This window comes from Pseudoselenomonas ruminis (genome assembly GCF_008271295.1).
GTDB classification, from domain to species: domain Bacteria; phylum Bacillota; class Negativicutes; order Selenomonadales; family Selenomonadaceae; genus Selenomonas_A; species Selenomonas_A ruminis.
Genome location: NZ_VTOY01000001.1, coordinates 633,896 through 691,385 on the forward strand (window position 1 = coordinate 633,896; position 57,490 = coordinate 691,385).

Annotated in this window: 57 protein-coding genes, 5 tRNA genes and 1 riboswitch (2 of these 63 cut by a window edge); of the genes, 11 read left to right on the forward strand and 51 right to left on the reverse strand. The window is 51.2% G+C overall.

Going from position 1 to position 57,490, the window contains the following annotated elements:
• The 11 genes from mutS to FZ040_RS02850 all read right to left on the reverse strand — a co-directional run.
• Positions 1-835: the beginning of a DNA mismatch repair protein MutS gene (mutS, locus tag FZ040_RS02800; RefSeq protein WP_149170597.1), read on the reverse strand. The gene continues 1,763 nt to the left of window position 1, outside the view; the window shows 835 of its 2,598 coding nt (coding positions 1-835); the start codon lies at positions 833-835; its stop codon lies off the left edge, out of view.
• Positions 836-854: 19 nt separating this feature from the next.
• Positions 855-2,162, reverse strand: a complete 1,308-nt coding sequence (gene miaB, locus FZ040_RS02805) for a tRNA (N6-isopentenyl adenosine(37)-C2)-methylthiotransferase MiaB (protein WP_149170598.1) — start codon at positions 2,160-2,162, stop codon at positions 855-857.
• A gap of 16 nt (positions 2,163-2,178) precedes the next feature.
• Positions 2,179-3,099, reverse strand: a complete 921-nt coding sequence (locus FZ040_RS02810; RefSeq protein ID WP_149170599.1) for a hypothetical protein — start codon at positions 3,097-3,099, stop codon at positions 2,179-2,181.
• 166 nt (positions 3,100-3,265) lie between these two features.
• Complete coding sequence (locus tag FZ040_RS02815) at positions 3,266-6,148, reverse strand: EAL domain-containing protein (RefSeq protein ID WP_187620213.1); 2,883 nt, start codon at positions 6,146-6,148, stop codon at positions 3,266-3,268.
• A gap of 95 nt (positions 6,149-6,243) precedes the next feature.
• Positions 6,244-6,317: transfer RNA gene (locus FZ040_RS02820), tRNA-Cys, on the reverse strand.
• A 10-nt stretch (positions 6,318-6,327) separates the two neighbouring features.
• Positions 6,328-6,402, reverse strand: a tRNA-Gly gene (locus FZ040_RS02825).
• Between the two features lie 14 nt (positions 6,403-6,416).
• Positions 6,417-6,490 (reverse strand) — tRNA-Cys (locus FZ040_RS02830).
• A 7-nt stretch (positions 6,491-6,497) separates the two neighbouring features.
• Positions 6,498-6,572: transfer RNA gene (locus tag FZ040_RS02835), tRNA-Gly, on the reverse strand.
• Positions 6,573-6,576: 4 nt separating this feature from the next.
• Positions 6,577-6,653, reverse strand: a tRNA-Asp gene (locus tag FZ040_RS02840).
• A gap of 96 nt (positions 6,654-6,749) precedes the next feature.
• Complete coding sequence (locus FZ040_RS02845) at positions 6,750-7,220, reverse strand: hypothetical protein (RefSeq protein ID WP_149170601.1); 471 nt, start codon at positions 7,218-7,220, stop codon at positions 6,750-6,752.
• Positions 7,221-7,299: 79 nt separating this feature from the next.
• Positions 7,300-7,845, reverse strand: a complete 546-nt coding sequence (locus tag FZ040_RS02850) for a PadR family transcriptional regulator (RefSeq protein ID WP_149170602.1) — start codon at positions 7,843-7,845, stop codon at positions 7,300-7,302.
• Between the two features lie 164 nt (positions 7,846-8,009).
• Between FZ040_RS02850 and padC the strand changes: the two genes are divergently transcribed.
• The gene (gene padC / locus FZ040_RS02855) at positions 8,010-8,540 is read left to right on the forward strand and encodes a phenolic acid decarboxylase (RefSeq protein ID WP_149170603.1); all 531 of its coding nucleotides are present in this window, start codon (positions 8,010-8,012) and stop codon (positions 8,538-8,540) included.
• Between the two features lie 22 nt (positions 8,541-8,562).
• On the forward strand, positions 8,563-9,408 hold the full coding sequence (locus FZ040_RS02860; RefSeq protein WP_149170604.1) for an alpha/beta hydrolase: 846 nt from the start codon (positions 8,563-8,565) through the stop codon (positions 9,406-9,408).
• 271 nt (positions 9,409-9,679) lie between these two features.
• Here FZ040_RS02860 and FZ040_RS02865 read toward each other — a convergent pair whose 3' ends face one another.
• Together FZ040_RS02865 and FZ040_RS02870 are read right to left on the reverse strand one after the other, a co-directional pair.
• The gene (locus FZ040_RS02865) at positions 9,680-10,678 is read right to left on the reverse strand and encodes a Gfo/Idh/MocA family protein (protein ID WP_149170605.1); all 999 of its coding nucleotides are present in this window, start codon (positions 10,676-10,678) and stop codon (positions 9,680-9,682) included.
• 88 nt (positions 10,679-10,766) lie between these two features.
• A complete protein-coding gene (locus tag FZ040_RS02870; RefSeq protein ID WP_149170606.1) occupies positions 10,767-11,105 on the reverse strand; it encodes an arsenate reductase family protein in 339 nt (112 codons plus the stop codon).
• A gap of 127 nt (positions 11,106-11,232) precedes the next feature.
• Here FZ040_RS02870 and FZ040_RS14320 point away from each other — a divergent pair, with 127 nt between their 5' ends.
• Positions 11,233-11,310 (forward strand): AraC family transcriptional regulator, encoded by a 78-nt coding sequence (locus FZ040_RS14320; protein ID WP_149170773.1) that lies wholly within the window; start codon positions 11,233-11,235, stop codon positions 11,308-11,310.
• Between the two features lie 33 nt (positions 11,311-11,343).
• Here FZ040_RS14320 and FZ040_RS02880 read toward each other — a convergent pair whose 3' ends face one another.
• The 7 genes from FZ040_RS02880 to FZ040_RS02910 all read right to left on the reverse strand — a co-directional run bounded on the left by FZ040_RS02880 (position 11,344) and on the right by FZ040_RS02910 (position 16,884).
• Positions 11,344-12,072, reverse strand: a complete 729-nt coding sequence (locus FZ040_RS02880) for a hypothetical protein (protein WP_149170607.1) — start codon at positions 12,070-12,072, stop codon at positions 11,344-11,346.
• 93 nt (positions 12,073-12,165) lie between these two features.
• Positions 12,166-12,999, reverse strand: coding sequence for a Cof-type HAD-IIB family hydrolase (locus FZ040_RS02885; RefSeq protein WP_149170608.1), 834 nt, complete (start codon positions 12,997-12,999; stop codon positions 12,166-12,168).
• Between the two features lie 16 nt (positions 13,000-13,015).
• Positions 13,016-13,885, reverse strand: a complete 870-nt coding sequence (locus FZ040_RS02890) for a histidinol-phosphatase HisJ family protein (protein WP_149170609.1) — start codon at positions 13,883-13,885, stop codon at positions 13,016-13,018.
• 14 nt (positions 13,886-13,899) lie between these two features.
• Positions 13,900-15,075, reverse strand: coding sequence for an MFS transporter (locus FZ040_RS02895; RefSeq protein ID WP_255448707.1), 1,176 nt, complete (start codon positions 15,073-15,075; stop codon positions 13,900-13,902).
• Positions 15,072-16,079 carry an ROK family protein gene (locus FZ040_RS02900; RefSeq protein ID WP_149170610.1) on the reverse strand — a complete coding sequence of 336 codons (1,008 nt, stop codon included), beginning with the start codon at positions 16,077-16,079 and terminating at the stop codon, positions 15,072-15,074. Before FZ040_RS02900 ends, FZ040_RS02895 begins: the two co-directional genes overlap by 4 nt.
• A gap of 41 nt (positions 16,080-16,120) precedes the next feature.
• Positions 16,121-16,381 (reverse strand): hypothetical protein, encoded by a 261-nt coding sequence (locus tag FZ040_RS02905; RefSeq protein ID WP_255448708.1) that lies wholly within the window; start codon positions 16,379-16,381, stop codon positions 16,121-16,123.
• 155 nt (positions 16,382-16,536) lie between these two features.
• Entirely contained in the window at positions 16,537-16,884 is a 348-nt protein-coding gene (locus FZ040_RS02910; RefSeq protein ID WP_255448709.1) for a VOC family protein, read from the reverse strand.
• A 173-nt stretch (positions 16,885-17,057) separates the two neighbouring features.
• On the opposite strand from FZ040_RS02910, the gene FZ040_RS02915 reads away from it, so the two are divergent.
• Positions 17,058-17,978: a DMT family transporter gene (locus tag FZ040_RS02915; protein WP_149170611.1), complete on the forward strand. Its 921-nt coding sequence runs from the start codon at positions 17,058-17,060 to the stop codon at positions 17,976-17,978.
• Between the two features lie 86 nt (positions 17,979-18,064).
• On the opposite strand, the gene FZ040_RS02920 is transcribed toward FZ040_RS02915, so the two are convergent.
• The 5 genes from FZ040_RS02920 to FZ040_RS02935 form a co-directional block, all read right to left on the reverse strand.
• Positions 18,065-18,523, reverse strand: a complete 459-nt coding sequence (locus FZ040_RS02920; RefSeq protein ID WP_149170612.1) for a YaiI/YqxD family protein — start codon at positions 18,521-18,523, stop codon at positions 18,065-18,067.
• A gap of 30 nt (positions 18,524-18,553) precedes the next feature.
• On the reverse strand, positions 18,554-18,718 hold the full coding sequence (locus FZ040_RS13945; protein WP_187620214.1) for a hypothetical protein: 165 nt from the start codon (positions 18,716-18,718) through the stop codon (positions 18,554-18,556).
• A 122-nt stretch (positions 18,719-18,840) separates the two neighbouring features.
• Positions 18,841-19,692, reverse strand: coding sequence for a phosphate ABC transporter permease PstA (pstA, locus tag FZ040_RS02925; protein ID WP_149170613.1), 852 nt, complete (start codon positions 19,690-19,692; stop codon positions 18,841-18,843).
• Positions 19,692-20,612 (reverse strand): phosphate ABC transporter permease subunit PstC, encoded by a 921-nt coding sequence (gene pstC / locus FZ040_RS02930; RefSeq protein ID WP_149170614.1) that lies wholly within the window; start codon positions 20,610-20,612, stop codon positions 19,692-19,694. Before pstC ends, pstA begins: the two co-directional genes overlap by 1 nt.
• A 15-nt stretch (positions 20,613-20,627) precedes the next feature.
• Positions 20,628-21,491 (reverse strand): phosphate ABC transporter substrate-binding protein, encoded by an 864-nt coding sequence (locus FZ040_RS02935; RefSeq protein WP_149170615.1) that lies wholly within the window; start codon positions 21,489-21,491, stop codon positions 20,628-20,630.
• Positions 21,492-21,665: 174 nt separating this feature from the next.
• Here FZ040_RS02935 and FZ040_RS02940 point away from each other — a divergent pair, with 174 nt between their 5' ends.
• Entirely contained in the window at positions 21,666-23,468 is a 1,803-nt protein-coding gene (locus FZ040_RS02940; RefSeq protein ID WP_149170616.1) for an ATP-binding protein, read from the forward strand.
• 10 nt (positions 23,469-23,478) lie between these two features.
• Here FZ040_RS02940 and phoU read toward each other — a convergent pair whose 3' ends face one another.
• The 5 genes from phoU to FZ040_RS02965 all read right to left on the reverse strand — a co-directional run bounded on the left by phoU (position 23,479) and on the right by FZ040_RS02965 (position 27,609).
• Positions 23,479-24,147: a phosphate signaling complex protein PhoU gene (phoU, locus tag FZ040_RS02945; protein WP_149170617.1), complete on the reverse strand. Its 669-nt coding sequence runs from the start codon at positions 24,145-24,147 to the stop codon at positions 23,479-23,481.
• A 1-nt stretch (position 24,148) separates the two neighbouring features.
• Positions 24,149-24,898, reverse strand: a complete 750-nt coding sequence (gene pstB / locus FZ040_RS02950; RefSeq protein ID WP_149170618.1) for a phosphate ABC transporter ATP-binding protein PstB — start codon at positions 24,896-24,898, stop codon at positions 24,149-24,151.
• Between the two features lie 83 nt (positions 24,899-24,981).
• Entirely contained in the window at positions 24,982-25,677 is a 696-nt protein-coding gene (locus FZ040_RS02955; RefSeq protein WP_149170619.1) for a response regulator, read from the reverse strand.
• Between the two features lie 224 nt (positions 25,678-25,901).
• Positions 25,902-27,125, reverse strand: coding sequence for a tryptophan synthase subunit beta (trpB, locus tag FZ040_RS02960; protein ID WP_149170620.1), 1,224 nt, complete (start codon positions 27,123-27,125; stop codon positions 25,902-25,904).
• A gap of 130 nt (positions 27,126-27,255) precedes the next feature.
• Complete coding sequence (locus FZ040_RS02965; RefSeq protein ID WP_149170621.1) at positions 27,256-27,609, reverse strand: ASCH domain-containing protein; 354 nt, start codon at positions 27,607-27,609, stop codon at positions 27,256-27,258.
• A gap of 237 nt (positions 27,610-27,846) precedes the next feature.
• Between FZ040_RS02965 and FZ040_RS02970 the strand changes: the two genes are divergently transcribed.
• Together FZ040_RS02970 and FZ040_RS02975 are read left to right on the forward strand one after the other, a co-directional pair.
• Entirely contained in the window at positions 27,847-28,560 is a 714-nt protein-coding gene (locus tag FZ040_RS02970; protein WP_149170622.1) for an SIMPL domain-containing protein, read from the forward strand.
• Between the two features lie 37 nt (positions 28,561-28,597).
• Positions 28,598-29,758: an acyltransferase gene (locus tag FZ040_RS02975; protein ID WP_149170623.1), complete on the forward strand. Its 1,161-nt coding sequence runs from the start codon at positions 28,598-28,600 to the stop codon at positions 29,756-29,758.
• Positions 29,759-29,797: 39 nt separating this feature from the next.
• On the opposite strand, the gene FZ040_RS02980 is transcribed toward FZ040_RS02975, so the two are convergent.
• Together FZ040_RS02980 and FZ040_RS02985 are read right to left on the reverse strand one after the other, a co-directional pair.
• Positions 29,798-31,225, reverse strand: a complete 1,428-nt coding sequence (locus tag FZ040_RS02980; RefSeq protein ID WP_149170624.1) for an AsmA family protein — start codon at positions 31,223-31,225, stop codon at positions 29,798-29,800.
• A gap of 147 nt (positions 31,226-31,372) precedes the next feature.
• Positions 31,373-32,416: a YeiH family protein gene (locus FZ040_RS02985; protein WP_149170625.1), complete on the reverse strand. Its 1,044-nt coding sequence runs from the start codon at positions 32,414-32,416 to the stop codon at positions 31,373-31,375.
• 129 nt (positions 32,417-32,545) lie between these two features.
• On the opposite strand from FZ040_RS02985, the gene FZ040_RS02990 reads away from it, so the two are divergent.
• Together FZ040_RS02990 and FZ040_RS02995 are read left to right on the forward strand one after the other, a co-directional pair.
• Positions 32,546-33,430 carry a LysR family transcriptional regulator gene (locus FZ040_RS02990; protein WP_149170626.1) on the forward strand — a complete coding sequence of 295 codons (885 nt, stop codon included), beginning with the start codon at positions 32,546-32,548 and terminating at the stop codon, positions 33,428-33,430.
• Between the two features lie 34 nt (positions 33,431-33,464).
• Complete coding sequence (locus tag FZ040_RS02995; RefSeq protein ID WP_149170627.1) at positions 33,465-34,346, forward strand: DMT family transporter; 882 nt, start codon at positions 33,465-33,467, stop codon at positions 34,344-34,346.
• Positions 34,347-34,373: 27 nt separating this feature from the next.
• Here FZ040_RS02995 and FZ040_RS03000 read toward each other — a convergent pair whose 3' ends face one another.
• The 17 genes from FZ040_RS03000 to dapF form a co-directional block, all read right to left on the reverse strand.
• Positions 34,374-35,324 (reverse strand): metallophosphoesterase family protein, encoded by a 951-nt coding sequence (locus tag FZ040_RS03000; protein ID WP_149170628.1) that lies wholly within the window; start codon positions 35,322-35,324, stop codon positions 34,374-34,376.
• Between the two features lie 48 nt (positions 35,325-35,372).
• Positions 35,373-36,119, reverse strand: a complete 747-nt coding sequence (locus FZ040_RS03005; protein WP_149170629.1) for a hypothetical protein — start codon at positions 36,117-36,119, stop codon at positions 35,373-35,375.
• Between the two features lie 82 nt (positions 36,120-36,201).
• Positions 36,202-37,650 (reverse strand): beta-Ala-His dipeptidase, encoded by a 1,449-nt coding sequence (gene pepD / locus FZ040_RS03010; RefSeq protein WP_149170630.1) that lies wholly within the window; start codon positions 37,648-37,650, stop codon positions 36,202-36,204.
• Between the two features lie 109 nt (positions 37,651-37,759).
• Positions 37,760-38,290: a cell division protein SepF gene (locus FZ040_RS03015; protein WP_149170631.1), complete on the reverse strand. Its 531-nt coding sequence runs from the start codon at positions 38,288-38,290 to the stop codon at positions 37,760-37,762.
• A 205-nt stretch (positions 38,291-38,495) separates the two neighbouring features.
• The gene (typA, locus tag FZ040_RS03020) at positions 38,496-40,316 is read right to left on the reverse strand and encodes a translational GTPase TypA (RefSeq protein ID WP_149170776.1); all 1,821 of its coding nucleotides are present in this window, start codon (positions 40,314-40,316) and stop codon (positions 38,496-38,498) included.
• A 200-nt stretch (positions 40,317-40,516) separates the two neighbouring features.
• Entirely contained in the window at positions 40,517-41,707 is a 1,191-nt protein-coding gene (gene metK / locus FZ040_RS03025) for a methionine adenosyltransferase (protein ID WP_149170632.1), read from the reverse strand.
• A 104-nt stretch (positions 41,708-41,811) separates the two neighbouring features.
• Positions 41,812-41,916: riboswitch (SAM riboswitch) on the reverse strand.
• Positions 41,917-42,023: 107 nt separating this feature from the next.
• A complete protein-coding gene (locus FZ040_RS03030) occupies positions 42,024-43,817 on the reverse strand; it encodes a methyl-accepting chemotaxis protein (protein WP_149170633.1) in 1,794 nt (597 codons plus the stop codon).
• Positions 43,818-43,925: 108 nt separating this feature from the next.
• On the reverse strand, positions 43,926-45,614 hold the full coding sequence (locus FZ040_RS03035) for a glycoside hydrolase family 13 protein (protein ID WP_149170634.1): 1,689 nt from the start codon (positions 45,612-45,614) through the stop codon (positions 43,926-43,928).
• A gap of 174 nt (positions 45,615-45,788) precedes the next feature.
• Positions 45,789-46,583: an ABC transporter ATP-binding protein gene (locus tag FZ040_RS03040; RefSeq protein WP_149170635.1), complete on the reverse strand. Its 795-nt coding sequence runs from the start codon at positions 46,581-46,583 to the stop codon at positions 45,789-45,791.
• Position 46,584: 1 nt separating this feature from the next.
• Positions 46,585-47,463, reverse strand: a complete 879-nt coding sequence (locus tag FZ040_RS03045) for an ABC transporter permease (protein WP_149170636.1) — start codon at positions 47,461-47,463, stop codon at positions 46,585-46,587.
• Positions 47,464-47,542: 79 nt separating this feature from the next.
• A complete protein-coding gene (locus tag FZ040_RS03050; RefSeq protein WP_149170637.1) occupies positions 47,543-48,538 on the reverse strand; it encodes an ABC transporter substrate-binding protein in 996 nt (331 codons plus the stop codon).
• A 76-nt stretch (positions 48,539-48,614) separates the two neighbouring features.
• Complete coding sequence (gene coaBC, locus FZ040_RS03055) at positions 48,615-49,859, reverse strand: bifunctional phosphopantothenoylcysteine decarboxylase/phosphopantothenate--cysteine ligase CoaBC (protein ID WP_149170638.1); 1,245 nt, start codon at positions 49,857-49,859, stop codon at positions 48,615-48,617.
• Between the two features lie 3 nt (positions 49,860-49,862).
• Entirely contained in the window at positions 49,863-50,099 is a 237-nt protein-coding gene (gene rpoZ, locus FZ040_RS03060) for a DNA-directed RNA polymerase subunit omega (RefSeq protein WP_231473835.1), read from the reverse strand.
• The gene (gene gmk / locus FZ040_RS03065) at positions 50,099-50,701 is read right to left on the reverse strand and encodes a guanylate kinase (RefSeq protein ID WP_149170639.1); all 603 of its coding nucleotides are present in this window, start codon (positions 50,699-50,701) and stop codon (positions 50,099-50,101) included. The genes rpoZ and gmk overlap by 1 nt, the downstream gene beginning before the upstream one ends.
• Positions 50,702-50,703: 2 nt before the next feature.
• Positions 50,704-50,994, reverse strand: a complete 291-nt coding sequence (gene remA, locus FZ040_RS03070; protein ID WP_033169147.1) for an extracellular matrix/biofilm regulator RemA — start codon at positions 50,992-50,994, stop codon at positions 50,704-50,706.
• Between the two features lie 16 nt (positions 50,995-51,010).
• Entirely contained in the window at positions 51,011-51,889 is an 879-nt protein-coding gene (locus tag FZ040_RS03075; protein WP_149170640.1) for a YicC/YloC family endoribonuclease, read from the reverse strand.
• A gap of 24 nt (positions 51,890-51,913) precedes the next feature.
• Complete coding sequence (dapF, locus tag FZ040_RS03080) at positions 51,914-52,747, reverse strand: diaminopimelate epimerase (RefSeq protein ID WP_149170641.1); 834 nt, start codon at positions 52,745-52,747, stop codon at positions 51,914-51,916.
• Positions 52,748-52,919: 172 nt separating this feature from the next.
• On the opposite strand from dapF, the gene FZ040_RS03085 reads away from it, so the two are divergent.
• Both FZ040_RS03085 and FZ040_RS03090 read left to right on the forward strand, forming a co-directional pair.
• Complete coding sequence (locus FZ040_RS03085; protein ID WP_149170642.1) at positions 52,920-54,674, forward strand: Rqc2 family fibronectin-binding protein; 1,755 nt, start codon at positions 52,920-52,922, stop codon at positions 54,672-54,674.
• 849 nt (positions 54,675-55,523) lie between these two features.
• Positions 55,524-56,834, forward strand: a complete 1,311-nt coding sequence (locus tag FZ040_RS03090) for a flagellin N-terminal helical domain-containing protein (RefSeq protein ID WP_149170643.1) — start codon at positions 55,524-55,526, stop codon at positions 56,832-56,834.
• Positions 56,835-56,897: 63 nt separating this feature from the next.
• Here FZ040_RS03090 and pyrR read toward each other — a convergent pair whose 3' ends face one another.
• Both pyrR and FZ040_RS03100 read right to left on the reverse strand, forming a co-directional pair.
• A complete protein-coding gene (pyrR, locus tag FZ040_RS03095) occupies positions 56,898-57,452 on the reverse strand; it encodes a bifunctional pyr operon transcriptional regulator/uracil phosphoribosyltransferase PyrR (protein ID WP_149170644.1) in 555 nt (184 codons plus the stop codon).
• 31 nt (positions 57,453-57,483) lie between these two features.
• Positions 57,484-57,490: the final stretch of an RluA family pseudouridine synthase gene (locus FZ040_RS03100; RefSeq protein WP_149170645.1), read on the reverse strand. 947 nt of this gene lie beyond the right edge of the window; 7 of the gene's 954 nt are visible here — the last part of the coding sequence; its start codon lies off the right edge, out of view; the stop codon is at positions 57,484-57,486.

Below are 57,490 nucleotides of genomic sequence, written 5' to 3' on the forward strand. Positions count from 1 at the left end.
CATCACGCAGGTTGCGCGTGATTTCAAGATTGCGCAGCGTATAGGTATCGATGACGAGGTTTTCGGACGCATCAAGATACGTGAGCTTGTTTAAATGCGTGAGGTCGGTCATGACCGTCTCGTGCAGGTAGTCAAGCAGCGTTGCCACAGCCTCTTTTGCCTCCTGGCTGTCGGGCCGCGTTGCCGCATCGAAATGCTGGATGATGCGGTCGTCGACGGCGCGGGAAATCTCCTCGCGCAGCGTGTACGAGCAGTTTGGCAGACGCAGGTCCGTAAACTCCTTGAGCGCGTCCATAAAGGAGGGCTTCCCGACGACGAGCAGTTCAGGCATCGCAAGGCGGTAGAGCTCATCCAACAGCATCTGCAGGCGGTTGCCCCCCGTGTAGATGCCATAGAAACACTCGCCCGTGGAGATATCCGCGCCAGCGAGCACAATATCTTCATTCTTTTCATAGACCAGCGCGATGTAGTTGTTCTGCGCATCTTTAAGTGCCGACTCGGACAGCACGGTACCCGGCGTGATAATCTTAATGATTTCACGTTTCGTAAGTCCCTTTGCCTTCGGGTCGCCAATCTGCTCGGCAATCGCCACCTTGTAGCCCCGGCCGACGAGCTTGTTGATATAGGTCTCCGCCGCATGATACGGTACTCCGCACATCGGCGCTTTGTCCTTGTTGCCGCTGCGGCTCGTAAGGGTCAGGCCCAGCTCCTTGGAGACAATCCGGGCGTCGTCAAAAAACATCTCGTAGAAATCGCCCAAGCGGAAAAACAAGATGCTCCCGGGATTCTGCTCCTTCGTAGCCAGATACTGCTGCATCATTGGCGTAAGTTCCATGTAAATACCTCCGGTCTATTTATACCCGCTCGCCTTTAAGGACCCAGGTCTGCGGATGGGTAATCTTGATATTGATAAAGTCGCCTTCCTGTTCGTCCTTATGCTCGAACAGGACAATCTTATTCGTGCGCGTGCGGCCGTTCCAGATGGCCGCATCGTTCTTGCTCGGCCCTTCGACCATGACCTCGAGCACTTTATCCTTGAGGCCCTGATTGATTTCAAAGCTGATTTCGTTCTGCAGGGCCATGAGCTGTTCGAGACGCTCGTGCTTGACCTTGTCGTCAACCTGATTTTCCATCGTCGCCGCCGGCGTGCCCGAGCGCTTCGAATAGATAAACGTATAGGCCGAGTCATAGCGGATTTCCTTGAGGAACGCGAGCATCTCGGCAAAATCCTCGTCGGTCTCGCCAGGGAATCCCACGATAAGATCCGTGGTCAGCGCGGCATTCGGAATCTCCTGGCGGATACGGCGTACCAAATCCTTATAGCTTTCGACCGTATAGACGCGGTTCATTGCCTTCAAAATCTTATTGCTGCCATACTGCACCGGCAGATGGATATGCTCGCAGATATGCTTGCCATCACGGATCACGGCGATGACCTTGTCGCTCAAATCCTTCGGATGCGACGTCATAAAGCGCACGCGCTTGATACCCGGCACTTCGTCGACCATTTTCAAGAGGTCGGCAAAATCCGCCAGCTTATGGTCTTTGCCGTACGAATTGACATTCTGGCCAAGCAGCGTGACTTCCGTATAGCCCTGCGCCACCGCCTCGCGGACTTCGTTTACGACATCCTCGGGCAGACGGCTGCGCTCGCGGCCGCGCACATACGGAACGATGCAGTAGGTGCAGAAATTGTTGCAGCCGTACATGATGGGCACCCAGGCCGAGAACTTGCCCCCACGCGCCACCGGCACATCGTCGGGAAGTTCGGTCTCGCCGAGCTGCGTGTCAACGATATGGCCGCGCTCGCGCTCGATTTCCTGCACGACATGCGTGAGTTCATGGACCTTATTCGTGCCCAGCACGAAATCAATATGCGGCGCGCGCTTGATGAGCCCGTCGCTCTCCTTCTGCGCCATGCAGCCCGTGATGCCGAAGATGAGGTCCGGATTGGCGCGCTTTAAATGCTTGATTTCCCCAATCTTGCCGTAAACCTTATCCTCCGCCGTCTCGCGCACGCAGCAGGTATTTAAGAGGATGAGGTCTGCCCCCTCCATCTCCTCGACGCGCTCATAGCCGATGGTCTTAAGCTGCCCTTCCATGCGCTCGGCATCACTGATATTCATCTGGCATCCGTAGACGCCAATAAAAGCCTTTTTCATGTAAATAAAATTCTCCTTATTCTTTTTCGTGCGCCAGTGACTCCAAACGGCTCGTCACCATATCAATCCATTCGCCGTGGAACCCGACTTCCATCAACAATTCCTCAAGTTCTTCGACTCGCGGCTGTTCGAGGAACATCAACACGCGCTTCTTCTCAATGGTCCGATAAATATAATAGTCTTCCGGCATCTGCCCCGGTGCGGGGAATACGACCGTATATTCATGATACATCTTATCGTTCATCGACTCGAACACCGCCGTTGACCGCGCGGCATAAGCCTTCCATGACTCAGGAAGGGTCTCGAGCAGCCCGCGCAGCTTCGTTTCAATGCCGGCGATTTCTTCCCGGTACTCGCGCAAAATCGCTTCAACCGGCGAAGTATCTTCGAGCATAACCGCGCAGATGAAATCGCGCAGCGCATTAAAGTCGGTCAGATTATACGGCAAGAAATCCTCGGGCTTTTCCACCTTTGCCAGCCAATCTGCCAGCGATTTTTCCATTGCCGCCCGCGCCTTTGCCACCAGCAGTTCATCGGCGCGATGAAGCTGTCCCGACAGATTAACCGCCATTTGTTCCGGCGAATCGGCCGTCAATACCTCTTTTTTCGCACACTCGGCGCAAAGGCCGATGGCTGCATTCGTAAACGGCGCTCCGTCCTCGATTTCGCCCATAAAGGGGAACTCCTTGCCCAATTTATCGTAGATGCGGCGTTCCTGGGCCAGTTTGCCCTTGGAATAATACGTCAGCGGACGTTCGTTGTATTTGACCGTTGACACTTTGCCACAGCATTCACAATGATATTCCTTGCCGACAAGCTTCACCGGGATATCCCGTTCCGGATTTGGTTTAAAAAACGCATAAGGTACAGTTTCTACAAAGCAATAATTAAAGACATTCAATAAATTGTCCGTAATCCGGGATGGTTCATTAGCCATGGTGAACAACTCCTCATTCTTAATAATCAGCAATAGTTTATTATAACGCTAATGTTTAATTTTTGCCAAGGACAAAATATTTTCCCCAGCTGCCAAACGAAAAACTTCCCCATGCCACAGCAGCTGCTGCCACATGGGGAAGCCTCCTCTATTTAAGCACGGCTTATCAGAGATGTTCATCGAGGAACCGGTCAAATTCTTCTTCGCGCATCGGTTTCCCATACAGGAATCCCTGGCCATAGCGGCAGCCGCACGCGATAAGGATTTCTTCCTGCTCCTTCGACTCAATGCCCTCGCAGAGCACCCGCATGCCGAGTTCTTCCGCCATCTGCACCGCATGTTTTACCACGGTGCGCATGCGCTGGGAGCCTTCGGCGGCTACGAGCAGGCTGCGGTCAAGCTTCATAACATCAAACGGCATGACATTCAAAAGCGCCATGTCCGAATAGCCGCTGCCAAAATCGTCGATGGAAAGCTCGTACCCCATCTTTTTAAGCGACAGCATGGCCGTAAGAGCTGCCTTCTTTTGCTTAGCCCCCTCGAGTTCAAACGCCGTCTCGGTTATCTCGAGCTGAATCCCATCAGCCGAGCGGAACTGTTTGGTAAGTGCCCGCATCTTCGGCAAATAATCGGGCTCATTTAAATGAAGCCGCGACTGATTGACCGAAATCGGCACAATCGGTCGCCCATGTTCTAGGCGGCGGCGCTGGAAGCTAAAGACGCGTTCGAGATTGTAGAAGTCGAGCTTCGTGATAAATCCCGTCCGCTCAAACAAATCGATAAAATCGCCTGGCAGCAAAAAGCCAAGCTCCTTGCTGTTCCAGCGCACCAAGGCTTCTGCGCCGATGCATTTACGCGATTTCAAATCGTATTTTGGCTGGTACCAGACCTCAAATTCCCGCTGCTCGATGGCCTGCTTCATGCAGTTCTGGATTTTTAGTGCCAGCTGCTGCCGCTCTAACAGGTTTTCATCGTAGAACCGCATATTGTTTTCGGTCGCTTCGCTGGCGGCGATTTCCGCCTGCAGCACGGCCTGGCGGATGCTTTCCTCCATCGTTGCGGCCTGCTTCAAAAAGCTTCCGCCAGCCCTCAGGCTGATGCCCACGCGCATCGAGCCGACTTCCAGCAATTCGTGCTGGGAAATCACTTTGTTGACGCATTGCAGCAGCTGATTCTGTTTCTGCGGGGTAGTCAGTACAATAACCTGGCCAGCGCTTGAGCGCACGCCAACTGCCTGCGCCCAGGTTTTCGCCGCGCCCGAATCCAGCGCAAGTTTGCGCAGGGCTTCATCGACGACGTGCTGCCCATAAACGGCTTCCAGATATTCCATCCGCGGCAGTACAAACACCACAATCGCGCACTGTTCCATCGTATCGGCCGAGACCAGCGACATCCGTTTAACCGCTTCCTGTTCGAGCCAGACGCGGTTGCGCAGCAGCGTGCTGGCATCGCGGTAAAGCATCTCCTGAATCGATTTGATATGACGATGACGCATATACATAAGGCGGAGCATAAACGCCCCCACGACAGCCACCACAAGCAGGAAAGCCAGCAGGGTTTTGCGCGGATGCATATACAATAGTGACCAGATAGACCGTTCTGCCTCAAGATTGACCGAGCTGTCGTTAATGAGCTCCCAAATTTTATGCGGCCCAATGTGAACGAGTTCGCGGTCTAAAATCGGCAGCAGCCGTTCGTCGGCATCCTTGGAAACACCAACGGACATAGGATAAGACAGTGCCACACCGCCAGTCATCATAAGGTCCGGATACGTTCCCTTCCAAATGTAATACTGGGCCGTAACCACCCGCACGTAGGTGATGTCCGCCCGGCCTTCCGAAACAGCCTGCAAGCACCCCTCAGGCGAATCACAATAAACGAACTGTGATTCATCGTAGCGCTTTTTCAAATGCGCTTCCACATGAAACGAATCCTTTTGCACAGCTACGCGCGGATGACTGGAAAGCGGCTGGCGCCGCGTTACGCCAGTAGCATGAGCCGTAAACATCGGCACCGTGATGTTCATATTATTCTTGGCTGCCCAGCCATAATCGGAATAAATTCCCAGCAGGAAATCCGCCTCGCCATTCTTAATCACAGCAAAAGCCTCGGGCAAAGAATCAACCGCGATAACCTCAACCTCCACACCGAGGTCCTCGCCCATTCTCTCCGCTAAGCTGGCCAAAATCCCCTTGACCTCACCGTTTTCCTTATACGAATACGGCCGCTCTTTCGCAGTCAATACGACGCGAAGCTTCTTCTTTTCTGCCAGATACTGCCGCTCTGACTTCATGAGCATAAGCGGCGTCTCGTCATCGTTGACATGATACTGCCAATACAAGCGCTCCAACAGCTGCGGCTCGGCCAGTGACAGCCGGTCTGCTGCCAAATTCAGTTTTTGCCAGAGCTCCACATTGCCCTTGCGCACCGCAAAATGAAGATAATTATTGTCAAATTCCGCGGCTGGCTCGACGCCCTGCAGCCGGTTGCCAAGCAAAAAACCATCGAGCTGCTGGTCATGATAATGAGCTAATAACTCCTTTGTGTCGTGAAAGACAAACGGCTCATAGGAAATGCCCTCAGCCTGCACAACTTTTTCAAAAATCGGGCTCTTGTAGCCATGCGCCAAAAAGCCAAGTTTCAGCGGGCGCCCCATTTGCCCGTAAGTATCAAACCGCTGCGTTCCACCATGCAAGAACAACGAACTATTGATTTTCCCCATCGGCAGCTTGGAAAAGTCCATTACCTGACGAAGCTCTTCCGTCATGACCAAGCCGGGAATTACATCAATCTCGCCATTGGCCAGGCGGCGCTCATTATCGGCCTGGCTTCCTTGTATGAACTCGCAATCCATGCCAGCGTATGCCGCCAAAGCCTGCATGTAGTCCGTATCCATGCCATGATAGTACCCATCGCTGTCCTGAACCACATAACCGGGATGAACATACTCGATTCCCACTCGCAGCACAGGACGTGCGGCCGCCGTTGTTCCCCAAAGCATCAACAGGACAAAGCAGACAGCCATCCCCCATCGGTTATTCCCTTTCATTCCATCCATCCTTAATTTTGCCCGCTCAAGCGAGTACCAATCCTTTACATAAAAAAATCCGAAAGAACGACTCTTCCGGACTAACTATTTTATTTTGGAGGCGACACTCAGAATCGAACTGAGGATAAAGGATTTGCAGTCCTCGGCCTTACCACTTGGCTATGTCGCCAAAATAAAAATGGAGCGGAAAACGAGGCTCGAACTCGCGACCCCCACCTTGGCAAGGTGGTGCTCTACCACTGAGCTATTTCCGCATCAGATATAAAATTGGAGGCGACACTCAGAATCGAACTGAGGATAGAGGATTTGCAGTCCTCGGCCTTACCACTTGGCTATGTCGCCGAAATAATGGAGCGGAAAACGAGGCTCGAACTCGCGACCCCCACCTTGGCAAGGTGGTGCTCTACCACTGAGCTATTTCCGCATAATGGCGACCCGAAGGGGACTTGAACCCCTGACCTCCGCCGTGACAGGGCGGCATTCTAACCAACTAAACTACCGGGCCATTTTTATTTCGCCGCTGTATCTCTCAGCGACAAATATTATTATACGGATAAGCGTATGACTTGTCAACACCTAAAAGTAAAGTTTTTTGATTTTTTTACTGTTTTGCCACAATTTCCTGCAACTTGTTAAAAATCGAGCGGTCCATCTCATCAAGCGGACGCCAGGAGCCACCCTCGTTGCGCGTGAGGATTTTCTTCCCCTCCTGCTTAAACTCTACCTTTGTCAGTTTCCCGGCCGTACCGTTGCGAAGCACCGCCGTCCACTGCGTGCCATTCTTCTCTCCGGTCACGGACCCAGCAACGATATACGTCTTCGTTCCCTCAAACGTCATAGCCACCACATCCTCAGCCGGAATATTCTGCTTGGGAGCTGCCGCCTTTTCTGTTTTCGCCTTCGGCTCCTCCACTGGCTGCGGCTCTTTCGCATTTTCCACCGAAGTGACATTGCCGCCGTCCACCTGCGCATTCTGCGGCGCCTGCCCGCCAGTCCACAGATAGCAGCCAGCAGCCACTGCCACAGCGGCCACAACGCCCAGCAACATATATAGATGTTTTTTATTCTTCATTATAGGTTACACCTCATTTTCAAAATTACTATCCACATTATAAAGAACCTATCTGAAAAGAGCAAGAAGAATCAAACCTTTATTCCTCAAGCTTTGCCTGTTCTTCACGCAGCCACTGCAGCCGCCACTCTTCCCGGCGGATTGCCTGGCGCAAAATCATGGCGTGACCATAATGTTTCTTTTGTTCCGCCTTGGCAGTAAAAAGCAGTTTCCACCGCGACTGTAAATACTGCAATTTCTCCTCGTGGCGGGCGATTTCCTCGGCAAACAGCTTCTTTATCAAGGGATCGTTGACATCGTTAAGCAAGTACAACTTCATCGAAAATTCATCACGGGTAGGCGGCAGCGCGTTTAATGGTTCCTTGAGCCAGTCGGCCAGCTCCGCTTTTCCCTGAGGCTGAATCGTATAATACGTCTTCGTCATTTTTTGCCCCACGGTATCGTCGTACGCGCTAATCAGACCGCTTTCTACCATTTTCTTTAACTCCGGGTAAATCTGACTGTGATTGGAGTACCAAAAATCTCCCAATTCGCCTTCAAAGAGTTTCTTTATGTCATAGCCCGTGAGGTCCTGATGCGATAACAATCCCAATACAACATATTTCAATACATTTTTCTGTGCCATAGACGTTCATCCTTCCTTTTTCTATGATTATAACACGAAAAAGCAGATGATGTAATTATTTACATCTTTTCTCTTGACATTTCCTCATTCACGAACTAAGATGTGGTTATAGCGATTATGTATTTATTTACATATTCGCACAGACCAAAAAGGAGTTGACCAATATGATATTTAAAGACCTTAGTGATTTTCTCGGCACGCATTTCATCTATACGTATGACAACGGCTGGGAATACGAATGGTATGCGAAAAATGACCATACCGTTGATTACCGCATTCACGGCGGCATGGTCGCCGGACGCTGGGTAAAAGACCAGCAGGCCGATATCGTCAAGCTCACCGATGGCGTGTTCAAGGTAACCTGGACAGAGCCAACCGGCACGGACGTAGCGCTGGACTTCATGCCCAACGAAAACAAAATGCACGGCACCATCTTTTTCCCGAAATGGGTACAGGACAAGCCGGAAATCACCGTCTGCTTCCAGAACGAACACCTCGACCTCATGAAAGAATCGCGCGAGAAGTACGAGACTTATCCGAAATATTTGGTTCCGGAATTCGCACAGATTACCTATATCGGCAAAGCCGGACTCGATAACAAAGACGTAATCGCTGAAGCACCGTATGCCGGCATGACCAACGACATCCGTGAAGGCAAATACTTTGATGCGAATTACCATCGCTTGAAAAAATAACATCCATAAGGAGGAAATCGATATGAAAATGTTTAACTTCAAACAAATCGCCACGGCTTCGTTGCTGACGCTTGGCCTCATGACCGTAGGCACGGGCGTAAGCTTTGCCCAGAGCCAGGACCTGACAATTGACGGTGACCATGGCAAACTCGCAGCCGTACTCCAGACGCCAGACAAAGCCAAAGAGTATCCGCTCGTCATCGTCTGCCATGGTTTTACTTCCAATAAAGACACCAACTTAATGCAGACGCTGGCAAACGATTTGGAAAAGAAAGGCATCGCCACCCTGCGCTTTGACTTCAACGGTCATGGCAAAAGCGAAGGCCGTTTCCAGGATATGACCGTACTCAACGAAATTGAAGATGCAAAAAAAGTCTACGATTATGCCACGAAGCTTCCCCATGTAACTTCCATTTCCCTGGCCGGTCATTCCCAGGGCGGCGTCGTTGCCAGCATGACTGCCGGTATCCTCGGCACCGAAAAGGTCAAGAGCCTGGCGCTCATGGCACCGGCTGCCGTACTGCGTGAAGATGCCATTCGTGGCGACTGCCAGGGCGCTCGTTACAATGCCAACAACGTCCCCGAAACCATCCCCATCAAAAAAGGCCTGACCTTAGGCAGAAACTATGTATTGACCGCTCAGACACTGCCGATTTATGAAACCGCCATCCGTTATCAGGGACCGGCTTTCATGATTCACGGTACTGGCGATGTTATCGTCCCCTATACGTATAGCCAGCGTTATCAGCGGATTTACTTCAACGGTCAGTTAAAACTTGTCCCCGGTGAAGACCATGGCTTTACCCATGACACGAAAGGCGCCTGCCAGGCAGTAGCCAATTACTTTGCTGCTCAGCTGAAAAAATAAAATAAAACAAAAACGAGGTATTGTGCCGTACGCGCACAATACCTCGTTTTTGTTTTATTTAACCACTTCTGCCCGGTCGATTCTCTCGCCATCAGGCCAAAAGCACTCAATGGCAATCCGCACTTCGGTCACATCCATTGTCAGGTAATTATCCGTAAACTAGGTATGGTTTCATAATAAAAATCGTACATGAAAAATGTATGCTTTTTCAATGTTTATAATGGTTGGGAATATTTAGCTACCCACACAAACTGATGAAGTGCCAAATTATTCATGTATGATCACAAGGGAACACAATGCCCACTTGTTTACGGGCTTCTTCGGCGGTTTCCAGCACTGCCACCGATACATCCAGCCCTTGCTTTACCTTATCGTAATCCTTGGCGGCAAAAATCTTGGCAAACTCCTGGAACTCATGCACCATGCGATGGCTGTATTTATTAAGCTCGTAGTGAGAGGTGACACCACTGCCGCGAAGTTTCATCTCAAAGGAACGAAGCGTATTCGGGGCATCCGTTACCTTAATATAGCCCTTTTCTCCCTGAATAACCGCATAGCCGGGACTGTCTGAATCTTTTGCGCCAATGGCCAGCGCAAAAAAATCCGGGTACTGCATCTTGACCATTCCACTGGTATCGATGCCATTAAAGCCAATATTGGCGGTATAATCAATAGACTCAGGTTTGCCAAACAAACCAATGATAAGATTCAGATTGTAGATATTGATATCGTACAAGGCGCCGCCGCTGCGCTGCGGGTCAAAGGCCGGCAGAACCTCACCGTTAAGGTATTTGTCGTAGCGGCTGGAATACTGGGAGTAATTGGCCACTACCGCCTTTATCCGGCCAAGTTTTGGCAAAGCTTCCCGGATAGCTGCAAAATTTGGCAAATAGAACAGCGTCACCGCCTCAAACACATACAAACCTTTAGCCAAAGCCAGCTGGCGCAACTCTTGCACTTCTCTTGCCGCCGAAGCAAAGGGCTTTTCCACAATGACATGCTTGCCCGCCAGCAAGGCCTTTTTCGTGTAGTCATAATGAACGCTGTTGGTAAGCCCCACGTAGACAAAATCGATGTCTGGGTCAGCCAGCAGTTCCTCATAATCGGTATAAACCTTCGGAATATCATAGGCAACGCTTAATTTCTCTGCTTTTTCCCTGCTGGAAGGGCGGGCAAAAATAGCCGCCACTTCTACCTCCGGCACCTCTTTAAGTGCCGGAAGTGCACCCTCCTTCACAATCATACCAGTACCTAGAATTGCTAATTTCATACAGCCCTGCTCCTTTCGTTACGCATCATATCCGTTATATTGTTCCACTGAATTTGACTTGTCAACTTTGACTAGTCAAATTGACCGGTCAACTCTGCCAGCTTTTCCAAACTTCAGGCGCATAACCGACGGTTGACTCTTTTCCATTTCTCACGATTGGTGTTTTGATGACTTGCTGGTTCTCCAAAAGCGTTTCCAGCTTATCTGCCATATAGTTCACACGAGCCAGCGCGTCCTTGTCCTTGCAATCTGGATTGATCATCCCATCGATGCCACCATGCGCCTTGGCTACCGACTGGAACTCTCCTTTGCTCATCCCCTTATCCATCATATCGATGAATTGGAATTTTATCCCCCGCTCTTTGAAGAACCTCTGGGCTTTCTTCGTATCATTACACTTCTTCGTACCGAAAATCTGTATATTCATTGGGCCTCCTCTTTCACAACTGCATCGTAACCTTTGGTTACTATTATACAACAAACGCCATATCTTTCTCGACCCTGCAAAAAAGATATGGCGTCTTTTCTGTTTTTGTCCTTAGCAAATTACCGCCATGCTTGGTTACAGCAATAGCAGCAATTATTACAAAGCCTTTCGGGAATATTACGGAACATCGCCACGGCAACTTTGAAACTTCCAGGTCAAATTCCATTTTCAAACGGGCTCAGTTACCATTTCGGCAACTCATCTTTTCACAAGCAGCAATACTTTTCCTAGTATGGGAAATTGCCTGAGGAAGAATCTCTTTGTAATGGAAATAAAGCCATAACTGCGGCGGAAGCGCCAAAACCAGATAGGTAACAAAAAAAGTAGTGGCATTGTTTATGTCGATAGGTTCGTCCTCCAACAGATACAGCAGGCCCAACATTACCAATAACAGAATTATGGCACCATTTATGAGCATCCAGCTCCAGGGCTTGAAGCCTCTGTGACCGTAAGTAAAAGGTGGATTCAAAGAGGCAATAGTCGTACTGCCGCAGCCTTCCGCCCATTTATCATGCAAGGACCAGCAAAGGGAGAGCACACTGGCTATGGCAGCCAGCAAGAAGAGCTCCACCAGGACTATCGTGGGGCCATCTTCCCATAGATACAGGCTGTCGAAATCATCCCCCCAGATCCGATAGGCTGCTGTAAGAAACATCAGGATAGCACCGAGTTTCAGTATTTTCAACGATGCATAATAACAGGTGGCCAGGAAAGACAATTCCTCTGGCCATTCAATAAGGGGACTTTGCCAACCTTCCTGCCGGTTCGCAAAATAAAACCAGACAGCAGAAGCAACCACAAGGACAGGCAGCCGATATTCATTCTCCACGACAAACAGTGCCAGCAACACCAGCCCCAGATAGATACAATAATGGGCTGAAGTCATGAAATTCTTACCATTATCCATAATATTTCAACACCTCTAACCCCATGCTAACAAAGCAATATTAGATATCGATTAAAGTAAGTACCTGGTTATGTTCTTATGGCAGTATCGGTATCAAATCACCCCCAACCGCTGAAAGGCATTAGCAAGTCCATCCTCCGCCACAGCATCTGTCACAAAATCTGCTATGGCCTTGATTTCCTCACCGCCGTTGCCCATAGCTACACCCACATGACAATATTCAAACATCGGAATATCAATCTTGGCGTCACCAAAGGCGATGGTATCCTCAATCCTACCACCGATATGTTTCAGCAACTCGTCAATGGCATGGGCCTTAGTGATGCCCTTTACTCCCAAATCGCCAAACAGGGCCTTTTCTCCTACACCACCCCAGGTACCTGCCTGCAAATCAGGGAATGCTTCCCTAGCAGCCAGGAAGTCATCATAGCTTTCCAGGATAAAGCTGACTTTGTTCAAATCATCCCGATAAAGCTCCCCGCCGAAAATCATTTCTGGGAAAGCCTGCCGCACCGTCATCTTCGCCGCATTGTCCTGTCCTTTGCGAGCCGAATACTCCTGCATAACGGGCTCGCCCCGAGTCTCAAAGTTCTCACTGGCAAAGAGTCCGTTGTTGCTTTCCAGGTAGAATTCCAGCTTACGGTCATGAAGCCAGTCTACAATACGGCGGCTCTGCTCTGGCGTAAGCAGCTGATGCATGACCACCTGCCCGTTATCCTCCACATAGCTACCGTTGCCGCCAATCATGCCGTCAAGACCGATTTCCCAAAGTTCCTCATAAACCTCAGCCTTGCTGCGGCCTGTGCTGATATATACCTTGTGTCCATTGGCTCTGGCCTTGCGGATTGCCTCCACTGCCGATTTCGGCAAGACATTGTCGTAATCCACCAACGTGCCATCTACATCAATAAAGATAATCTTACTCATGCCATCAACTCCATTTTCATAACAACTTATGCCCAATGGGCTCCATATCCTTGAACGTATAGATTTCCTGCATGCCAATCTCATCACGCAAGATAGCTCTGGCATCCTCCAGATGGTCAGCCAGATAATTCGTGGAATGAGCGTCAGAACCAATCGTAATAATTCTGCCTCCCAAATCTTTATAGAGCCGCAGGATATCCCGCGCAGGCATGGTATCATCAAGGCCATAATGCCAGGAAGAAGTGTTAAGCTCAATGCCCTTGCCATTGGAAATGGCTAGTTTCAAAATTTCTGCCACCATATCCTTAACCGCAGCAAAAGGATATTTCCCCTGCTTGTCATAACGGCTGATAAGGTTCAGATGCGCTAGCACCGAATAATTCTTGAACGCCTTCATCACATCATACATTTCCTGATAATACCGCTCGTTATACTCCTGCTGGCTGCGCTCCTGCTGGAATTCCTGATTCCAAAATTCCTTGTTCTCCACCTGATGAATAGACAGCAGCACAAAGTCCAGCTTATCTGCGTATTTCGCAAACAGCGCCTCATACTTGGGGATAGTGCCAACCTGCACGCCAAATTCCAAACCGCAGCGCAAAGCTATGTTTTTGGCAAACGCTGCCTTGACGTGACCGAACTTCTCAAAGTATTTGGGATAGTCCACATTGGCCATCGGCTCCAGCGCATCTGCTGGTGTTCCGATGCCATCGCCACCGCGGTACTCGATAGCGCCCTCATCCCAATCCTTCTTGATGCCATAGTCCACATGATCGGTAAAACACATTTCCTGAAGGCCCAAAGAAACAGCCTTTTTCGCCTGCGCCTCCATCGCCTCTCGGGAATCGTCACTGAATTCTGTATGCACATGATAATCTGCCAACATAAGAAAATCCCCCTCTACAAAACTTTCTTATAAACATAAGCCGCTATAAGGGCCTGAACTGCTACCAAAGCCGCCAACAAACCAAAAGCTGCATAAAGACTGCTCTGATGAGCCAGGAAGCCGATGGCCGCAGGCCCCATCAGGATTCCCAGATACCCCAAAGTACTTACCGCAGGCACAGCCATGCTGACAGGCATATCCTTCTGTTTGCCCAGCAATGAAAAAAACACTGGCACGATATTGGCACTGCCAATACCGATGGCAAAGAAACCTGCATATAAAAGCAGCTGATTAGGAGCAAAGATTACCAGCAGAAACCCAAGGAAAGCCAGCAAGCTTCCTCCCATTACCACAAGCTTCTGCCCCAGCTTCCGCACTGTGGCATCCCCTAGAAGTCGCATCATAAGCATGGCGGCTGAAAAGGCCGTAAAACCTGTGCCAGCTAAAGCCACATCAAAGCCCCTGACGGTGGTAAGGAATACGCCGCTCCAGTCCATTACAGCACCTTCCACCAGGAAAGCAATGCAGGCCACAATGCCCACGAAGGTTACAATGCCCTTTGGTACAGCTACCATTGCACCGCCACCTTCACCCCCAAAAGGCAATAAGTGCCGGGCAAAAAAGGCCAACGTTGCCAGCATTATTCCGGCAGCAATACAGGTGGAGACAAATGGCGTCAATCCTAAAGTGCCAACCCATATGCCAAAGAGCCCAGCCCCGGCAAAACCTCCTACACTCCAAAGAGCATGCATACCGGACATCAAACGGCGTTTAGCCGCCTTTTCGACCAATACAGCCTGAATATTTACCACTACATCAATACACCCCATCATAGCTCCAAAAATAAGCAAGGAAATCACCGCCAACGCCATGCTATCTACCAAACACAAAACCAGCAAAAGCAGCGCAAAGAAAGCAGCTGCAAAAGTCAGCGTCTTCCGACAGCCAAAACGCACTGCCGCCGCTCCAGATAGCGGCATGGTCAAAAGCGAACCAATACCGATGCATAGAAGTAGCATCCCCAGTACTTCCTCACCAATAGCCAACCGCTCCCTAAGCAGAGGTACCAAGGGAGCCCAGGAAGCTGCCCCAAAGCCACCAATAAAAAACAAGGCTCTGGTGGAATGTTGCCGCATTTTTCCCGCCGCATATCTTTCCTGGACTTTTGACCTGTCCATATCCTGATTCATACCTTGTTCCTCGTCTGTCCCAACATTTCTAAATAAGTTCCTGCCATAGCACGAACGCCTCTCCGATAATCTTCCCGCAGCTTTCTGTCAAAAATAAGCTCCGGCAGGAACCGCTCTGGAATTGCTTCAGCACATAGACACCGAATTGCCGTCTCCACAACAGGTGTTATTTCCTCATGATACAGCACGATGCGATGAGGATTCCAGAAACGGACAAAATCAACTATTTTTTCCGTCATCTGTTCCACAATATCCCCCTGAGGGCTGTATGAACTACAATCAAAGGCACAGGATATTTCACCTGCCAGACCATCCCGGCCTTTATAAAGGACACCATTTAGCAGGATGCCTGCTCCTGGCGGGTAATTCCTTGGCCAATAGATGCCAACAACTATTTCCTGCTTGACTGAACTCCCCAAACTCATGCCATAGCCAGACACAGCAGCATTGATATCGTTGACCAGATAAATGGGCAGCCCCACAGCCTTTCCCAGCACTTCCCGAAGCCGCAGCCCCTTCAGAGCCGGGTAGTCGATGACCGCCATCACTTCGTCTACTTCCACCCCAGGCAGCCCCATCATTACTAGCGACAACTGCGGGTATTTTTCCTGATACGTTTGGATAGTGTCCTTCAGAAATTCACCGGAAACCTCCGGGCAGGAAATCTTTTCAAAAAAAATAACATCCCCAAAAAGATTTTCCACCATCGATTCCATTCTGATTTCACCAGCTTCCTCATAGAAACACAAGACCAGAGCCTGCAATCTGTCAGCCAGATACCGATACTGCCTGGCAGGTCGTCCTCCTTCCTCAGAGGCAGAGGGCAGGAAATCCTCCATGAGCGCAACTTCACCATGCTCCTGTAGAATTTTCACCAAGGTATTTACCGTCATAACGCTTAGGCCCGTATGCTCAGCCAGCTGCGGCTTGGTAGCCTGCCGCATTGACCGCAGGGCACTGCGTATCTTTTGCAGATTATGATTTCGCACATCTTTCCTGTTCATAACAAACTCCAATAGGTTTATATAGTCATTTGATAAACCTATTATACAAACAGAAAACTACTACTGTCAATGTCTTTTAAACAGACTCCTCCAAAACCCATTTTACGCAGCAGCTCTACATCCCAATAGGGGCGTTTTGTACCACTCAAGGGCAGCTGCAAGGGGTCGAAGGGCTCTGTAATATCATCAGCAGTCTCCAAGGCATCGCCGTACTGCCGCAGGCATTCCTGCCGCCGTTCTTCCGCCCGCTTAGTCATGTCTTCATCATACAAAGGCATATTCCAATTGGCATCAAAGAGCAATAACCGGCCACCTGCCCGTAATGTTGCCGTAATTTTCCGCATCCTGCGTCCAATATCTGGCCATGCTTTCTATATCCATATCAGTCACCGCCTTTGACTTGTCAATTATTCATATAAAATCCTGACTGCCAGGTAAGCAGTCAGGATTTTATGGATCATGTCTCAATGGGAAATAGCTCGAGCAACAAGCCATCGGGCAGCTGCACCCACTTTTCCGGTTTTCCTTCCACGGAATGTACGCCCTCATAGACCAGCATCTTTGCCAGCGTGCCCTTAAAGTCACGCACCCTTATGCCCAAGTGATGGGCCTGGCCACTTTTCGCTTTATCCGGCGCATTGATAAGCTGAATGCCGCCATCGAGCCAGACCTGCTGCAATTTGCCATCGCTTTCCCGCCGCCTTGTTTCGGTCATGCCCAGCACATCTTCAAAAAATGCCAAGCTCCAGTGAATATCCGCTACGGTAACCGCCGCATGATCAATATAGGCTTTTTCCATTGTCATCTGCATCGTCCTCCCAACGACTCGAAAACTTTTATACACATTGTCATCTTACTATTTTTTATTCGTTTTCGAAATAAAAAAATCCTGTTCCTAGCGCAGTTTGACGGATGCTGTTACCCGCATTATACTTGACTCATAATACTTGACATGTCAAATACAGGAGAAACAATCTATTGCGTAATCTACTTATCGGTTCATTATTACTATCGTTAGCTGGCAGCATCTGGGGCGCTATGTTCATCGCCGTCCGCCTGACCACCGGCGTAATCGATCCTATCGCTTTGGTATGGATGCGGTACGGGGTGGCGCTTATTCCGCTTGTATTTTTGATGTACCAGCAAAAAATCGCTTGGAAAATCGAGCGAAAAGACTGGAAACTGCTCTTGCTTTCGGCCCTTACCGGAAACACACTGTCCATTGTCACGCAGGAGTCGGGCACGATGCTGACCTCAGCGCAAATGGGGTCGGTCATAACGGCAGCGACACCAGCCTTCATGGTTGTCTTTGGCTGCCTGCTGCTGCACGAACGATTCAGTTTCAGCCGTCTGCTTTCGGTCGTTCTGGCTACCATCGGCGTTCTGCTCATCGTCGTTGACCCGGATAATATAAAAACTGGCAATATGCTCGGAGGAATCTATCTCACAATTGCCGCCATTACCTGGGCGCTGATGTCTATCCTGCTAAAGCTACTTAGCCGCTATTCTGTCTTTGCCCTCACGTTTTACAGCGTGCTTATCGCTTTTATCACGCTGAGTCCCTATGGCCTTTGGTGGGTAGCTGCCGAGGCGGATTTCACGGCATTTTGCGCGCCGCAGATATGGGGCTCGGTACTCTACGTGGGCGTGATTTCCACTACTGCCGGATTCGTTCTCTGGAGCAAAGGCCTTACCTATATGGATGCTTCCATCGGCGGGCTTTTCATGTTCTTTCAGCCCGTGGTGGGAACGCTGCTCGGATATTTCCTGTTAGATGAAACCATCACGAGCTATTTCATCCCCGGCTTTGCTCTCATCGCCATCGGCGTAGTACTGGCCATGCGTGGCGGAAACACCACCGCGGCCGAAAAACTGGCGCAGAGCAAAGCCTGTAATTAAACCATGTGATTTAGGAGGATTCCCTTATAAACGAAAACTCGGCATCATGGATGAGGACGAAGTCTGATTTTCCTAAGCCAAACAGCTTATTCTGCGCGTTCTTCCAAAATCTTCCGCAGCAGCCGTTCCAGCTTTGCCGCATACTGCCAATTGTCTTCGGCCGTACGCTTTCGCGGCCCCTTCAAGTGGCTCTTGCTCGAGGCACGGCGGGCTTTTTTCACCAGATGGCGCTCCATCAGCAGCCGCTCAATGTTTTCATTGGTATACTGCCAGCCATTCTGATGTATGGCATACGCCTTCTTGCCTAGTGCCATGGCCGCCACGCCATAGTCCTGGGTGACCACCAGATCACCAGCCCGGCAGAGATTGACCAGCACAAAGTCCACCGCATCGGCACCAGCGCCGATTACTTTGACCTCGCTATACGCCGATTGCAAAATATGATTCGTATCGCATAGCAAAACCACCAGCACCGAATATTTTTCCGCCACCGTTTCCGTCTCTTTGACCACCGGACAGGCATCGGCATCTACAAATATTTTCACGTTCCTGCATTTTCCCTTTCCAACCACAAATCAAGCCAGCCAAGCTGCCCCAGTGTGCCCGCAATCAAAGAGGAATTTACTCTGTGGTGTCTCGATGAAAAACGAAAGCCCATGCTCCCCCTCGAGTTCCCAAGGTTTTTCTCGCACCCAATCATTAACTAAGACTCTTAGCGTGTACTTCGCTTCATACGCCATGCCAAATACCTCCCGCTGTATATTTTAAAACAGGTATGTACCTATCATAAAACATACGCTTTGTGCTGTCCAGTACAGGCATTCCTGCAAGGATTGATGCCATCATCGCAAAGCCAATCCGCTTACCTGCCCCGTTGTTTCAGCCAAAGCTTGACCGGCAGCATCAGCAGGATATTGCCAATAAGTATGGTCAGTATCAGCAGGGCGCCAATCCCATCAGCAATGAGCTCGCGGTCGGGAACAAGTCCTGTGCTCATGAGATACCACAGATGCACAGCCAGTGTTTCTCCACCAGCCATCACATCGAAATCAAACATATGACGGGATACCGTCGTCCCCGCAGTGAATATCAAGATAGCCGTCTCGCCTAACGCCCGGCCAGCTGTAAGCGTGATGCCCGTGATGATTCCCGGCAGAGCCTCGGGAAGTATTACCCGCAAAACCGTCTGAAGTTTCGTAGCCCCCAGCGCCAGACTGGCCTCTTTATAAGACTTTGGCACCGTTCGGATGGCTTCCTCAGTCACCCGGACCAGCAGCGGCAAATTAAGCAAAACCAACGTCAAGGCACCACCTATGATACTAAAGCCTAAATCCATCACATGGACGAATAGTATCATGCCAAACAAACCGAGCACAATCGATGGCACCGTAGCCAAACTTTCCACGGAAAGGCGGATGCACTTTGTCAGTTTTGTTTCCTTGGCATATTCTGCCAAATAAATCCCGGCCCCTAAAGCCACGGGAAGTGAAATGCCCAGGGAAATTGCCAGCATATAGAATGAATTGAACCATTGCGCGCCAACGCCGCCCCCAGCCATCATGTCACTCGATTTGCCCAAAACAAACGCTAAGGACAAGATTGGCAGCCCCTTGTAAAGGATATAACCAAGGAACACGACCAACAGTCCCAGGATAGACAGGCCAGCCAGCCACAAAACACCTATGGCTGCTTGATTCTGCACTTTCGTATCCATCAGGTAACCCTCCTTTTTCCAATGCGGCGTACCAAAAGCATCATCGCCAGCGAAAGCAGCAGCAGGACAAACGCCATCAAGAATAGCGCATTCCCCCAGACAGAGCCAAACGGCGTATTGCCCATTTCCACGACAATATTACTCGTAAGCGTCGCCGTGGGCGTAAACAGCGATGTTATAAGCTGCGGCGTATTGCCAATAAGCATCTGCACGGCCATCGTTTCGCCTATGGCTCTTGCCATAGCCAGCACCACTGCGGTCAATATTCCTGGCGCGGCGGCGGGCAAGACGACGTGCCATACTGTCTGCCACCAGGTTGCCCCCAAGGCCAGGCTTGCCTCCTCCATCGACGGCTCTACTGCCTGTATCGCATCCATGCTGATTGCTATTATCGTCGGCAAGACCATGAGGGAAAGTACGAGCGCAGCCGCCAGTACGCCAAAGCCTGTCGCACTGCCAAAGGTTTCACGCAAGAATGGCACCAGCACCACCAGGCCAGTGTAGCCATATACGACCGAAGGAATCGCTGCATAGATATCGATTGCCGGCCGCATAACAGCCTGCAGCCCTTTGGGCGCCACCTTTGCCATGAAGATTGCTCCCATAAGCCCCACAGGCGCTCCGATAAGGATTGCCAGCAGCGTTGACCAGAACGACCCCAGGATAAAAAACAACGCGCCATACTTTCCTGCAAGTGGATCCCACTGCCCCGAAAAGAAGAATTCCAGCGGGCTGACCACGGCAAATGTTTGTAGGCCCTGCTTGCCCACGAAAAAGATAATCGCAAAAATCACGATGGTCATCAATGCGGCCGCTGCGATAAAGAAACAGCGCCCACACCTATCGTAAAACAGCCTGCGCCGATGGCCATTATCCACTTCCTTTGCCGCCACTTTACTGACGGCTGCTGCCTGTTTCATGCCTGCCTCCTGTAATCAGTGTTTGAGCTTGCTGATGGGAATAAAGCCCAGCTTTTCCACCTGCGTGTTCTGGAATTCCTCGCTGAGGATATAGTCAATAAAGGCTTTGACCGGACCTTCCGCCTCTCCCTTCGTATACAGGTGACCATAGCCAACGATTGGATATTTCCCAGCGATGACATTCTGTGCCGAGTATTCCACACCATCAAACTTCAAGACCTTGACGCTGCCATCGGCATAAGGCGCATCCACATAGCCGACAGCCCCCGGTGTATTGCTGACAACTGCCCTTACGGCCCCATTGGAATCCTGGATGATTGCGTTATCCGTAAAGGACTGGCCTGCAAGCACTACCTCGCTGATGGTCGCGCGCGACCCGGAGGATTTCGCACGATGAATCAGCGTAATCTCTTGGTCCGCGCCGCCCACCATTTTCCAGTTGGTGATTTTTCCCGTCAAGATATCCACCACCTGCTGTTTGGTGAGATTGTCGACGGTATTCGCCTTGTCAACGATAAAGACAAAAGGCTCGACAACGACTTTGTGGTCGACCAGACCTTTATCCTTGTACGCATCGGGCAGGTTGACATCAGAGCTGCCAATCTGTACGGCGCCTTCAGCCACCTGATTCATTCCGGTAAAAGAACCACCGCCAGCAATACTTACGGTCACGTTTTCATGTTTCTCCTGAAATACCTCCTGCGCGGGCTTTAAGAGCGGCAACAGCGCCGTAGAGCCCGAGACTGAGACTTTGCCCGTTACCGCAGCGGTTCCTTCCCCACTGCCATCTGACTGCACGCCACCACAGCCTGCCAGCAGCATCGCCATCCCCATAGCCACCATTCCCATCGAAATCATCTTTTTCGTCTTATTAAACATTTTTCTCCCTCCAACCTGATATCAATAGCCGAAAACATCCGTCTTCGTTCTCCTCTATCCTATCAAGCACAAAGGCATTGATTGTTGTGCCTTTGTTAATTCTTTGTAAAAACGCGCTCTGCCGCTGCGCTTTGTGCTAGAATGGACATAAATTATTGGAAAGGATGATGACTTTTGCTGTTTCAATCCCGCATCACACGCCGTTTCCTCGCGTCTTTCCTATTAGCCTCGCTTACCGCACTTACGATCACAGGCTTATTCCTGTTGCAGTATTTCCATTCTTACACCATGCAAAAGGAGCAGGAGGCTCTCGTGCTCAATGCGCAGATTATCGAGCAGACGCTCGCAGCTCAAAAACAGCAGGACTCACGCCAGTTTGCCAGTCTCCTGCAGCAGCTTAGCGACAACACGGGCCTTCGCATTACCATCCTAAGCGTCGACGGCACCGTGCTCATGGATACCTCAGAACCGGCGGCAAAACTCGACAACCATTTCGAGCGGCAGGAAGTCCAGCAGGCTTTAGCCCACGAATATGGCACAGCCGTCCGCTATAGTGACACGCTTTTGGAAAACCGCATGTATGTAGCCATCCCCGTCTATGAGGATGGCAAGCTTATCCGTATCATCCGCACCTCAAATTCCCTGGCTGCTGCCGAAGCGTCCTATCAGACCCTTGAACATGCGCTTATCACGGCCATCCTTTTAGCTGCTGCCGTCGCTTTTCTGCTGGCCGTCTGGCTGGCCAAACGGCAGGTAACTACCCTCGAGCGTCTACGAGCTGATGCGGCCATCATTGCCCATGGAAATTACAGCCATCGCATCAACTGGCGCTCGGGTGATGAATTCGACCAGCTCATACAAACCATCAATCTGCTGACGGAAAACCTCAGCCGCACGCTTGGCGAAACAAAAGCCGAGGCCGAAAAACTCGCCTTAGTCTTAGCGCAGATGGACAATGCCGTCATGCTCATCGACAGTCAGGGCCGTATCATCGAGACCAACCGCCAGGCCCAAGAATTATTCCAGCTGAAACAGCAGGCACTCAACCGCCATAGCATCCACCTGCTCGGCAGTGCCGAAATCTCTGAAGCTGCCCAGCGCGTAAGCCATACGCAGCAGCCTGAAACGATCACCTATCAGCGCGCGGACAAGACGGCAGCCGGCACCAGTCACACCTTCACGATTTTCCTGACGCCATTTCCCAATAAGGATGCCGCACAGATTTTAGCCGTCTTCCACGATATTTCGTTATTGCAGGAAATCAACGAGCGCCAGGCAGAATTTATCAGCAACGCGGCCCATGAGCTCGGCACACCGCTGACCGCGATTTCCGGCTTTGCCGAAACGCTTTTAGACGATGACTTCCAGCAGCCAGCAAGGACGCACCATTTTGCCCAAGTCATTTATGACCAGTCGCAGCGCATGAATCACCTGATTCAAGACCTGCTGCAGCTTGCCAGACTCGAAACGCTCAGCCACAATCGGGAACTTGCCCTGACGCCAGTTCCTGTCCTGCCTGCACTTCGCTCTGCCCTTTCCGAGCTGCAGCCCGTCTTCCATGAAAAACAGCAGACGGTCCAGTTCCCGTCTGCTGAAGATGTAACGCTAAACGATATGCAAATTGCCGCTGTCCCCGAACTCTTCACGCAAATCATCCGCAATCTGCTCGAAAATGCCAGCAAATACACACCGGCAGGGGGCACAATCAGCATTACCCTCGACGCCGAGCCGCAGAGTATAACCATCCGCATCACCGACAATGGCATCGGCATTGCTCCAGAGCATCTGCCACGGATTTTTGACCGCTTCTACCGGATTGATAAAGCCCGCTCCCGCAGCACCGGCGGCAACGGCATTGGCCTGTCGCTCGTCCGCTACCTGACCGAGCTCTTCCACGGCTCCATCGAGGTTGAGAGCACCTTAGGCCAGGGCACGGTCTTCATCCTGCACTTTCCTTGTCTTAATTCCAAGTCTTAAAGCCTTTCTATCAAGCCTTGTCCTTTTTATGGATGCGCTCTGCCGTTTCCAGATAGATAACCCATTCGGCAATGTTTACGGCATGGTCGCCAATCCGCTCCAGAAAGCGCGCGATAAAGAGCAGCTGGGTAATGCGTTTTTGATGCGGTGCCTCTGTCGTCACGAATTCTGACAACGCATAAAACGTGTGCGCAAAAATCGCATCCATCTTTTTGTCCAGCTGGCGGACCTCATCGGCTAAACGAACATCATGCTCCCGATACGCCCGCATTGCCTTGGCTGCCATATCAACAGCACAAGCGCCCAGCAGCTGCACCCATTTCAGCCGCTCGTTATCAAGCAGCACACCAACATCCTGGACCGTCTTGGCGATATCATAGGCATGGTCTCCAATGCGCTCGATGTCAGTCGATATCTTAAAGCCCGCTGCAATGACACGCAAATCATGCGCAATCGGCTGCTGCTTGGCAATAAGCAGGATGCAGCTATCCTCGATGTCAACAATCATCTCATCCAGGACATCATCGGCCAGCATTACCTCGCGGGCAAGTTCCGTATCCCCAGCCAGCAGGGCCTCCATGGCCAGCTGCACGCCTGTGCAGGCCTTATCGCCCATCGCAGCCACTTTTTCCTGCACGATGGCAAGTTCATGGATATATTCTTTTCGCGTCTGTTCCATATCAGCCAAACCTCCCGGTAATATAATCTTCCGTCTTCTTGTCATGGGGATTGGTAAAGATCGTATCGGTCACATCATGCTCGATGAGTTTTCCATTCAGAAAAAAGGCCGTATAGTCCGAGACGCGGGCCGCCTGCTGCATATTGTGCGTAACCATCACGATGGTGTACTCCTGCTTAAGCTCCTGAACCAGCTCCTCAATCTTCATGGTCGAGATAGGATCTAGTGCCGAACACGGCTCATCCATTAAAAGCACCTCGGGCTCTACAGCCAGCACGCGGGCAATGCAGAGACGCTGCTGCTGGCCGCCCGACATGCCCATGGCCGAATCATCCAGCCGGTCTTTGACCTCCTCCCACAATGCGGCCCGCCGCAGGCTTTTCTCCACAATCTCATCCAACCGTTTCTTATCGCTCAGCCCATGAACCCGGCAGCCATAGATGACATTTTCATAGATAGACATCGGGAATAGATTGGGCCGCTGAAACACCATGCCCACGCGTTTGCGCAGCCTGACAAGGTCCATATCGTCTGCGTAGACATTTGCCCCATCGAGTTCAATCCTGCCATCGATACGGACGCAGTCAATCAAATCATTCATGCGGTTCAGCGTCCGCAGGAACGTCGACTTGCCACACCCCGATGGGCCAATCAAGGCCATGACACGATTCCGGGGAATCTCCAACGAGACGCCAGCTAGTGCCTGCTGTTCCCCATAATAAAGATTCAGATTGCTTATTGTCATTTTCATCCTTGGCTCCTCCTCTATGCTTCGGCTAATGCAAGCATAACAAAAGCGCAACCGTAACATGTTGCGCTTTTGTTATCTTTATGTTAATTATGCACCGGCCGCGCAAAGCGATAGCCTACGCCGCGGATGGTCTCGATTCGCTCCGGCAGTTCATTGCTTGCTCCAAGTTTTACCCGCAAATGGCGGATATGGACATCAACCGTCCGGGTATCGCCATAGTATTCATAGCCCCAGATTCGCTCCAGCAGTTCATCCCGCGAAAAAGCCCTGCCAGGATTCGTCACGAGCAGCTTCAATAATTCAAATTCCTTTAGCGTCAGGACGAGCTCCTCGCCCTCCAGCCAAGCCTGATAGGAGGAAAAATCCATCCGCAGGCCGTCGATGGCTAACGTCTCATCCTGCGGCCCCATCTGAGCAGAACGCCGCAAAACGGCTTTCACGCGCGCCATGAGCTCACGCAGCGAAAAAGGCTTGACCACATAATCATCGGCGCCTAATTCCAGCCCTAATACCTTATCAATTTCCTCTGCCTTTGCCGTCAGCATGATGATGGGAATCCTTGCTGTCTTCTTATCCGCTTTGAGCATCCGGCACACTTCCAGCCCATCAATCTCCGGGAGCATCAAATCAAGCAAAATAAGATCCATTTCATGAGCTTTTGCCAATGCCTCCCGGCCATTGCCTGCCGTCAATACTTCATAGCCGTGTTTTTCCAGCTGAAAGGCCAAGAGCTCCCGTATGCTCTGTTCATCGTCTACCACTAAAACCTTCATACGCATCCCAGCCTTTCCCATGCTAACGCTAAAACCTCAGGCACCAATACGACAATCATCTACTCACAGGATAAAGCATATCGCCTGAACTGTCCAGCCCAAACAAAATAGCGGCTCAACATGATTGGCATAAACACGTCAAGCCGCTATAAACGAATCATCATTTCGTTGTAGCCAAAAGTCCATTACCGCCCGTCATTATGGATGGCGGCAACGGATAATTTGACTTATCATTTAAAGTCACGGTATTTTTCCCCAAAGCCATAATGCTCGATAACGTAATCGAGGTCCTTATCGCCGCGGCCGCTGAGGTTGACCAGGATAGACCCCGTCTTCATCTCCTTGGCACGCCGCATCGCATAGGCGACCGCATGCGCACTTTCGAGCGCCGGAATGATGCCTTCGTAGCGGGAAAGTTTGAAGAACGCGTCGATTGCCTCCTCATCGGTAACCGAATCATATTTCACGCGGCCTTCCTCACGGAGGAGCGCATGCTCGGGGCCGACCGAAGGATAGTCAAGGCCGCTGGCCACCGAATAAACTGGTGCCGGGTCGCCATTTTCATCTTTTAACATAATGCTGTCAAAACCATGCATAACGCCCTCGGAACCATAAGTCATCGACGCCGCATGGTCGCCCATTTTGCTGCCGCGGCCCAACGGTTCAACGCCCACGATTTCCACCGGGTCATTTAAAAACGGGACAAACATGCCAATGGAGTTGCTGCCGCCGCCCACGCAGGCGGTTACAACATCCGGCAAAAAGCCCATCATTTCCTGGAACTGCTCTCTGGCCTCAATGCCTACGATGGTCTGAAAATCCCTCACCATAAGTGGGAACGGATGCGGGCCAACGGCTGACCCGATGCAGTAGATGGTATCCTTGTAATTCTCCAGATAATCTTCAAAGGCAGCATCAACGGCCTCTTTCAAGGTCTTTAACCCATGGGTTACTGGCACGACGTTTGCTCCAAGGATTTTCATACGGGCCACATTGGGGGCCTGTTTTTTTATATCCACCTCACCCATGTAGATGGTGCAGTCCAGCCCGAAAAACGCCGCCGCCGTTGCTAAGGCTACGCCATGCTGACCAGCACCCGTTTCGGCGATAATGCGCTTCTTGCCCATGAACTTAGCGAGCAGTCCTTCGCCCATGCAATGATTGAGTTTATGCGCCCCCGTATGATTGAGGTCCTCGCGTTTTAAATAAATCTGGCAGTTGCCCAGTTTTCGCGAAAGCCGTTCACAATGATAAACCGGCGTCGGCCGCCCCTGAAACTCCTTGCGGATTCTTCGCAGCTCATTGACAAACTGCGAAGAATGACAGATGGTCATATACGCCTGGGTGATTTCTTCAAACGCCGGAACGAGCTTTTCCGGCAAATACGCTCCACCGAACTTGCCAAAACGCCCCTCCGCATTCGGATATTGTTTCAAGTATGTCGAAAAATCCATAAGAACCTCCTCATAATACCCCCGTACAGGGAAAATCGCTATTTTTTTCAACAGGCGAATCATTCAAAACAAGTGCCGCAGATTGAGTTGTCAATCTGCGGCGCTTCTATATTTTTATCGCGATAACAAATTACAAATCCTCATGTACCTCAGTGAAGTAGATTACCGTCACGGTATCTTCCATAAGGATGCGGCGTTTGTAGATTTTTTCGAAATCTGCCACGAGTTCTTCTTTCGAATTGATTTCCGGATTCTGGTGACCGAGGTCATTAGAAGTCAGGGTTCCCATCGTCTTTACCCGCACCTTGTCGAGATAGGCGGAATAAAGTTTATGTTTGGGCTCGCCTTTTTTGCCCGTGGTAATCCATACGACAGAGCCTTCCGGATAAAGTTTGGATACATCGCCAAGACGTACCGTACAGTTTTTCGTGCGTTCCATGAGCATTTTCTTGTGTTTTGCTGCCTGGAAGTTCAATGCCATCATACTTAAGCACTCCAATCTACCCTTGTTCCTAGTTGTCACTTATTACATATAATCTATGAATATTATTATATGTTCTTTTAATTATAGCAAATCTCCTGCCAGAAAGAAAACTTTTTCTGTAACTTTGTAAACATCCCTGTTCTATCGGCTCATATACCAAGGGAACATGTTCTTTATACGGGAAATATGATAGAATAGAACGAGAATTTCGTTATGCGTCTTTAAGGAGGTTTTATTATGAACTGCAAGCGCATCGCTTTTGTTTTTATGGCTCTTACGCTTTTCGTAACGAGTATTGCCGCCGCTGCCCCCGCGGCAAATAACGCGCCAACGTTATCCGTTGATGGCGAGGGAACGGGCATCGCGGCGCCGGACCGCGCTACGGTCACCATCGGCGTGACATCACAAGCTGCCGATGCCGGCAAGGCGCAAAGCAGCAATGCTTTGACCACCGAGCAGGTCAATAAGGCAATCAAAGCACTCGGTATTGAGGCCAAAGATATCCAAACCAACAATTATTCGTTCCGCCCCAATTACCGCACGTCGGATAACCGCCGCCACGAAATCAGCGGCTATACGGTAAACAATTCCATCATTGTCATCGTCCGCGATATCAACAAGACCGGTAAGGTCATCGATGCCGCCTTAAATGCCGGTGCCAACGAAATCCATTCGCTGGACTTTGCCGCCAGCAATACGCAGGCAATCCGCAAGGAAGCGCTGACAAAGGCCGTGCAGGATGCGCGCGATAAGGCTGACATCTTGGCCCAAGGCCTTGGCAAACGCATCATCGGCATCAAGAACGTGTCCGAAAGCACCGGCTATCTCGAATCGCGCCGCTATGACAACGCCATGCTCGCCGCCTCCAAGACTGCCGCTGCCACGACAATTGAGCCGGGCATTTTGTCGCTCACGGCCCGCGTCCATATCGACTATATTCTCGAAAATTAATCGCAACATTTCTTTACAGTAAGGAGTTTTTTATCTCATGCAAGAACAAGCAGCCACAGCAGCCCGCCCGCGCAAACCGCGGCTGGCCGCTATCGAATATATCCGCGGAATCTCGATGATGGGAGTCATCGGCATCCATGTCGGGTCCCAGTATCTAAGCAATACTGCCGCCAACGTCGACCTCGTCGCCCTCTTTGAGGTCGCCACGCGCTTTAGCGTACCGATTTTCTTCTTCATTTCCGCGTTTGGCCTGTTCTACAATCTGGACCTTCATGCCCCGTTTGACTTCCGCTACTTTATGAAACGCCGGTTCAAGACGGTACTCGTTCCTTACCTCGTCTGGTCCATCTGTTATCTTTTGCATGATGGCTGGCTCTACGGCGTCGGCTTTCCCGACCCGCTGCACCTCCTCGTGCTGCTGTTCTTTGGCAATGCGAAGTATCAGCTTTACTTTCTCGTCATTTTGCTCTGGTTCTATCTGTTGATGCCGCTTTGGATTTGGATGGTACGGCGTGCCGGACTCGTAAGCCTCACGCTTTTACTGCTGGCGCAGATTGGTTTTGACTATTGGTCAAGTTTTTCCACGAGTTTCAATCTCTTCGTCTACGGACTGCCTGACACGTCAATCCTAAAACCGTTCCTTATGTACCGCCTGAACTACTGGGTTATGCACTATGTATTTATCTTTGTACTCGGCGGCTATCTGGCCGTGCATATCGATGCATTCATGGATTTTATGAAGAAACAACGCCTTGGCATCACGGCCTTTTTCTGGGCCAGCCTGGCATCGCTTCTTGCTTACTACTATCAGTTAATTGCCGTTGATGGCTATACGCCGCTCGAGGCCATCAATACCGCCCATCAGCTTTGTCCGGCCGGTATCTTCTACACCATCACAGCATCGCTATTCTTCTTTACGATATTCACCTATCAGAAGTATCCAGCCTTCCTCAATCCGCTGCTTCACCAGCTCGGCAAACATTCCTATTTTGCCTACCTGGCACATCCGATTGCGATTACGTATCTGGCAATGATGCTTCAGCACAGCGGACGTATTATGACCGCACCAATCGCCATCGCCTTCTACTTTGCCACGCTGGCGCTGGCCATGCTCGGCGCAATAATCTGCCGCAAAATCGGTGAGCAGCTGCCAATCCTCAACGAATTGACCATTGGCGTATATCCTAAGAAAAAATAATAAAAATGCCGCTGGCTCGTATTGCCCAGCGGCATTTTTCTATTTTCGCCCAAGGTCTAATGTGCTGATGTCCTTGCCACTGCTGTCCTTTACAAAAATCGGGCCCAGCCTTAGCTTCTTGTCCTTAATCTGCAATGCATCGGTCGCTACACTAAATCCTGCGAAGTCTATCCGAACATCATAGAACTGCAACTCGTGATAGGACTGGCGAAAAGCCCCCTTTATGCGCTTGATGGGAATCCTCCGATACCGCCCGTCCCCAGAAGTAAAAATCCCCGATGCAGTTGCTTCCTTGGCACTTCCTTTTGACGCAAATTGCATATCCACCATAACATTGCAGTACAAATGGCTGTGGGGCAAAGCCTGCGAGGCTTGCAACTCCCTGCCGACGGCATGAATCGTATAATAACGGGTATCAAGGTCATAGCTGCCTTCCGCCTCCAGCTTACCGCCATACACCTTGCCCGTAACATCCTTAAAATCAATTTTCTCGCCATCATAGCTTATATTCCCGTTAACCTCTTGGAAATAAAGCCCTGGAATATGGAGTTCTGCCATCTTCAGTTTTCCTTCTCCATGAATCGCATTGAGCGGACCGGTTAAATGACTATCCAGTGTCATTTTATCATGTACCTTTACCCCGACTCCCAGCGACGAAGGGTCTACCTCCACAAAGCTCAGCTGCAAATCTCCTATGGGCACTTCACTGTCCTGAAAATCCACCGTTCCCTTCAAATTCACATTGCTGCCAATCATCGTGCCGCCGAACCGCCCCGTATTAACCTCGACCTCCATGCGCTTAGCCGTATTAATCGCAGTCTTTACGTTTACCCCGGACAGCAAATAGTGACGGTCTTTGTAAAAGACCTCCAAACGGCAATCTTCAAGCTTTAACTCCATACGGATTTTCTTGCCCGAGCGGTCAAAATTTTTCCATTGCTTCGCCATTTTTTCGGCTCGTTTGCGGCGATGAAATTCGCCAATCCGTTTACGCTCCTCCTCACTTTTCCCCACCAGACTGACCTTTTGCTGCCAGTCTTCATCCGCAGTTTGTACCTTTTGCATATCCTTGGAATTGCGGACAAAATCCACCGTCATATCATCCGCCAGATGAATCGACACTTCCGCGTCTTTAAGCGTCAATTCCTGAAGTGTAGTCGATTTGATATTTCCCGTCACTACATCCCATAGACGCACATAAAAATGACCTTCCGGCACCCGCAGAATCAGCCTTCCCTCCACATCGTGCCACTCAAGTCCCGTAAAATCCACATCGCCGGTAACATGTGCGATGATTTTCTCCGCCGTGATTGTTCCCCGCAGCATATTTTGCTCTGCCATGGCTTGATTAAAAATCGCTGCCGCCCCACGGCTAAATATTTCCAGCACAATAAACACCGCCAGGGAAATCGTCACAACGGCTATCACCAGAGTCCTGCGCCAATGCATCCGAAGCCATTTGAGCATACGCGTCCCTCTCTTCTCCTTGCTTTCTTATCTCTTTATTCGCTTCTCCCCCTCGATAAACCTGCTGTTATCACGGCCAAGTAACCCCCAAGCAAGAAAAAAGTCTGTGAACACCTAACGTGCCACAGACTTTTGCCTGTCAAACAATCACCATATTCCCAAGATGCGCTGTACCAGAAGGCTGACCACCGTAATGCCAGCCCAGCAGCAGGCGCCGAGAAGAATTGGCTTGCCACCAGTTTTTATGAGTTTTACGACGTTGCTGTTAAGCCCAATTGCCGCCATCGCCATGACGATAAAGAACTTCGCCAATTCTTTAAGCGGCTGGAATACGTCTGCGCTTACGCCAAGGTTCAGACAAACCGTAGTAACAACGGCTGCCAGGACGAAGTATAAAATAAACATGGGAAAAGCGCGCTTAAGGCTGAACGTTTCAAGGGAACTTCCCTCATTCTGCGCGGCTTCCTTCTTGGCAACGAGCATAGCCAAGAGAAGTGTCACCGGGATAATCGCCAGCGCGCGCGTGAGTTTTACGGTAACAGCTTCATCGAGCGTCTGGGTGCCAAGCCCCCACATGCTGTCCCAGGTGGCAGCAGCCGCCGTAACCGAAGACGTATCGTTAATCGCCGTGCCCGCAAAGATACCGAAAGCCTCACCGGACGTCGTATCAAAGCCAATCATGTGCCCTAAAATCGGAAACAGCAGCGCCGCCATCGCATTAAACAAGAAAATAACCGATATCGACTGCGCAATCTCATTGCTGTCGGCTTTAACGACCGGCGCCGCGGCGGCAATCGCCGAACCACCGCAGATGGACGAGCCAACACCAATGAGTGCCGACGTGTTGCGCGAAATATCTAAGCCACGATGGAGTACCAAGGCCACCACCAGCGACGTCGTAATCGTGCTCACGATAATTGGCAGCGAAACGATTCCCGTCTGGACGATAACGCCAAGATTCATGCCAAAGCCGAGCAACACGACGGCCGACTGCAAAATGATTTTCGACGTCCAATTGATACCAGCCTGCGCCTTGCCATGTTCATGCCAAAAGAACGTGATGACCATGCCAAACAAAATGGCCAGCACCGCACCGCCAACCACAGGAAAAAGCTTTCCGAGCAGCCATGCTGGCAATGCAATAAGAAAACATACAAAAATACCAAATGAATTATTGCGTAAAAATAACATTACTATACCTCTCAAAACAGGCCCTTTATTTCAGCTGATAGAATGAATTATAAAAGGATTATTCGAAAATGTAAAATTATATGTTATGATATTGCTATAAGATATTCTTATCAACAATGAGGTATTCCCATGCTCGATTTTCGCATCAAAACATTTCTCTGCGTCTGTCAGACGATGAACTATACCAAGGCTGCCAAAGTCCTAAACATCACCCAGCCGGCAGTTTCGCAGCACATCCGTTATCTCGAAGATTATTATCAGATAAAAGCCTTTCGCTACGCCAATAAAAAACTCGAGCTTACCCCTGCAGGAAAGCTTCTCTATGAACGCTGTAAAACCATGGAAAACGACGAAGTCGCGCTTAGTGCCGAGCTCTTAAGCCAGCAGTCCGGCATCCGCACATTGTCGCTCGGCGTTACGATGACCGTTGGCGAATATGCCATCGTCGCCCCGCTGGCCGCCTATCAACTGGCCCATCCGGGCATCAACATCCGGCTTCGCTTTGGCAACACCAAAGAACTGTTGCAACAGCTGACCGAGGGCCGCATCCAGCTGGCACTCGTCGAAGGCTATTTCCCGCCCCAGGATTATTTCTGCCAGCCCTACAGCACCGAAGACTATATTGGCGTCTGTGCGAGCTCCCACAAATTTGCTTGCGGCCAGCCAACAACTTTTCACGATTTGCTTGGCGAACGGCTGCTGCTGCGCGAAAAAGGGTCCGGCACCCGCGAAATTCTCGAACGCAATCTGGCTTTGCACGGCCTGCGTTCCGAAGACTTCATCCACAATATGGAAGTCGAAAACATGCATACCATCATCGGCCTGCTTACGCACGACTGCGGAATTTCCTTCCTGTATCGCCGCGCAGTGGAAGCGGAACTGGCCAGCGGCGTCTTGCGGCCAATTCCGCTAAAAGGCTTTGCCATGCAGCACGACTTTACCTTTATCTGGGAAAAGGGCAGCATCTACACCGCCCAATATCAGCAAATCTGCCAAGAACTCAGCGGAATCTGACAAGTCAGAAACTGCCCGAAGGAGATGACCTGCTTTGACAAAACGAAAAAAAGGACTCATCATGGTATGCCTCGGGGCATCCATGTGGGGCGGCAGTGGCGTAGCCGGACAATATCTGCTGCAGGATTGCGGCTTTTCTACGGTCTGGCTCGTCGTTTCCCGCATGCTCTTGGCCGGCTGCCTGTTTCTGCTTATCGATTTTGCCCTGTATCGGCAAAATGTTTTTTCTATCTGGAAAAACAAACAAGATGCCCGCGATGTGCTGCTGTTTGCCATCTTCGGCATGCTAGCCGTGCAATATACGTATTTTGCCTGCATCCAGCATGGCAATGCCGCCGCCGCCACCATCCTGCAATACCTTATGCCGGTAATTATCATTGGCTATACCTCGCTGGCCACCCATAAGTTCCCGCCTGGCCGCGAACTGCTCTGTGTCGTTATGGCGATTGGCGGTACGTTCCTGCTGGTCACCCATGGACGGCTCGACACGCTTTCCATTCCGCTTGCCGCCCTGCTATGGGGCCTCGGGTCTGCTTTTGCGGCCGCCTTTTATACCACTCAGCCCAAGCGGCTCATCCGCAAATGGCGCGCCACGCTGATTACCGGCTGGGGCATGCTGCTGGGCGGACTGGCACTGATGCCCGTCTGCCCTCCCTGGCAGTTCAGTGGCACCTGGAGCAGTGCCGCCGCCATCACCTACGCGTATATCATTATCTTCGGCACCGTCATCGCCTTTGGCTGTTACCTCGGCAGCATCAAATACATTTCCCCTACCGAAACGAGTCTCCTGGGCTCCATTGAACCACTGTCGGCCATCGTCTTCTCTATCCTCTTTCTCCACGCCAGCTTTGCCCCCATGGACTATCTCGGCACCGCCTTAATCCTCAGCACCGTTTTTGTGCTGGCAAAAAAATAACTTCATTTGACATAAAAAATTGACCGGTCAAAACGACCGGTCAATTTCGTCTAGCCAACACTTTTTATAATGGTCAAAGGTCCGCACTTCGATATGGTCTGGATAGAGATATATCGAATTTGTCGTTATCTTCTTTTTGTCCATGCAGTCATTGTGAATGTTGCAGGTATGCTCGTTATAGTAATTGATTTCGTTATTGGCAAAGCTGGAATTATGGCAGGACGTATGCGTATGACCCGATACCCATAACTTGACTTGGGGATTTTCCGCGAGAATGGCGTCGATTTTATCCGCTGGCATCGCAATCGACCGCTCAGTATTGACAGACTTATGGTACGTCAGCAGCGTATGATTCAGCGGCCCATGGAAAAAGACCAACGTCGTCTTGTCGCGATGTGCCGCCAGTTCCTGCTCGAACCAGGCAAGCTGCATTTCTCCGAGCTGTGTTGGCAACGGGCCTTCGGTCGACAGGAAAATCAGATGATACCCGCCGAGGTCTTTGGCATACCAGCGCTCCGGCAGCTGCCAAAAGCTGGCAAAAGCAGCCAGTTTCTGCTGGCGAACTTCGGGGCTGGCTGGTTTAATCCTGCCATTAGCCGAGAGTTCATCTTCATAAAGAAATTCATGGTTGCCGTTAATCACCCAAAGTTCTTTTTTCAATTTACCGAAGAACGACTGGATGTACTCGTATTCTGACTTTACGCCCCGCTGTTCGACAATGTCGCCGACTACGGCAACGGCCGTCACATCGTCCCAGCTGTTGATGTCGGCAATCACGTCATTCTTTGCCGCCAGAATCGCCTGCCGGACATTACTATCGGGATGTTTGGCCACCCGCACCGGCAGATGTGGGTCCCCGAGCACCACAATCCGATAATAATCCTTCCCGGTTGCCCCCAACAATTTTTGCCAGCCGCCCACAGCCAAGGCACCAAGTCCAATAAATAAACCACGGATAAACGAACGCCGGTTTAACATAGTATCGCTTCCTCTGCTAAAAATATATCGCTACTACGAAATATTTACTCACAATGTATTATTTTCAACGCCGAACCATTTTGCCTCATCATCCCATTTAAAACAAAGCTTTCCATAACCTTCATAGGTTTTTTGATAATTTTGACCTACATATCCATAGCGTGTTACGCAATAATTGCAAATAATTTCATCGCCTTCGACTTTTATATTTTGCATGCGAACCTCGCGTTTGTTCGCATAATATCTGCCGATTATGTCGTAGGTGTCGAAATATTTTACATAACTTCCATCACTGCGCTTGCCAATCAGAGTATAGGTTATGCCTGTAACATCTCCTGCATCTTCATTAACCAGCAAGTACATTTTCTCATCAGTATCCGTTTTTATGCAATTAATATTTGTTGCGCAAGTTACTGTTATATCGATGGTATTATTAACATCCTTACCGCCAATCTTCGACACAAAGCTATTGTTTCGATTAGGCAGATAGGATGCTCTTCCGTCCCGCGCATCATAATGAACGTAAATGCAATCCTCTCCATTGCCAAAACAGGCCACGCCTTTATCAAATATTTTACTGCCATTACCAGTTCGCAATGACGGATAAGACATCAGGTATCTCACATTCTTGAACGGGACACCTTCATGCGTTGTCGCCCCCTTGACTTCATACCATCCCATAGGAGGTAAAGATATCTTTCCTATTTTTTGCGGTGCCTGCATCGTCATCGCACTGCAAACACTTGTAATCATAATTGTCCCCATCGTCAAACCTGCCATCAATCCTTTTTTCATCAAATCCCCTTCTCTCTAAAAATCTCCCCATAAAGCAACAGCCTTCCCTAAGGGAAGGCCGTTTTATTCTAATTCTATTGTATTACATTTTCGCAATCTTATGCAAGGTCTCGATGATAAGGTCTACCTGTGGTTTTACCGTTTCAAGCAGCAGGCGCTCGTTCGGGCTGTGGATATCGATGGTGGTGACACCAATCGATACCATGTCGAGGTTCGGGTTCTTGAGGAAGTGCCAGCCGCACTCGAGGCCTGCATGAATCGTTTCGACTTTCATGTCTTTGCCATTCTGTGCTTTAAAGGTCTCGGCCATGATTTTAGCGAGCTTGCTGTCCTTGTTTTCCTTCCAGCCCGGCGACTGCGTGCCGATGTGGGCCGTAAAGCCCGTAAGAGCGGCCCATTCTTCGGTCATGAAGCGGAATTCGTTAAGTTTCTGGTCGACAGCCGAACGCGGGAAGTACGCGATGTTCACTTCATCCCCGTCCATCGAAACAACGCCGAGGTTTGCCGACGTCTCGACAAGGCCTGGGATGACCGTCGACATCGCAAATACGCCCGTGTGGAGAATCGTCAGCAGGCGGATAAAGTCAGTCGTAAAGTCAGCCGTCAGTACCTGCTGCGGCGTCTCAACGCTCGTCAGAACGAACGAGACATTCGGGTCAACAGCGCCGTACATCTTGAGATAGTTTTCCTTCTGCTCTTCAAGGACGGCCTCGATAGCTGACTTGTCAAGGTCAGACGCGATTACCATCTTGGCATCGTTCGGGATGGCGTTGCGTGCCTTGCCGCCCGTAAAGGACGCGAGCTCAACGCTGCCTTTTTCCTGCAGGGCTGCCAGCGCGAAAGCCAGCGTGCGAATGGCATTGCCGCGGCCATCGCCGATGCGCTCGCCCGAGTGGCCGCCGAGAAGTCCTTTAACCTCAATCTGCCAGCCATTCGGCTGCGTTGCTTTTTGACAAGTCAATTTACGCGAAAAGTCAAGATTGACACTTCCGGCACTGCCAACGGTCAACTCATCATAGTTTTCCGAATCGCAGTTGATGAGGTAGCTGGCATCTTTTAGATGCTCGGCACCGAGGTTAATGGCGCCCGTCATGCCCTGCTCCTCGTCCACCGTGACAATCATGCGCAGCGGACCATGGTCTTTGGCGTTTTTCATGATATACATAGCCTCAGCCACGCCGATGCCGTCATCGGCGCCCAGGCTCGTGCCCTCAGCCTCAAGGTATTTCTCGCCGCGTACGAGCTTAATCGGGTCTTTGAGCGGGTCATAGGCATAGCCTTCCTCGGCAACGCAGACCATGTCCATGTGGCCCTGCAGAATCGTCAGCGGGGCATTTTCATAGCCTTTGCTGGCCGGTTTATCGGCAATGATGTTGTTCTTCTCGTCCTGCACTACCGTAAAGCCAGCGTCGGTCAGATACTTCTTGAGGAAGTCGCTGACAGCCTGCTCATGGCCGGATTTGCGCGGAATCGCAGCCAATTTCTCAAATTCACTCAGTACGCCTTCCAAAATCTCATTGTTCTGTTCCATAGGAATCCCTCACTCATTCATATATCATATGTAATAGTAAACATAAAAATAAAACCAGGCAGTCAAAATGTCTGCCTGGTCTCATCATCAACAATGCAATACGGGCAAATCAATCCGTCAACGCGACCGTCATGGCCTCCGTTACATCTACCCCCTGCGGCACATAAAGAACAATTTTGCCGGAGATGCGTTTCGCACAGCCGTCCAGAACGTAGCAGGTACCATTGACGAAATCACAAATACGGCGCTGCTCAGCATCTTCTACCTTCTCGTAGTTTACGACACAAGCCTTGCCTGCTTTCAAATCATCCGAAATAGCAGCAACCTGATCAAAGGTGCTCGGTGCATAAATCTGCACTTTCAAAGCCGGCGTTTTCGTCGTATGAACCGTCAACTGCGGACGACTCGACTCACGATGCTGGTAAGATCCAGTCTGATAGCCCGAACGGTCAAACTGAACCGTGCCACCATTGGATACCTTCAGTTCCTCACTGTAGCTCTGAGCTGCCGGTGCTTCCTTCACGGATGAAGTTTTCTTTACCTCAGCGTAATCTTCCTCAATTTCGCCGAAGTCCTCAATCGGCATCAGAATATCTCTAAGTTTAGAGAATTTCTCTTCAAAAATAGCGCCTACGCCCATATCATCTCGTCCTTCCAATAAAAAGCTTTCATTAATTCACACGAATTAGACGCGTCCTTGCGGGGACTTATCCATGTTATCAACATAATTCACAATTCAACTATCAACATGATAACATACTTCGCGAGCAAATGCAAAAGTCCTGCTGAAAAAAATTATATTTTTCCAGCAGGACTTATAAATTGTAACTATTTTATTTTAAGAATTAGCCTTTACGAGCGTTCTTGGCGTTGCGGCCACGAATCGTGCGGTCCAGGATGGACTTGCGCAGACGAACGTGCTCCGGCGTAACCTCAACGAGCTCATCGCTGTTGATGTACTCGATAGCCTGCTCGAGCGACAGGATGCGCGGCGGCGTGATGCGGATAGCTTCATCCGAGGAAGACGTACGCATATTGGAAACGTTCTTCTTCTTGCACGGGTTGATGTCGATATCGTTCTCGCGGGAGTTCTCACCGACAATCATGCCCTCATATACTGCCTCGCCCGGTCCGACAAACATCGTACCGCGATCCTGCAGCGTGAAGATACCATAACCAGTCGTCTCGCCCTGCTCGAAAGCAACGAGGGAACCGCGCGTACGGCCCGGGATATCGCCTTTGTACGGTGCATAGCCATGGAAGACATGGTTCATGATACCGTTGCCCTTCGTGCTCGTGAGGAGCTCGGAACGGAAACCAATCAGGCCGCGGGCCGGAATCGTGAACTCGAGACGCATGTAACCAGCCGTCTCCGTCATGTTGACGAGCTCAGCCTTACGCGTGCCAAGGCCTTCCATAACAGCGCCCATGAACTCCTGCGGTACCTCGACCGTCAGGTTCTCGATCGGCTCGCAGAGCTGGCCGTTGATGGTCTTGTAAACAACTTCCGGTTTACCGACCTGCAACTCATAGCCCTCGCGGCGCATCGTCTCGATGAGAATGGACAGGTGCAGCTCACCACGGCCGGAAACCTTGAATACATCGGCCGAATCCGTTTCCTCAACCTTCATGGCAACGTTTGTCTCGATTTCCTTGAACAGACGGTCACGCAGGTGACGGGACGTAACGAACTCACCTTCACGGCCAGCGAACGGGCTCGTGTTGACACCGAACGTCATGGACAGCGTCGGCTCATCGATGTTGATCGTCGGCAGAGCCTCCGGATTTTCTGCATCGGCAACCGTGTAGCCGATGGAAACATCGCCAAGGCCCGTCAGAGCGACGATGTCGCCCATGCTGGCCGACCCAGTCTCAACGCGTTTGAGGCCCTGATAAACGAATACTTTACCGATTTTAGCTTTGACCGTCTGGTCGCCATTGATGAGGACGACGTTCTGGTTCGTCTTAGCCGTACCGCGGATGATGCGGCCGATAGCAACGCGGCCAACGAAGGAGTCAGACTCGAGCGTCGTAACCATCATCTGGAGCGGAGCCTCCGGGTCGCCTTTCGGTGCCGGAATCTCTTTGACAATCGTCTCCATCAGCGGTTTGAGGTCAGCGTTGTCGTCTTCCATCTTGTACTTTGCTACACCATCACGAGCCGTAGCGTAGATAACCGGGAAGTCGAGCTGATCATCGTCAGCATCAAGTTCCATGAAGAGCTCGAGAACTTCGTCATAGACATCGTCTACGCGCTGGTTCGGCTTATCAATCTTGTTGATGACAACAATCGGTTTAAGTCCCTGCTCCAGTGCCTTGCGCAGAACGTATTTCGTCTGCGGCATCGGGCCCTCGAAAGCATCGACGAGCAGAACAACGCCATCGACCATGTTGAGGACACGCTCAACCTCGCCGCCGAAGTCCGCATGGCCCGGGGTGTCGACGATGTTGATTTTGATGTCGTTGTACATGATTGCCGTGTTCTTGGACAGAATCGTGATACCGCGCTCACGCTCGATATCGCCGGAGTCCATAACGCGCTCAGCGACCTGCTCGTTGGAACGGAAAACGTGACTCTGCTTGAGCATTGCATCGACCAGCGTCGTCTTACCATGGTCGACGTGGGCAATAATTGCAATGTTTCTCAGCTTCTCGTTAGTCATCATACTCATTCTGTGTAATCTGCCTCCTAATAAACAAAATGGATACGCGTTGGTATCCATAAAACTCAAGATATACACTACTTATATATAAAGTAACCATATAAATTCTAGTATAGACCTGTTGGCTTGTCAATCTTTTTTTAAGGAAACGCCTTTTCCCCCATCAACTGAGAGAAAAGGCGTTTCTATCAATAGCGAATCCGTTAGATTCCTGCTTCTTTTTTCAGCGCATCGGCCTTGTCCGTGTGTTCCCACGGCAGGTCGACATCCGTGCGGCCAAAGTGGCCATAAGCAGCCGTCTGCTTGTAAATCGGGCGGCGCAGGTCGAGCATCTTGATGATGCCAGCCGGACGCAGGTCGAAGTTGTGGCTTACGATTTCTTCAATCTTCTCCTCGTCCACCTTATTCGTGCCAAACGTGTCAATCATAATCGAAACCGGATAAGCTACGCCGATAGCATAGGCGAGCTGAACTTCGCACTTGTCGGCAAGGCCAGCGGCAACGATGTTCTTGGCAACATAGCGGGCTGCATAAGCCGCACTGCGGTCAACCTTCGTGGGGTCTTTGCCCGAGAAAGCGCCGCCGCCATGGCGAGCCCAGCCACCATAGGTGTCGACGATAATCTTACGGCCCGTGAGGCCCGAGTCACCCTGCGGGCCGCCGATGACGAATTTGCCCGTCGGGTTGATGAAGATTTTCGTATCGTCTTTAAGGAGCTCAGCCGGAACGACCGGTTTGATGACGTGCTCGATGAGGTCCTTGCGAATCTGCTCGAGCGTTACTTCCTCATCATGCTGCGTCGAGATAACGATAGTCTCAACGGCAACAGCTTTGCCGTCTTCATAGGCAATCGTGACCTGCGTCTTGCCGTCCGGACGCAGATACGGCAGCGTGCCGTTCTTGCGGACCTCGGTCAGGCGGCGGGCCAGACGATGTGCCAGCGCAATCGGCAGCGGCATGAATTCCGGCGTTTCGTTCGTCGCATAGCCGAACATCATGCCCTGGTCGCCAGCACCGATAGCATCTTCAGCAGCCATCTCACCCTCGCGGGACTCAATGGCCTCGTTGACGCCCTGGGCGATATCCGGCGACTGCTCATCAAGCGATACGAGAATGCCGCAGGTAGCAGCATCAAAGCCGTATTTAGCGCGCGTATAGCCGATTTCCTTTACCGTATCGCGGATGATTTTCGGAATGTCGACATAGCACTTCGTCGAAATCTCACCGACGACATGAACCTGTCCCGTCGTTACCATCGTCTCGCAGGCAACGCGTCCCATCGGATCCTCGGCCAGAATGGCATCGAGGATGCTGTCGGAAATCTGGTCCGCCATCTTATCCGGATGACCTTCGGTAACCGACTCCGAAGTAAAAAGCATACGTTTCTTACTCATTAAATCTACCTCCCTAGTAGTTTCTTAAATCTATGCTGAATATCCTCACACGTCCCGATTCATAAGAAAAAGCCCTCGTTAAAACGAGAGCTTATATTTCTTAACTCTCATCTTATAGGTTAAACCTAAAGGAATTGGCACCGTTTTGACTTGCATCAATGGTTGCCGCAGTTTCATCGGGCCATTCCCTCCACTGCTCTGGATGAGTTCCTATTCAGCTTTATTATCTTCATCATACGATACCCAGGCCATAATGTCAAGGTAATTTTATGAACTGCATTCATAATTCTCATCTATCGCAACCATTAACCGTGCCTTAGACTTTGAATTTCTCCACTTCCGTTTGCAGCGTCTTGGCCATTTCGGCAAGCTGCTCACTGTTGGTATTCATTTCATGCACCGATGCCGTCTGCTCTTCGGTTGCGGCCGATACCGTCTCGCAGTTTGCTACGACACTGCGGCTCATATCCTCGATGTCGTGGATAGCCGTCTGGCAGCTGTCCGCATTATCGGTAGCCTCCTTCGAAGCATCGGCAATCTGCTGGGAACGGCTGGCGATTTTTTCGACCAAGGTCACGATATCGTTAAACTCGCGGCCAGTCTCCTCCACACTGTCTTTAGCCGTGACGAGATTATCGGTACCCTCGTGCATGCTGTCAACAGCCTGCTGGGTATCCCGCTGAATCTGGCCAATGAGCTCGGCAATCTGGCTGGCTGCTTCTTCCGATTGGGCGGCAAGTTTGCGGATTTCCTCAGCGACTACGGCGAAGCCGCGGCCGGCATCGCCAGCGCGGGCTGCCTCGATGGCCGCGTTGAGGGCCAACAGATTCGTCTGTTCGGCAATGCCCGAAATCGTATCGGTAATGCGTCCAATCGTATCCGAACGCTCGCCGAGATTGTTGACCATACGGGCCGACTCGCCCACGACTTCACTGAGGCGAGCCATCTCTTTGACCGTACGCGTGACTACGGCATTACCATTCTGGGCTTTTTCGGTAGCCTGCTTGGTCTCAACGGCCGCCCGGCGGGCGTTGTGGGCCATACCGCCAATCTTTTCCATCAGCACATCCATGGATTTGGATGCATCATCAACGGCCAAAAGCTGCTTATTGGAGGCAGTGGCTACATCGGTAATGGACTCTGCCACCTGCTGACTGGCAGCCGCTGACTGGGCCGTCATCTCATTGAGGTTTGCCGCATCAGAAGCAACATGTTCCGATGACGTGCGGATGGCCCCCATAAGGGTTCGCATATTACCACCTAAGACCTTGAGAATTTCAATCATCTGCCCGATTTCATCTTCCCGCTGGGCATATTCGGCCTTTACCGATTCCTGGCGATAATCCCCCTTGGCAAATTTCTGCAGACGTCCCGTCACGAAACTGATGGGGTCGCCAAAATTCCGGGCCAGCTTGGCGCCAAGCAGCGCCATGATAACCGATACGACCAAAATGATAAGCGAGGACATGAGAATTTTATGATAGAGTGCCTTGGTATTTTCCTCGATGTACTTATTTACCTCAGCGTCGATGTAATCGACCCAGGAACCCGTACCGATAATCCACTGATACGGTTTAAATTCCAATACATAATTGCGTTTGGGAAGCGACTGGGACTCGCCCGGTTTCGGATAGGAAAAATCTACGAAACCGCCGCCGTCCTTCTGGCCTTCCTTGAGCATGTTTTCCATATACGGCACGCCATTGGGGTCCTTTTCACCGCGGCGCATCTTGCCCTCGGCGTTGCGGTTGCCTGCATGCACCACGCAAATTCCCGTGTTCTTTTCATCGGCAAAGAAATAGCCTTTCCCCTCATCGTAACGAACCGAACGAATCACGTCCTTCGCCAAATTTTTTGCCTGTTCTTCCGTCAATTCCCCCGACTGCTGGCGGGCGTAGATGCCGTTGAGTGACGAAACAATGCCTTCCGTCTGTAACTTTAACTCGCGGTCGTAATGTTCCGATAGTTCCTGCCGATATTGATTTACGAGTTTTTCATTATCCGAAATCGTCGTGTAAATGAAATAGCCGCCTACCGCCAGAGTAGCCGTTACACTGACCAGCACGAACAGTGCCGTCAATTTACCCCGAACGGATTTCATAAAAAACATAGTTTTCCCTCCCTTACGCTTCCGAAACTCACTCCCTTATAAATTGAAAGATTCGTCTAATTGCGACATATTCCTGCCTATAACCGAAAAAAGTTTCGCTGTAACGGATTAACGACGTGCCTCCCACACAACGCGTGCTTCATAGGGCTGCAAGAATCCTTCCTTATGTACGTCATAATTGGAAATCAACTCCTCACAGGAATCGGCTGCAAACAGCGGGCATGCTGCCTCCCTGTCGGTCCAGTTTGCCGCTACCGTCAAAACCTGGCCATCCATAAGCCGCTGGTAGGCATAAATCTCCTCACTATCCTCCAGCAGTGGCTTAAACCTGCCATAAACGATGATGGGCAAGGTATGCCGAAGTTCAATCAAACGCTGATAATAATAAAAGACCGACTCTTTATCTGCCAGCGCCTGCTCGACGTTGATGCCCGTATAATTGGGATTCACCGCCAGCCATGGCTTCCCGGTCGTAAAGCCTGCATTCGGCGTATCATCCCATTGCATCGGTGTGCGTGCATTGTCTCGGGCCACACAGTCAAAACATTTCAGCAAGGTTTTCCCATCGATGAGTTTTTGCTCAACCACCAGCTGTTGCCAAGCATTCTTCTCCTCGATATCCGCACAATCGTCGACAGAGGAAAAATGACGATTGGTCATACCGATTTCCTCTCCCTGATAGATATAGGGCGTTCCCTTTTGCAGATGAAGGACGGTGGCCAGCATTTTTGCCGACTTCACGCGCCATTTCTCCGAATCGTTGCCAAATCTCGATACCACCCGCGGCTGGTCGTGATTATCCCAGTAAAGACTCCCCCATGCTTTTCCCTCCAGTTCAAGCTGCCATTTATTCAGGATTTTGCGAACATAGGCGAGCTTGGGTGGTGTATACGTCCATTTGCCAAAGACAGCGTCTGAGTTGGCTGCCCCATCGGTATGTTCAAAGTGAAAGACCATCCCGAGCTCCGTTCCTTCGCTGTTGGCATATTTCTTTGCTTCCTCTACGGTAACACCAGCCGTCTCTCCCACCGTCAGCAAATCGTATCGGGAAAGGACACGCCGATTCATTTCCTGCAGGTATTCATGGACCCGCGGCCCATTGCAGACATAGGAAAACATATCGCTATACCCATCGGCATTTAAAGGTCCCTCGGGAAACGACTGGTCTTTGCTGATCATCGAAATGACATCCATGCGGAAGCCATCGATGCCCTTCTGGCACCACCAGTCCATGAGGTCGAAGACTTCCTCACGGACTTTTGGATTTTCCCAATTTAAATCTGGCTGCTTACGACTGAAGCAGTGAAGGTAATACTGACCAGTCAAATCATCATACTGCCAGGCAGAACCGCTAAAACAGGATTCCCAGTGATTGGGCGCCTCGCCATTTACTCCTGGGTCTTTCCAGATATAATAGTCGCGGAATGGATTGTCTTTGCCCTTGCGGCTTTCGATAAACCACGGATGTTCATCGGACGTGTGATTGACCACCAAATCCATCACAATGCGGATGTTTCGCCGATGGGCTTCGGCCAGCAGCCGGTCAAAATCTTCCATGGTGCCAAATTCGGCCATGATGTTCCGGTAATCGGAAATATCATATCCGTTGTCGTCGTTCGGTGACTCATAAACCGGCGAGAGCCAGATTACATCGATGCCAAGCTTTGCCAGATAATCCAAATGCTCCGTAATCCCGTTCAAATCGCCAATGCCATCACCATTACTATCGGCAAAGGACCGCGGATAAATCTGATAAATAACGGCTTCTTTCCACCATGCATGCTTCTCAGGGCTCATAGAACCTACCTCCCACCAATCGATTCTTTTCTATCTCTTTTACTATTCCTCTTAACTGTGATGACTTCCTGTGAACGCTGGTACAAGATACGGATACTGGTACAAAATCCGGTAACCGGTACATATAGCAAAAACGAGCCTTGGAATATCTCAAGACTCGTTTTCTTAACCTTCTTAGCTGAGCAGCAAACTATCGCTATTCAATTCACTGCCAGCTGCCTTTTCAAACATTGCCAGCAAATCCTTAATACCAAGATTCTTTTTCTTCTCGCTATCAATATCAAAAAGAATATGCCCCTCATACATCATGATGAGCCGGTTGCCATACTTAAGCGCATCGCGCATGTTATGCGTAATCATCAATGTCGTGAGTTTTTGCTGTTTGATGATTTTATCCGTAAGCAACAAAACTTTTTCGGCTGTTTTCGGGTCGAGCGCTGCCGTATGTTCATCGAGCAGCAATAGTTTTGGCTGTGCCATCGTCGCCATGAGCAGCGTGAGCGCCTGCCGCTGTCCCCCGGAAAGCAAGCCTACTTTTGATTCCAGCCGGTCTTCCAATCCCAGGTTCAAGCCCATTAACAATTCCCGGAAATGCTGCCGGCTGTCTGCCGAAGAACTCCATTTAAGCGTCGGCGATTTGCCGCGTCTGGCAGCAATTGCCAGATTCTCTTCAATCATCATGCCAGCAGCCGTTCCCATCATCGGGTCCTGGAATACCCGGCCAATGTATTTTGCCCGTTTGTGCTCCGGCCATTTGGTGATATCCGTTCCGTCGATAGTGATACGACCCTCATCTACGGGATAGGTCCCCGCAATGGAATTCATCAGCGTCGATTTACCGGCGCCATTGCCGCCGATAACGGTAACAAAATCTCCTGGTGCAAGATGGAGACTCACGTTATGCAGTGCCAGCTTTTCGGTGATTGTTCCAGGATTGAATGTCTTCGATATGTTTTCGATATGAAGCATCTCAGCGGCCTCCTTTCCTGATTTTATTCCAACGCGCCTGCAAAAGTGGCATTGAAAGTGCCAGCGCCACTAGAATTGCCGTGAAGAGTTTCAAATCATTGGGTGGCATTCCCATCTGTAGCACGATGGCAATGACGGCACGATAGACTATCGATCCCAGAATAACGGAAATTAGGCAGTTCTTGAAACTGCGCGTACCAAAGAGGACCTCACCGATGATAACCGACGCCAGACCGATAACGATGGTGCCAACGCCCATGCCGACATCGGCAAACCCATTGCTCTGGGCCACAAGCGCCCCCGAAATTGCCACGAGGCCATTGGAAAGCAGCAGGCCGAGCACTACCATGTTGTCCGTGTTGATACCGTTAGCGCGAATCATATGCGGATTAAAACCCGTAGCCCGGACCGCTGTACCTAGTTCCGTGCCAAAGAACCAGTAGTTCAGCAGGGCAACGACCAAGACGATGACCGCACCGATGACGAGCGTCGTCATCATTTTGTCCATGCCCAGATTCCAAATCGTAAAAATCGTATCCTGCTGCAATAGCGGCAGATTGGCCTTGCCCATAATGCGCAGGTTTACCGAATAAAGCGCAATCATCGTCAGGATTCCGGCGAGCAGTGCCGGAATCTTAAACTTCGTGCAAAGAATGCCCGTGACAACGCCCGCGAGCATTCCGGCCACACAGGCGGCAACAATAGCCACGAGCGGATGACTGCCCGCGACAATAAGCGTGGCAGCCGTTGCCGCCCCGAGCGGAAAACTGCCCTCAACCGTCAAATCGGCGATGTCGAGCACGCGAAAGGTCAGATAAACACCAATTGCCAGCAATGCCCAGAGCAGGCCTTGTGAGACTGTAGCGATTACTAAATCCATAGTTGCATCTCCTATTATATGACAAAGGAGCGCAGCGAATGCGGCAGCATCCGGAACGCCCCTTTGCGTCAATCCCTGCTTATTCTACAACTTCAGCGCCGTTCAACACATCCGCAGGAATCGTGATGCCAAGTGCGGCCGCATTCTTTTTGTTGATGACGACTTTGAGGTCCTGCGCGGTCTGGATTGGCATCTCGGCTGGTTTCGCCTTGCCCTCCAATACATCGGCAGCCATGTGTCCCGTCTGTACGCCTAATTTGTAATAATCGATACCATACGTAGCCAAGCCGCCTGCCTTGACCATATTCGGCTCGCCGCAGAATACCGGTTTCTTGGCCGCATCCGTGATTGCTACGAGATTCGGCATTGCCGATGCGAGAATATTATCCGTCGGCACGTAGAAAGCGTCGACCTCACCGGCCAGGCTCTGAGCCGCTTGCTGAATATCGTTGACCGTGGAAATCGTAGCGATTTTCACCGTGAGTCCCTTCGACTCGGCATAATCTTTCATGGCCTTTACCTGAACTTCCGAATTTACCTCACTGGAACAATAGATGGTTCCAATCGTTTTAGCATTCGGGCAAATCTTCATGAGCAAATCAATCTGTTCCTTGATGGGGTTCATGTCACTAGTTCCCGACACATTAGTCCCCGGACGGTCATTGTTCGACACCAGTTTTGCTCCCACATAGTCCGTGATGGCTGTGCCCAGGATGGGAATATCCTTCGTGGCATTGGCAATGGTCTGTGCAGCCGGCGTGGCAATCGCACAAATCAAATCCATCTTGCCACTGACAAACCGCTGCGCGATATTCTGCAGATTGGACTGATCTGCCTGCGCATTCTGCTGATCAAAGGTCACGTTCTTTCCTTCCTCGAATCCACGCTCCTTTAACCCGTCGACAAAGCCCTTATTGGCGGCATCCAAAGCACTATGCTCTACGAGCTGGACCACGCCAATCTTATAGGTCTTATTGCCCGCCGACTGCTCCGAACCACAGCCAGCCATAGCACCAGCTGCCAGCATCGTCGCAATCCCCAGGGCCAACACTTTTGCTTTTCTTGACAATTTCATATAATCCCCACCCTCAAAAAAAAATGTAACACTGTACAATAACAAATATTATTATACAGTGTTACATAAATAAAGTCTAGTTTTGTTTTCGTTGAGCAGACATCTGTTGTGAGTTATTCAAGACAGTCGCAACATGATCGAGAATAATCCCAGCCAACTCTTTTTTGCTCATGAGCGGATATGCCGTCATCTTTCCTGACCGGTCAATGAGTTTGATGCGGTTGGTATCAACGCCAAAGCCTGCATCTGCCTCCGATACGTCATTCGCTACGATAAAGTCAAGATTCTTTTTGGAAAGTTTCCTGCGCGCATATTCCTCGACCTGACAAGTCTCAGCCGCAAAGCCAACAAGCACTTGATGCTCCTTTTTCTGACCGAGCTCCAGTAAAATGTCGGGATTGCGCACAAACTTCAGCGTCAAATCCTCATCGCTCTTTTTGATTTTCTGGTCCGCCACCACAGCTGGGCGATAGTCCGCCACCGCCGCCGACTTGATGACAGCCGCTGCCGTCGGGAATTCCCGCAAAACAGCCTCACGCATTTGCCGAGCCGTCTCGATGCGAATGACACGAACTCCCACGGGATCTGCCAGCGCCGATGGTCCCGAAACCAGCACGACGTCCGCACCACGACGCGCAGCTTCTGCTGCCACGGCATACCCCATGCGTCCCGTCGATCGGTTGCCGATATAGCGCACGGGGTCAAGTGGCTCAATCGTGCCGCCAGCTGTGACCAGGATTTTTTGACCGGTCAAAGTTTGACTTGTCAATTTCTGACTTGTCAACGCTTCCCTTACGATGCCCACGATGTCCACGGGCTCTGGCAGACGGCCCTTGCCGCTCGTGCCGCAGGCAAGATGCCCTGCGGCCGGCTCGATGATATGAAAGCCGCGTGACTTGAGCTCTGCGATATTTCGCTGCGTGATGGGATTTTCATACATATTTGTATTCATCGCGGGCGCCATATAAACAGGTGCCTTCGTCGCCAGAATCGTCGTCGAGAGCATATCGTCAGCGATGCCAACTGCCGCTTTGGCGATGATGTTGGCCGTTGCCGGCGCAATAAGCATAAGGTCTGCCAGCTGCGCCAGGGCGATATGTTCCACATTGAAATGCGTGACTTTTTCCCACATGTCAGACACCACGGGCTGTCCGCTAATCTCTCGGAAGGTCAGTTCCGTCACGAACTGCGTGGACTCTTTGGTCATGATGACATGAACCTCGGCCCCTGCCTTGCGCAGGCGGCTGACAATCTCTACGGCCTTGTAAGCGGCAATCCCGCCCGTTACGCCCAGGACAATCTTTTTACCTGCGAGCTCCATAGCTTAGAGGTCCGCTTTCGAAATGCGGTAGTTGATTTTGCCTTCGGCAATCTCTTCGAGCGCATTGGTAACATTTTTCGTCGATTTGGATTTGAGCTCTTTGAGCTCCTCGCCGTCAAGCAGCTGACGGGCGCGTTTGGAGGCGCAGACAACGAGACCGTAACGGCTGTCGACCTGGCTCATCAAAGTATCCGTAGACGGATTTACCATGCTCATCTCTGGATTGTTATTTGCTTTCATTACTGTTCCAACTCCTCAAATATATCGTAATTCTTGTCGACACGGCAGTGCTCCGCCACCATGATGCTCTTAATCCGCTCCACAGCGCGTTTTACCGTGTCATTTACTACCACATAGCCGTACTTGCGGCCGATAGCGATTTCCTCTTTGGCTGCGCCTAAACGCTTTGCCAGCGACTCAGCCGTCTCGGAACCGCGGCCGCGGATGCGGCGTTCGAGTTCGCCGATGGACGGTGGCAGCAGGAAGATGAAGAGCCCGTCCGGGCATTTCTTCATGACGTTGAGCGCCCCTTGGGTATCAATCTCGAGCAGGATGTCTTCCCCAGCGGCAAGACGCTCCTCAATTTTGCCCAGCGGCGTTCCATAGTAATTGCCATAGACATTGGCATACTCGAGGAAACCACCCTCCTCGATCATCTTCTCGAACTGTGCCTTGTCCATGAAATAATAATTCTTGCCATCGACCTCGCCCTCACGCGGTTTGCGCGTCGTAGCGGAAATGGAATAGGCAAGCTCAGGAGTCTGCGCGAGAAGTTCTCCGCAGACCGTTCCCTTCCCCGTCCCCGACGGGCCGGAAACTACCATCAATAATCCTCTGCTCATTCTTACGCTTCGTCTTCTTTCTCTTTTATTTCAGCTTTTGCTTCCGTATCATCGTCGACATCGACGCGATGGGCTACGGTCTCCGGCTGGACGGCCGACAGGATAACATGGTCGCTGTCCATGATGATGACCGCGCGGGTGCGGCGGCCATACGTCGCATCGATAAGGCGCTCGCCATCGCGGGCTTCCTGAATGATGCGCTTGATTGGTGCCGACTCGGGACTTACAATCGCCACGATGCGGTTGGCTGATACGATATTGCCAAAGCCAATGTTTATGAGTTTGATATCCACGGGGTATCCTCCTCTATTATTCGATATTCTGGACCTGCTCGCGAAGTTTTTCAATCTCGCTCTTCATGTCCACAACGAGCTGCGCAGCTTCCGTGCTGTTCGCTTTTGAACCAATGGTATTGGTCTCGCGGTTGATTTCCTGAATGAGGAAATCGAGTTTGCGGCCAACCGGTTCAGCGGCCGTGCCGACAATCTGCCGGAACTGGCTGAAATGACTGCCGAGCCGGACCAATTCTTCGGTGATATCCACCTTGTCGGCATAAATCGCCGTTTCCTGAATCAGCCGCGTCTCATCAAAGGTCTGAGAATCGAGCGCCTCAGCTATTGTCTGGCGCAAATGCTCGCGATAGGACGCGACAATTCCCGGGGCGATTTCCTGAATCTTTTCCCGCATCGACTCTAATTTCGCCAGCCGTGCCAAAAAATCCTCCCGGATTGCTTCGCCTTCAGTCATCCTCATGCTGTCAAAACCAGCCAGGGCCTCCTGCAAAGCCTGAAGCAAAACCGGCTTCATCGGCTCCACATCGCCTGCTGATTCCACTTTGAGTACCTCCGGGAAACTGGCAAAGGTCTGCACGTCATCGGGCCGCGCCACATGAAGCAGGTCACTCATTTCGTTCAGCGCGCGCTGATAGGCCAGCACTAAGCCTTTATCGACACGGATATCGGCCTTATTTTCCCGTTTATCGTCAAAATTGATGAATACGTCCAGCTTGCCGCGCGCAGCCACTTTCTTAATGCCCTTGCGCAGTTCGTCTTCCCACTGGCCCAGCTGACGCCCCATATGAAAATTCAATTCCAGAAAACGCTGATTGACCGCCTTTACTTCAACAGATACCTTATAGTCCTCCGTCTCCGCAATGGCTGCCCCAAATCCCGTCATGCTCTTAAGCATAAAGCCGCCTCTTTCCTCAAAACCTTATTCGGCAATCTCACCCGTAAATACCAGTTCAGCGGGGCCAGTCATAAAGACGTGATTGTTCTCGGCCCACTCGACAATCAACTTGCCGCCGTCGAGCTGAACCTCGGCCTTGCGGTCAGTCTTATCATTGAGGACACCTGCAACGACCGTGGCGCACGAACCCGTGCCGCAGGCCAGCGTAATGGCAGCGCCGCGCTCCCAAACGCGCATGCGCACATGGCTGCGGTCTTTGACCTCGACGAATTCCGTATTCGTCTTGCGCGGGAACATCGCATGATGTTCAAATTGGGAACCGAGCTCCTCAATCGGGAATTTTTCGGCATCGTCAACAAAGACGACGCAATGCGGATTGCCCATCGAAACGCCCGTCATCGCATAGGTCGTGCCAGCAACCGTAATTGGCTCGGCGATGACCTTCTTGCCATCAAAGCCTGCGACCGGAATCTCTTCGCCGAGAAGATGCGGCTCGCCCATATCGACCTGAACGCCAGTCACTTTACCATCGGCCAGGATGATTTTCGGCACGAGGATACCCGCTCCGGTCTCAACCGTGAACTCGAGTTTATCCGTCAGCTTGTAGTCGTAGAGGAAACGCGCAAAGCAGCGGATGCCGTTGCCGCACATTTCCGCCTCACTGCCATCCGTATTGAAGATGCGCATGCGGAAGTCCGCTTTATCCGATGGCAATACGACCAGAATTCCGTCCGCACCAATGCCATAATGACGGTCGCAAACTTTCCGCGAAAGCTCCGCATAATCCTCCGGCTCCTGTGCGCGGCAGTCAAAAAGTACAAAATCGTTGCCGCAGCCCTGCCATTTCGTAAATTCCATCAAATAAAGCCCCCTAGTTCTAGTTACTCATTATCCTATTATATTGTTTTTCGCTAGCTTATGCAAGCATGCGGGCTAAATTGGCCGCAAGGCGCCGCCGCGAATTGCCGCACCATCGCTTTAATGATATAATTTAGAAGTTATACCCTACGAATCGCAAAGGAGCATCATCATGAGTCTTGACGGCTTTTCCATGCATGCCCTCGCCCGCGAGCTCAACGCGACGCTTGCCGGCGGGCGCATCGATAAAATCACGCAGCCTAACAAACAATCGATTATCTTATCCATTCGCCAGCCAGGCCAAAACTACCTGCTGCACGTCTCCATAAACTCGCAGAATCCCTCGGCGCATCTGCTGGAACGCAACCTTGAAAATCCGCCCGAACCGCCCGTATTCTGCATGGTCCTTCGCAAGCAGCTCGAAACCGGCCGCATCGCCGCCATCCGCCAGCACGGGCTCGACCGCCTGCTGCTCATGGATGTTGACTCGCTGGCCGCCGGCGGCAAAATTGTCACCAAGACGCTCGTCATGGAGCTCATGGGCAAATACAGCAACATCATCCTCACGCAGGACGGCACGATTATCGACGCGCTGCGCAAGATTGGCACGAACAGCAGCCGCGTGCGCACCGTCCTGCCCGGCGACGCCTACGAACTGCCGCCGGGGCAGGATAAGCTCGACCTCTTCACGGCCGATATGGATGCCATCATGGCTAGCCTCAAACAGGACGGCGAGCAGCGTCTTGATAAAGCACTGCTTAGTACCTGCATGGGCTTTGGCCCCGTCTCGGCCAAGGAAACTTGCTTTTCAGCCGGCCTTGCCCCGAGCACGCGCATCGCAGCGCTCGAAGACGTTGACTTTGCCGCCGTGCGCGATGCGCTGTCGGAAATCCGGGAGACCGCCAGCGCCGAAACGGCCTCCCCGGTGCTCGTAGTTGATGACAACAAGAAAATCCTTGCGATGAGCTCGTTCCCGCTCCACTATCTCACGAGCGGCACGAGCCTGTCGTTTCCGACCATCAGCGCCATGCTCGAAAAAGCCGACCAGCTTGCGGGCAGCTATGTCCTGCCCGACAAGGACCGCTTCAAAAAACTCGTCAAGAACGAACTGAATCGCGCCGAGAACAAGCTCGTAAAACTCGACGAAGAAATCGCCGCCGCTGAAAACGCCGAGGAATACAAGATTCGCGGCGACAATCTCATGACCTATCAGTACCAATTCCAAGACCACGTCGATAGCGAAATCACCGTGGCCAACATCTATAGCGAAACCGGCGAGACGATTACGATTCCGCTCGACCAGCGCTATACGATTATCCAGAACATGCAGGCCTGCTACAAGAAATACGACAAGCTAAAGCGCGCCCAGGAACTCCTGCGCGTCCAGCGCCGTGAATGCGAAGACAACATCACCTATCTTGAGAGCATCGAGGCCTCCCTGCTCGCCTCGGAAAGCCTTGGCGAAATCGCCGAAATCCACAACGAGCTCGTCGAAAGCGGCTACCTGCGCGAAAAACTGAAACGCAAGAACAACGACAAGCCGTCGCATCCGTTCCACTTCCAGACGCCCGACGGCATTGACATCTTCATCGGCAAGAACAACTACCAAAACGACAAGCTGACCTGCAAGACGGCAAGCTTCAACGACACCTGGTTCCACACGCAGAACATCCCAGGCTCTCACGTCATCCTGCGCAACGGCGGCGAGCCCGTCAGCGAGGACAACCTCCTGCTCTGCGCCAGCCTTGCCGCCCACTTCAGCAAAGCCCAAGGCTCTTCCAAAGTCCCCGTCGACTACACCGAAATCCGCTACGTCAAAAAGCCATCGGGCAGCAAGCCAGGCTTTGTCATATTTACCAATCAAAAAACACTATATATAACGCCAGACGAAGAAGAACTCCGCCCATTCCTTATGAACGGGAAATAACATTAAGGGGACTGTTGTCTTACTATCCATATTTGATACTAAGACAACAGTCCCCTTACACTATAAATTGCCGTTTGTAGGTTAGAGTGGCTGGGTTCGAAGCGTTACTCCGGCGTCGAGGGACACAGTACCAACGCTCCGCCGGTGACAACCCGCTACAAGAAATTTTTGCCTTTTAATTAAGAGTTGGAAAACAGTTAAACGCGCTTCGCTTGAACGAAACTGCTTTTCCAACGAGAACGCCGGCAAAAATTTCTTGCTTAACGCGGAACGTCAAAGCTGCGCTTATGGTACTGTGTCCCCCGCCGCCTGGGGTGGAATCGACACTACTATGCCTTCCCCTCTGGGGGCGTCAGCGGGATGCCAGTGGCATCCCCGAGAGGTGGGCGCGAAGCGCTCGGATGAGGTCATTCTGTATAACTTACGATTAAATTAATCCCTAAAGCTGCTACCTCATCCGCCCCTAACGGGGCACCTTCCCCAAGGGGAAAGGCAAAAGTTCGTGTCTGTTCCATCCTCAGCCGCCGCTAGGGACAGTGCCATAAACGAAGCTTTGATGTTTTCCGTTAAGAACGAAATTTTTATCCTCCCCCTTCGTCGGAAAAATTCTACCGTTCAAGCGAAGCGCGTTTTGGATTTTTCCGATGCTTAATTTAGGATAAAAATTTCGTTTAGGAAAATATCTTGGCGTAGTGTTGGCACTGTCCCTAGCGGCGGCGAAGAGCTGCCTCGACCCCATTCCTCCAACCCACAAACTGCAATTTATGTATACATTCGTATAATAACATTTAGAGTAGTATAATAATATTGGATACGGATTTCTTTTTGCTCACAAGGAAGGTGACAACTATGATGATTAGCAGCTGGGCCATGTCGACAAATATCTTGAACATCATGGACAAGCATCAACTGCAGCTTTCCAAGCGCATGCAGCGTCTCTCGACCGGCCAGCGCGTTGCTAGTGTTGCTGACGATCCGTCTGGCTGGGCGATTGGCCAGCGCATGGATATGCGCATCCGCGGACTCGATGCCTCGTGCCGCAACGCGCAGTTCTCGCTTAGCATGCTGAAAGTTGCCGAAGGCGGCATCAGCTCGACCATTGATATCCTGCGCACGCTCAAAGAAAAAGCCATTGAGGCTGCCAGTGATACCTGCAGCGACAGCGACCGCCGCGCCATCCAGAAACTTTTCGACCAATACAGCGACCAGATAAACGATAATGCGAGCATCACCTACAACGGCAAATATCTGCTCGATGGCTCGCTGAACTCCGAGGCCCAGCCGACAGCGCAGGTGCTGACCAATCAAAGCCTTGACGAGTCAACTACGGCAGACACCAAACTCACCGACCTGAAACGGCGTGACGGCTCATCGCTGAACATCCAATCAAGTGACACCGTGAATCTTTCGTATGTCAAAGACGGCAAGACTTATTCGGCCAGCTATCAGGCCAGTACCACGACCCTTGCGGATATGCTGACCGAATTCAACAATATTGACCAGTCAATTTTTGACCCGTCAAAATTACAAACTGATTCCACCCTTGGTGTGGATGCCCAGGGCGAAACCGTCCATACTCCCGACGACAAAAATGCCGTCTCATTCACCACTGCAAGCACCGGGCTTAGCGGCGCCATTTCGGGGCTGACCATCAGCATCACCGATACAAAAGGGCAAATCAAAAAAACGGCCACTACGTCCCTAAATGATTTCAACGAAAGCATTGCCGCGCGCGATAAGCAGGACAACACGAGTTTCTACACGGCCAGCAGTCCTGATGCCAGCCGCGGCACGCGCAGTTCCATCGGCGATATGAGCTCCTACGCCCTCGGCATGAGCGACATCTACGGCCAGGCCATCGATGTGACCACGCAAAAAGGCGCCAATGCCGCCATCAGTGCCATCGACCGTGCGCTTGAGCAGGCCCTTGACCAACAGACCACCATCGGCGCCCAGTCCATGCGCCTTGAATACACGATAAAGAACCTCACAACCGAAAGCGAAAACCTGACCTCGGCCATGTCCACCATCCTCGATGCCAACATGGCCAAGGAAATGACCGAATTCACCAAAGAAAACATCCTCCTGCAAGCCGCTCAGGCCATGCTGGCGCAAAACAACCACAACGCCGCCTGGTTCCTGAGCCTCTTGCAGAGCTAATTTGACAAGTCAAAAAGACCGCTAAATCAGCACTTCTGCTGATTTAGCGGTCTTTTACGTCTATCAATCTTCTTTAAATTCGCGAATCACGACTTTTTCGGCGCCGTCGGTTGCATTAAGCTGAACGCTTACGACCTCATGCGACGAGGTCGGTACGTTTTTGCCGACGAAATCAGCGCGGATTGGCAGCTCGCGATGGCCGCGGTCGATGAGTACCGCCAGCTGAATCGTCTTGGGACGTCCCATATCAATGACGGCATCGAGAGCGGCGCGAATCGTGCGGCCTGTATAAAGCACGTCATCGACGAGGACAACGGTCATGCCCGTGATGTCCACCGGCAACTCCGTCGGATGAACGATCGGCTGATACGACAGCGTTGAGAGGTCATCGCGGTACAGCGTAATGTCGAGGACGCCAACCGGCGGCTTTTTGCCCTCAATGCGCTCGATGCTGTCAGCCAGCCGTTCGGCAATTGGCACGCCGCGCGTGCGGATTCCGACGAGGATGATGTTATCCACGCCCTTATTCTTCTCGACAATTTCATGAGATATACGCGTCAGCGCGCGGCGGATTCCCTCGGAATCCATCAGTACGGTTTTATCGGTCAATACTGGCATAATCTGTCACTCCCGTCAATCCATTTTTGCCTCACGGC

Excerpts from the sequence above, each read along its gene's own strand:
- miaB (WP_149170598.1), bottom strand. The coding sequence starts at position 2,162 with ATGAAAAAGGCTTTTATTGGCGTCTACGGATGCCAGATGAATATCAGT.
- FZ040_RS02810 (WP_149170599.1), bottom strand. The coding sequence starts at position 3,099 with ATGGCTAATGAACCATCCCGGATTACGGACAATTTATTGAATGTCTTT.
- FZ040_RS02815 (WP_187620213.1), bottom strand. The coding sequence starts at position 6,148 with ATGAAAGGGAATAACCGATGGGGGATGGCTGTCTGCTTTGTCCTGTTG.
- FZ040_RS02845 (WP_149170601.1), bottom strand. The coding sequence starts at position 7,220 with ATGAAGAATAAAAAACATCTATATATGTTGCTGGGCGTTGTGGCCGCT.
- FZ040_RS02850 (WP_149170602.1), bottom strand. The coding sequence starts at position 7,845 with ATGGCACAGAAAAATGTATTGAAATATGTTGTATTGGGATTGTTATCG.
- padC (WP_149170603.1), top strand. The coding sequence starts at position 8,010 with ATGATATTTAAAGACCTTAGTGATTTTCTCGGCACGCATTTCATCTAT.
- FZ040_RS02860 (WP_149170604.1), top strand. The coding sequence starts at position 8,563 with ATGAAAATGTTTAACTTCAAACAAATCGCCACGGCTTCGTTGCTGACG.
- FZ040_RS02865 (WP_149170605.1), bottom strand. The coding sequence starts at position 10,678 with ATGAAATTAGCAATTCTAGGTACTGGTATGATTGTGAAGGAGGGTGCA.
- FZ040_RS02870 (WP_149170606.1), bottom strand. The coding sequence starts at position 11,105 with ATGAATATACAGATTTTCGGTACGAAGAAGTGTAATGATACGAAGAAA.
- FZ040_RS14320 (WP_149170773.1), top strand. The coding sequence starts at position 11,233 with ATGCTTGGTTACAGCAATAGCAGCAATTATTACAAAGCCTTTCGGGAA.
- FZ040_RS02880 (WP_149170607.1), bottom strand. The coding sequence starts at position 12,072 with ATGGATAATGGTAAGAATTTCATGACTTCAGCCCATTATTGTATCTAT.
- FZ040_RS02885 (WP_149170608.1), bottom strand. The coding sequence starts at position 12,999 with ATGAGTAAGATTATCTTTATTGATGTAGATGGCACGTTGGTGGATTAC.
- FZ040_RS02890 (WP_149170609.1), bottom strand. The coding sequence starts at position 13,885 with ATGTTGGCAGATTATCATGTGCATACAGAATTCAGTGACGATTCCCGA.
- FZ040_RS02895 (WP_255448707.1), bottom strand. The coding sequence starts at position 15,075 with ATGAATCAGGATATGGACAGGTCAAAAGTCCAGGAAAGATATGCGGCG.
- FZ040_RS02900 (WP_149170610.1), bottom strand. The coding sequence starts at position 16,079 with ATGAACAGGAAAGATGTGCGAAATCATAATCTGCAAAAGATACGCAGT.
- FZ040_RS02910 (WP_255448709.1), bottom strand. The coding sequence starts at position 16,884 with ATGACAATGGAAAAAGCCTATATTGATCATGCGGCGGTTACCGTAGCG.
- FZ040_RS13945 (WP_187620214.1), bottom strand. The coding sequence starts at position 18,718 with ATGGCGTATGAAGCGAAGTACACGCTAAGAGTCTTAGTTAATGATTGG.
- pstA (WP_149170613.1), bottom strand. The coding sequence starts at position 19,692 with ATGGATACGAAAGTGCAGAATCAAGCAGCCATAGGTGTTTTGTGGCTG.
- pstC (WP_149170614.1), bottom strand. The coding sequence starts at position 20,612 with ATGAAACAGGCAGCAGCCGTCAGTAAAGTGGCGGCAAAGGAAGTGGAT.
- FZ040_RS02935 (WP_149170615.1), bottom strand. The coding sequence starts at position 21,491 with ATGTTTAATAAGACGAAAAAGATGATTTCGATGGGAATGGTGGCTATG.
- phoU (WP_149170617.1), bottom strand. The coding sequence starts at position 24,147 with ATGGAACAGACGCGAAAAGAATATATCCATGAACTTGCCATCGTGCAG.
- pstB (WP_149170618.1), bottom strand. The coding sequence starts at position 24,898 with ATGAAAATGACAATAAGCAATCTGAATCTTTATTATGGGGAACAGCAG.
- FZ040_RS02955 (WP_149170619.1), bottom strand. The coding sequence starts at position 25,677 with ATGCGTATGAAGGTTTTAGTGGTAGACGATGAACAGAGCATACGGGAG.
- trpB (WP_149170620.1), bottom strand. The coding sequence starts at position 27,125 with ATGGATTTTTCGACATACTTGAAACAATATCCGAATGCGGAGGGGCGT.
- FZ040_RS02965 (WP_149170621.1), bottom strand. The coding sequence starts at position 27,609 with ATGATGGCATTGAACTTCCAGGCAGCAAAACACAAGAAAATGCTCATG.
- FZ040_RS02970 (WP_149170622.1), top strand. The coding sequence starts at position 27,847 with ATGAACTGCAAGCGCATCGCTTTTGTTTTTATGGCTCTTACGCTTTTC.
- FZ040_RS02975 (WP_149170623.1), top strand. The coding sequence starts at position 28,598 with ATGCAAGAACAAGCAGCCACAGCAGCCCGCCCGCGCAAACCGCGGCTG.
- FZ040_RS02980 (WP_149170624.1), bottom strand. The coding sequence starts at position 31,225 with ATGCTCAAATGGCTTCGGATGCATTGGCGCAGGACTCTGGTGATAGCC.
- FZ040_RS02985 (WP_149170625.1), bottom strand. The coding sequence starts at position 32,416 with ATGTTATTTTTACGCAATAATTCATTTGGTATTTTTGTATGTTTTCTT.
- FZ040_RS02990 (WP_149170626.1), top strand. The coding sequence starts at position 32,546 with ATGCTCGATTTTCGCATCAAAACATTTCTCTGCGTCTGTCAGACGATG.
- FZ040_RS03000 (WP_149170628.1), bottom strand. The coding sequence starts at position 35,324 with ATGTTAAACCGGCGTTCGTTTATCCGTGGTTTATTTATTGGACTTGGT.
- FZ040_RS03005 (WP_149170629.1), bottom strand. The coding sequence starts at position 36,119 with ATGAAAAAAGGATTGATGGCAGGTTTGACGATGGGGACAATTATGATT.
- pepD (WP_149170630.1), bottom strand. The coding sequence starts at position 37,650 with ATGGAACAGAACAATGAGATTTTGGAAGGCGTACTGAGTGAATTTGAG.
- FZ040_RS03015 (WP_149170631.1), bottom strand. The coding sequence starts at position 38,290 with ATGGGCGTAGGCGCTATTTTTGAAGAGAAATTCTCTAAACTTAGAGAT.
- typA (WP_149170776.1), bottom strand. The coding sequence starts at position 40,316 with ATGATGACTAACGAGAAGCTGAGAAACATTGCAATTATTGCCCACGTC.
- metK (WP_149170632.1), bottom strand. The coding sequence starts at position 41,707 with ATGAGTAAGAAACGTATGCTTTTTACTTCGGAGTCGGTTACCGAAGGT.
- FZ040_RS03030 (WP_149170633.1), bottom strand. The coding sequence starts at position 43,817 with ATGTTTTTTATGAAATCCGTTCGGGGTAAATTGACGGCACTGTTCGTG.
- FZ040_RS03035 (WP_149170634.1), bottom strand. The coding sequence starts at position 45,614 with ATGAGCCCTGAGAAGCATGCATGGTGGAAAGAAGCCGTTATTTATCAG.
- FZ040_RS03040 (WP_149170635.1), bottom strand. The coding sequence starts at position 46,583 with ATGCTTCATATCGAAAACATATCGAAGACATTCAATCCTGGAACAATC.
- FZ040_RS03045 (WP_149170636.1), bottom strand. The coding sequence starts at position 47,463 with ATGGATTTAGTAATCGCTACAGTCTCACAAGGCCTGCTCTGGGCATTG.
- FZ040_RS03050 (WP_149170637.1), bottom strand. The coding sequence starts at position 48,538 with ATGAAATTGTCAAGAAAAGCAAAAGTGTTGGCCCTGGGGATTGCGACG.
- coaBC (WP_149170638.1), bottom strand. The coding sequence starts at position 49,859 with ATGGAGCTCGCAGGTAAAAAGATTGTCCTGGGCGTAACGGGCGGGATT.
- rpoZ (WP_231473835.1), bottom strand. The coding sequence starts at position 50,099 with ATGAAAGCAAATAACAATCCAGAGATGAGCATGGTAAATCCGTCTACG.
- gmk (WP_149170639.1), bottom strand. The coding sequence starts at position 50,701 with ATGAGCAGAGGATTATTGATGGTAGTTTCCGGCCCGTCGGGGACGGGG.
- FZ040_RS03075 (WP_149170640.1), bottom strand. The coding sequence starts at position 51,889 with ATGCTTAAGAGCATGACGGGATTTGGGGCAGCCATTGCGGAGACGGAG.
- dapF (WP_149170641.1), bottom strand. The coding sequence starts at position 52,747 with ATGGAATTTACGAAATGGCAGGGCTGCGGCAACGATTTTGTACTTTTT.
- FZ040_RS03085 (WP_149170642.1), top strand. The coding sequence starts at position 52,920 with ATGAGTCTTGACGGCTTTTCCATGCATGCCCTCGCCCGCGAGCTCAAC.
- FZ040_RS03090 (WP_149170643.1), top strand. The coding sequence starts at position 55,524 with ATGATGATTAGCAGCTGGGCCATGTCGACAAATATCTTGAACATCATG.
- pyrR (WP_149170644.1), bottom strand. The coding sequence starts at position 57,452 with ATGCCAGTATTGACCGATAAAACCGTACTGATGGATTCCGAGGGAATC.